The 55,700-nt window shown below is 58.9% G+C and carries 57 protein-coding genes (2 of these 57 cut by a window edge); 17 read left to right on the top strand and 40 right to left on the bottom strand.

What is annotated here, in order from left to right:
- From RBB62_RS05910 to RBB62_RS05890, 5 genes are all read left to right on the top strand, one after another.
- A protein-coding gene (locus RBB62_RS05910) for a bifunctional nuclease family protein (protein WP_309397812.1) crosses the window boundary here: on the top strand, positions 1-18 show its end. Its footprint begins 429 nt before the window's first position; the window shows 18 of its 447 coding nt (coding positions 430-447); its start codon lies beyond the left edge, outside the window; its stop codon occupies positions 16-18.
- A 78-nt stretch (positions 19-96) separates the two neighbouring features.
- Complete coding sequence (locus RBB62_RS05905; protein ID WP_309397811.1) at positions 97-1,200, top strand: tRNA dihydrouridine synthase; 1,104 nt, start codon at positions 97-99, stop codon at positions 1,198-1,200.
- Positions 1,201-1,215: 15 nt separating this feature from the next.
- Positions 1,216-2,022, top strand: a complete 807-nt coding sequence (locus RBB62_RS05900) for an alpha/beta hydrolase (protein ID WP_309397810.1) — start codon at positions 1,216-1,218, stop codon at positions 2,020-2,022.
- 5 nt (positions 2,023-2,027) lie between these two features.
- Positions 2,028-2,585 (top strand): DJ-1 family glyoxalase III, encoded by a 558-nt coding sequence (locus RBB62_RS05895; RefSeq protein ID WP_309397809.1) that lies wholly within the window; start codon positions 2,028-2,030, stop codon positions 2,583-2,585.
- A 23-nt stretch (positions 2,586-2,608) separates the two neighbouring features.
- Positions 2,609-4,123, top strand: a complete 1,515-nt coding sequence (locus RBB62_RS05890; protein ID WP_309397808.1) for an O-antigen ligase family protein — start codon at positions 2,609-2,611, stop codon at positions 4,121-4,123.
- 5 nt (positions 4,124-4,128) lie between these two features.
- Here the strand turns inward: RBB62_RS05890 and RBB62_RS05885 are convergent, their stop codons facing one another.
- The gene (locus RBB62_RS05885) at positions 4,129-4,830 is read right to left on the bottom strand and encodes an O-methyltransferase (RefSeq protein WP_309397807.1); all 702 of its coding nucleotides are present in this window, start codon (positions 4,828-4,830) and stop codon (positions 4,129-4,131) included.
- A 58-nt stretch (positions 4,831-4,888) separates the two neighbouring features.
- Between RBB62_RS05885 and RBB62_RS05880 the strand changes: the two genes are divergently transcribed.
- Together RBB62_RS05880 and RBB62_RS05875 are read left to right on the top strand one after the other, a co-directional pair.
- Positions 4,889-5,368 carry a MarR family winged helix-turn-helix transcriptional regulator gene (locus RBB62_RS05880; protein WP_309397806.1) on the top strand — a complete coding sequence of 160 codons (480 nt, stop codon included), beginning with the start codon at positions 4,889-4,891 and terminating at the stop codon, positions 5,366-5,368.
- 33 nt (positions 5,369-5,401) lie between these two features.
- Positions 5,402-6,088 (top strand): type II secretion system protein, encoded by a 687-nt coding sequence (locus RBB62_RS05875; protein ID WP_309397805.1) that lies wholly within the window; start codon positions 5,402-5,404, stop codon positions 6,086-6,088.
- An 87-nt stretch (positions 6,089-6,175) separates the two neighbouring features.
- On the opposite strand, the gene RBB62_RS05870 is transcribed toward RBB62_RS05875, so the two are convergent.
- From RBB62_RS05870 to RBB62_RS05850, 5 genes are all read right to left on the bottom strand, one after another.
- On the bottom strand, positions 6,176-7,228 hold the full coding sequence (locus RBB62_RS05870; protein ID WP_309397804.1) for a type IV pilus twitching motility protein PilT: 1,053 nt from the start codon (positions 7,226-7,228) through the stop codon (positions 6,176-6,178).
- Positions 7,229-7,254: 26 nt separating this feature from the next.
- Positions 7,255-7,614 carry a glyoxalase superfamily protein gene (locus RBB62_RS05865; RefSeq protein ID WP_309397803.1) on the bottom strand — a complete coding sequence of 120 codons (360 nt, stop codon included), beginning with the start codon at positions 7,612-7,614 and terminating at the stop codon, positions 7,255-7,257.
- Between the two features lie 3 nt (positions 7,615-7,617).
- On the bottom strand, positions 7,618-9,492 hold the full coding sequence (locus RBB62_RS05860; RefSeq protein ID WP_309397802.1) for a type IV pilus twitching motility protein PilT: 1,875 nt from the start codon (positions 9,490-9,492) through the stop codon (positions 7,618-7,620).
- Between the two features lie 130 nt (positions 9,493-9,622).
- Positions 9,623-10,714: a glycosyltransferase family 4 protein gene (locus tag RBB62_RS05855; protein ID WP_309397801.1), complete on the bottom strand. Its 1,092-nt coding sequence runs from the start codon at positions 10,712-10,714 to the stop codon at positions 9,623-9,625.
- Positions 10,711-11,514, bottom strand: coding sequence for an SDR family NAD(P)-dependent oxidoreductase (locus RBB62_RS05850; protein WP_309397800.1), 804 nt, complete (start codon positions 11,512-11,514; stop codon positions 10,711-10,713). Before RBB62_RS05850 ends, RBB62_RS05855 begins: the two co-directional genes overlap by 4 nt.
- A gap of 51 nt (positions 11,515-11,565) precedes the next feature.
- Here RBB62_RS05850 and RBB62_RS05845 point away from each other — a divergent pair, with 51 nt between their 5' ends.
- Positions 11,566-12,711, top strand: coding sequence for a glycosyltransferase family 4 protein (locus tag RBB62_RS05845; RefSeq protein ID WP_309397799.1), 1,146 nt, complete (start codon positions 11,566-11,568; stop codon positions 12,709-12,711).
- A gap of 27 nt (positions 12,712-12,738) precedes the next feature.
- Here the strand turns inward: RBB62_RS05845 and RBB62_RS05840 are convergent, their stop codons facing one another.
- Complete coding sequence (locus tag RBB62_RS05840; RefSeq protein ID WP_309397798.1) at positions 12,739-13,197, bottom strand: TFIIB-type zinc ribbon-containing protein; 459 nt, start codon at positions 13,195-13,197, stop codon at positions 12,739-12,741.
- Between the two features lie 102 nt (positions 13,198-13,299).
- Complete coding sequence (locus tag RBB62_RS05835) at positions 13,300-14,625, bottom strand: FAD-dependent oxidoreductase (protein ID WP_309397797.1); 1,326 nt, start codon at positions 14,623-14,625, stop codon at positions 13,300-13,302.
- A gap of 91 nt (positions 14,626-14,716) precedes the next feature.
- On the opposite strand from RBB62_RS05835, the gene RBB62_RS05830 reads away from it, so the two are divergent.
- Both RBB62_RS05830 and RBB62_RS05825 read left to right on the top strand, forming a co-directional pair.
- Positions 14,717-15,625, top strand: a complete 909-nt coding sequence (locus tag RBB62_RS05830; RefSeq protein ID WP_309397796.1) for a PEP-CTERM sorting domain-containing protein — start codon at positions 14,717-14,719, stop codon at positions 15,623-15,625.
- Positions 15,626-15,688: 63 nt separating this feature from the next.
- Positions 15,689-16,729 carry a LacI family DNA-binding transcriptional regulator gene (locus tag RBB62_RS05825; RefSeq protein WP_309397795.1) on the top strand — a complete coding sequence of 347 codons (1,041 nt, stop codon included), beginning with the start codon at positions 15,689-15,691 and terminating at the stop codon, positions 16,727-16,729.
- A 1-nt stretch (position 16,730) separates the two neighbouring features.
- On the opposite strand, the gene RBB62_RS05820 is transcribed toward RBB62_RS05825, so the two are convergent.
- The 18 genes from RBB62_RS05820 to RBB62_RS05735 form a co-directional block, all read right to left on the bottom strand.
- Positions 16,731-18,521: an ATP-binding cassette domain-containing protein gene (locus RBB62_RS05820; RefSeq protein WP_309397899.1), complete on the bottom strand. Its 1,791-nt coding sequence runs from the start codon at positions 18,519-18,521 to the stop codon at positions 16,731-16,733.
- A gap of 81 nt (positions 18,522-18,602) precedes the next feature.
- Positions 18,603-19,898, bottom strand: a complete 1,296-nt coding sequence (gene ftsZ, locus RBB62_RS05815; protein WP_309397794.1) for a cell division protein FtsZ — start codon at positions 19,896-19,898, stop codon at positions 18,603-18,605.
- Between the two features lie 13 nt (positions 19,899-19,911).
- Positions 19,912-21,123, bottom strand: coding sequence for a cell division protein FtsA (ftsA, locus tag RBB62_RS05810; protein ID WP_309397793.1), 1,212 nt, complete (start codon positions 21,121-21,123; stop codon positions 19,912-19,914).
- 36 nt (positions 21,124-21,159) lie between these two features.
- Positions 21,160-22,095 (bottom strand): cell division protein FtsQ/DivIB, encoded by a 936-nt coding sequence (locus tag RBB62_RS05805; RefSeq protein ID WP_309397792.1) that lies wholly within the window; start codon positions 22,093-22,095, stop codon positions 21,160-21,162.
- Between the two features lie 2 nt (positions 22,096-22,097).
- A complete protein-coding gene (locus RBB62_RS05800) occupies positions 22,098-23,027 on the bottom strand; it encodes a D-alanine--D-alanine ligase family protein (protein ID WP_309397790.1) in 930 nt (309 codons plus the stop codon).
- Positions 23,024-25,186 carry a UDP-N-acetylmuramate dehydrogenase gene (gene murB, locus RBB62_RS05795; protein WP_309397789.1) on the bottom strand — a complete coding sequence of 721 codons (2,163 nt, stop codon included), beginning with the start codon at positions 25,184-25,186 and terminating at the stop codon, positions 23,024-23,026. The genes RBB62_RS05800 and murB overlap by 4 nt, the downstream gene beginning before the upstream one ends.
- Before the next feature lies 1 nt (position 25,187).
- Positions 25,188-26,285: a UDP-N-acetylglucosamine--N-acetylmuramyl-(pentapeptide) pyrophosphoryl-undecaprenol N-acetylglucosamine transferase gene (locus tag RBB62_RS05790; protein WP_309397788.1), complete on the bottom strand. Its 1,098-nt coding sequence runs from the start codon at positions 26,283-26,285 to the stop codon at positions 25,188-25,190.
- Positions 26,282-27,436, bottom strand: a complete 1,155-nt coding sequence (gene ftsW / locus RBB62_RS05785) for a putative lipid II flippase FtsW (RefSeq protein WP_309397787.1) — start codon at positions 27,434-27,436, stop codon at positions 26,282-26,284. The genes RBB62_RS05790 and ftsW overlap by 4 nt, the downstream gene beginning before the upstream one ends.
- Positions 27,437-27,442: 6 nt before the next feature.
- Complete coding sequence (locus tag RBB62_RS05780; RefSeq protein WP_309397786.1) at positions 27,443-28,660, bottom strand: LysM peptidoglycan-binding domain-containing protein; 1,218 nt, start codon at positions 28,658-28,660, stop codon at positions 27,443-27,445.
- 11 nt (positions 28,661-28,671) lie between these two features.
- Positions 28,672-29,982, bottom strand: coding sequence for a UDP-N-acetylmuramoyl-L-alanine--D-glutamate ligase (murD, locus tag RBB62_RS05775; protein WP_309397785.1), 1,311 nt, complete (start codon positions 29,980-29,982; stop codon positions 28,672-28,674).
- Between the two features lie 6 nt (positions 29,983-29,988).
- Positions 29,989-31,089, bottom strand: coding sequence for a phospho-N-acetylmuramoyl-pentapeptide-transferase (gene mraY, locus RBB62_RS05770; protein ID WP_309397784.1), 1,101 nt, complete (start codon positions 31,087-31,089; stop codon positions 29,989-29,991).
- Complete coding sequence (locus RBB62_RS05765; RefSeq protein ID WP_309397783.1) at positions 31,083-32,489, bottom strand: UDP-N-acetylmuramoyl-tripeptide--D-alanyl-D-alanine ligase; 1,407 nt, start codon at positions 32,487-32,489, stop codon at positions 31,083-31,085. The genes mraY and RBB62_RS05765 overlap by 7 nt, the downstream gene beginning before the upstream one ends.
- Positions 32,489-34,057, bottom strand: coding sequence for a UDP-N-acetylmuramoyl-L-alanyl-D-glutamate--2,6-diaminopimelate ligase (locus tag RBB62_RS05760; protein WP_309397782.1), 1,569 nt, complete (start codon positions 34,055-34,057; stop codon positions 32,489-32,491). The genes RBB62_RS05765 and RBB62_RS05760 overlap by 1 nt, the downstream gene beginning before the upstream one ends.
- On the bottom strand, positions 34,054-35,835 hold the full coding sequence (locus RBB62_RS05755) for a peptidoglycan D,D-transpeptidase FtsI family protein (protein WP_309397781.1): 1,782 nt from the start codon (positions 35,833-35,835) through the stop codon (positions 34,054-34,056). The genes RBB62_RS05760 and RBB62_RS05755 overlap by 4 nt, the downstream gene beginning before the upstream one ends.
- Before the next feature lie 38 nt (positions 35,836-35,873).
- Positions 35,874-36,428 carry a hypothetical protein gene (locus RBB62_RS05750; protein ID WP_309397780.1) on the bottom strand — a complete coding sequence of 185 codons (555 nt, stop codon included), beginning with the start codon at positions 36,426-36,428 and terminating at the stop codon, positions 35,874-35,876.
- A 62-nt stretch (positions 36,429-36,490) separates the two neighbouring features.
- A complete protein-coding gene (rsmH, locus tag RBB62_RS05745; protein WP_309397779.1) occupies positions 36,491-37,414 on the bottom strand; it encodes a 16S rRNA (cytosine(1402)-N(4))-methyltransferase RsmH in 924 nt (307 codons plus the stop codon).
- Positions 37,415-37,442: 28 nt separating this feature from the next.
- Positions 37,443-37,646 carry a hypothetical protein gene (locus tag RBB62_RS05740; RefSeq protein ID WP_309397778.1) on the bottom strand — a complete coding sequence of 68 codons (204 nt, stop codon included), beginning with the start codon at positions 37,644-37,646 and terminating at the stop codon, positions 37,443-37,445.
- 40 nt (positions 37,647-37,686) lie between these two features.
- Positions 37,687-38,145 carry a division/cell wall cluster transcriptional repressor MraZ gene (locus tag RBB62_RS05735; RefSeq protein WP_309397777.1) on the bottom strand — a complete coding sequence of 153 codons (459 nt, stop codon included), beginning with the start codon at positions 38,143-38,145 and terminating at the stop codon, positions 37,687-37,689.
- 187 nt (positions 38,146-38,332) lie between these two features.
- On the opposite strand from RBB62_RS05735, the gene RBB62_RS05730 reads away from it, so the two are divergent.
- Complete coding sequence (locus tag RBB62_RS05730; protein WP_309397776.1) at positions 38,333-39,106, top strand: TlyA family RNA methyltransferase; 774 nt, start codon at positions 38,333-38,335, stop codon at positions 39,104-39,106.
- Positions 39,107-39,247: 141 nt separating this feature from the next.
- On the opposite strand, the gene RBB62_RS05725 is transcribed toward RBB62_RS05730, so the two are convergent.
- Together RBB62_RS05725 and rpsU are read right to left on the bottom strand one after the other, a co-directional pair.
- Complete coding sequence (locus RBB62_RS05725; RefSeq protein WP_309397775.1) at positions 39,248-40,078, bottom strand: SHOCT domain-containing protein; 831 nt, start codon at positions 40,076-40,078, stop codon at positions 39,248-39,250.
- A gap of 282 nt (positions 40,079-40,360) precedes the next feature.
- Positions 40,361-40,561 carry a 30S ribosomal protein S21 gene (gene rpsU / locus RBB62_RS05720; RefSeq protein ID WP_269540765.1) on the bottom strand — a complete coding sequence of 67 codons (201 nt, stop codon included), beginning with the start codon at positions 40,559-40,561 and terminating at the stop codon, positions 40,361-40,363.
- Between the two features lie 133 nt (positions 40,562-40,694).
- Between rpsU and RBB62_RS05715 the strand changes: the two genes are divergently transcribed.
- A complete protein-coding gene (locus RBB62_RS05715; protein WP_309397774.1) occupies positions 40,695-41,420 on the top strand; it encodes a TrmH family RNA methyltransferase in 726 nt (241 codons plus the stop codon).
- Positions 41,421-41,618: 198 nt separating this feature from the next.
- Here RBB62_RS05715 and RBB62_RS05710 read toward each other — a convergent pair whose 3' ends face one another.
- Complete coding sequence (locus tag RBB62_RS05710) at positions 41,619-42,512, bottom strand: hypothetical protein (protein ID WP_309397773.1); 894 nt, start codon at positions 42,510-42,512, stop codon at positions 41,619-41,621.
- A gap of 82 nt (positions 42,513-42,594) precedes the next feature.
- Here RBB62_RS05710 and RBB62_RS05705 point away from each other — a divergent pair, with 82 nt between their 5' ends.
- From RBB62_RS05705 to RBB62_RS05695, 3 genes are all read left to right on the top strand, one after another.
- Entirely contained in the window at positions 42,595-43,425 is an 831-nt protein-coding gene (locus RBB62_RS05705) for an MBL fold metallo-hydrolase (RefSeq protein ID WP_309397772.1), read from the top strand.
- 60 nt (positions 43,426-43,485) lie between these two features.
- Complete coding sequence (locus tag RBB62_RS05700; protein WP_309397771.1) at positions 43,486-44,151, top strand: PEP-CTERM sorting domain-containing protein; 666 nt, start codon at positions 43,486-43,488, stop codon at positions 44,149-44,151.
- Between the two features lie 273 nt (positions 44,152-44,424).
- Positions 44,425-44,868, top strand: a complete 444-nt coding sequence (locus tag RBB62_RS05695) for a methyltransferase family protein (RefSeq protein WP_309397770.1) — start codon at positions 44,425-44,427, stop codon at positions 44,866-44,868.
- A gap of 376 nt (positions 44,869-45,244) precedes the next feature.
- On the opposite strand, the gene RBB62_RS05690 is transcribed toward RBB62_RS05695, so the two are convergent.
- The 6 genes from RBB62_RS05690 to RBB62_RS05665 are packed head-to-tail and all read right to left on the bottom strand — an operon-like array spanning position 45,245 to position 50,567.
- Entirely contained in the window at positions 45,245-46,792 is a 1,548-nt protein-coding gene (locus RBB62_RS05690; RefSeq protein ID WP_309397769.1) for a tetratricopeptide repeat protein, read from the bottom strand.
- A 1-nt stretch (position 46,793) separates the two neighbouring features.
- Complete coding sequence (locus tag RBB62_RS05685; protein WP_309397768.1) at positions 46,794-47,450, bottom strand: energy transducer TonB; 657 nt, start codon at positions 47,448-47,450, stop codon at positions 46,794-46,796.
- Positions 47,447-47,869 carry an ExbD/TolR family protein gene (locus RBB62_RS05680; RefSeq protein ID WP_309397767.1) on the bottom strand — a complete coding sequence of 141 codons (423 nt, stop codon included), beginning with the start codon at positions 47,867-47,869 and terminating at the stop codon, positions 47,447-47,449. Before RBB62_RS05680 ends, RBB62_RS05685 begins: the two co-directional genes overlap by 4 nt.
- Positions 47,866-48,456, bottom strand: a complete 591-nt coding sequence (locus tag RBB62_RS05675; protein WP_309397766.1) for a MotA/TolQ/ExbB proton channel family protein — start codon at positions 48,454-48,456, stop codon at positions 47,866-47,868. The genes RBB62_RS05680 and RBB62_RS05675 overlap by 4 nt, the downstream gene beginning before the upstream one ends.
- A complete protein-coding gene (locus RBB62_RS05670) occupies positions 48,449-49,810 on the bottom strand; it encodes a MotA/TolQ/ExbB proton channel family protein (protein ID WP_309397765.1) in 1,362 nt (453 codons plus the stop codon). Before RBB62_RS05670 ends, RBB62_RS05675 begins: the two co-directional genes overlap by 8 nt.
- Before the next feature lie 7 nt (positions 49,811-49,817).
- Positions 49,818-50,567: a DUF3450 family protein gene (locus tag RBB62_RS05665; RefSeq protein ID WP_309397764.1), complete on the bottom strand. Its 750-nt coding sequence runs from the start codon at positions 50,565-50,567 to the stop codon at positions 49,818-49,820.
- A 91-nt stretch (positions 50,568-50,658) separates the two neighbouring features.
- On the opposite strand from RBB62_RS05665, the gene RBB62_RS05660 reads away from it, so the two are divergent.
- On the top strand, positions 50,659-51,171 hold the full coding sequence (locus RBB62_RS05660; protein ID WP_309397763.1) for a hypothetical protein: 513 nt from the start codon (positions 50,659-50,661) through the stop codon (positions 51,169-51,171).
- On the top strand, positions 51,168-52,028 hold the full coding sequence (locus tag RBB62_RS05655; RefSeq protein ID WP_309397762.1) for a DNA glycosylase: 861 nt from the start codon (positions 51,168-51,170) through the stop codon (positions 52,026-52,028). Before RBB62_RS05660 ends, RBB62_RS05655 begins: the two co-directional genes overlap by 4 nt.
- Positions 52,029-52,087: 59 nt before the next feature.
- Here RBB62_RS05655 and RBB62_RS05650 read toward each other — a convergent pair whose 3' ends face one another.
- The 5 genes from RBB62_RS05650 to RBB62_RS05630 form a co-directional block, all read right to left on the bottom strand.
- Entirely contained in the window at positions 52,088-52,519 is a 432-nt protein-coding gene (locus tag RBB62_RS05650; protein WP_309397761.1) for an ExbD/TolR family protein, read from the bottom strand.
- Positions 52,519-52,923: an ExbD/TolR family protein gene (locus RBB62_RS05645; RefSeq protein ID WP_309397760.1), complete on the bottom strand. Its 405-nt coding sequence runs from the start codon at positions 52,921-52,923 to the stop codon at positions 52,519-52,521. The genes RBB62_RS05650 and RBB62_RS05645 overlap by 1 nt, the downstream gene beginning before the upstream one ends.
- A 22-nt stretch (positions 52,924-52,945) precedes the next feature.
- Positions 52,946-53,719: a MotA/TolQ/ExbB proton channel family protein gene (locus RBB62_RS05640; RefSeq protein WP_309397759.1), complete on the bottom strand. Its 774-nt coding sequence runs from the start codon at positions 53,717-53,719 to the stop codon at positions 52,946-52,948.
- A 63-nt stretch (positions 53,720-53,782) separates the two neighbouring features.
- Entirely contained in the window at positions 53,783-54,895 is a 1,113-nt protein-coding gene (locus RBB62_RS05635; protein ID WP_309397758.1) for a tetratricopeptide repeat protein, read from the bottom strand.
- Positions 54,895-55,700, bottom strand: partial view of a tetratricopeptide repeat protein gene (locus RBB62_RS05630; protein ID WP_309397757.1) — the end only. It continues 2,110 nt past the right edge of the window; the window shows 806 of its 2,916 coding nt (coding positions 2,111-2,916); the start codon falls outside the window, past its right edge; it ends in the stop codon at positions 54,895-54,897. Before RBB62_RS05630 ends, RBB62_RS05635 begins: the two co-directional genes overlap by 1 nt.

The raw sequence follows: 55,700 nt of genomic DNA, 5'->3' as shown, positions 1-55,700 counted from the left end.
AAGCAACAGGGCGAGTGATTGGAAGAGAACCGATTAAAAATTAAAGATGAAAGCGGTCCCCGCTCATTAATTTTTAAGCTTTAATTATAAGCCATTTTGAAACCTCTTCCCGACACGGTCATCCCGAACCAGCCGCCGACCGCGCTTGCGCCGATGCAGGACGTGACGACGCGGCCGTTCATGGCGATTGTTAATCAGTTTGGAGCGCCGGATTATTTTTTCACCGAATACTTCCGTGTGCATGATCACTCACGCCCGGAAACGCACATCCTCGACTCGATCATCAACAACCCGAGCGACCGCCCTGTTTTTGCGCAGCTGATCGGTGAGGACATCGAGCACATGCAGCGCACGGTGCGCCTGCTGATCGAGCACCCCATCGCCGGCATCGACCTAAATATGGGCTGCCCGGCGCCCAAGGTTTACAAGAAGAACGTCGGCGGCGGGCTCATGCGTGATCCACAAAAAGTCGACCTACTCCTTGGCGCGTTGCGCGACGTTTGCCCGGGCCGCTTCACGGTCAAGATGCGCATCGGCTTTGCCGACATGGAGCACTACGAGACGATTATCGGCCTCGTAAACAAGCACGATGTCGACCTGCTCAGCGTGCATGGGCGCACGGTCAGGGGCATGTATCGCAGCGCGGTTGACTACGATGCGATTAAGCTCGCGGTCGACTCCGCCAACTGCCCAGTGCTGGCCAACGGCGATGTATCGTCCGTTGAGAAAGGCCACTGGGTGCTCAAGCACACCGGCGCGCACGGCCTGATGATCGGCCGTCATGCGATTCGCAACCCCTGGATTTTCCGTCAGCTCCGCGAAAGCTTTGCATCGCAAAGTGTGTTTCAGCCGACGCTGGGCGACGTCCGCGAATACGTGGACCTGCTCTGGGTGGAAACGCGCAAGACGCGGCACGACGAAGGCCGCCACGTGGCCTACATGAAGAAGTTTCTGAACTTTGTGGGGCAAAGTGTCGACCCCGAGGGGGTGTTCCTGCGGACGGTTCGCCGCGCGCGCACGCCGGAGGATTATTTCAAGATTTGCGACGAGCACCTCGTTGAAGGCGGGCGCGACAAGCTGCCGTTTTCACCCGAGCCCTACCCTGGCCTCATCGCGCGCCCGAGCCGCGAAGGCCCCACCGGCCCGTCCGCCAGCAACGTTGGCGAGCCGGAGGAATGCAACCTCGATAATGCCGTATAGGCTCGACTTCCCGCCATGACCCGCAAGAAACGACGCATGATTTGGCAAATCATTAACGGGCTGGCGATTGGGCTAGTGGTCAGCTATCTGGGGCTGTGCTTGTTTGCGGTGTTTTTCTCCGACCGCATGATCTTCCCGGCACCGGAGCCCAGCTACACGGACTCCAAGGACATCGTGAAGCTGCCCCTGCGCAACGGCAATGAGATCGCCACGCTCTATCTGGAAAACCCGGACGCGAAATACACCATTCTCTACAGCCACGGCAATGGCGAGGACATCGGTATGATTCGGCCGTTTCTGGAGCAGCTACGCGATCAGGGTTTTTCCGTGCTAGCCTACGATTACCCGGGCTACGGGATCAGCGATGGGCGCCCCACAGAGCAAGGGGCCCTAGAAGCGGCGGCCAACGCCTTTAGCTACCTGGCGATGATCCGCGATGTCGATCCGGACAAGGTGATCCTGTTTGGGCGCTCGCTGGGCAGTGGCCCGTCATGGGCGCTGGCGGCAAAAAAGCCGGTCGCGGGCATGATCATCGACGGCGGTTTTTCCAGCACGTTTCGCGTCGTTACCAAGAAGAAGATCGTGCCGTGGGACAAGTTTGACAACCTCGCGCTGGTGGACCAAGTCCAGTGCCCGATCCTGCTCATGCACGGCGGGCAGGACCGCACGGTGCCATTCGCCCACGCCGAAGAGCTGTTTACGGCCTACGACGGCCCGAAATCCTCGCTTTTTATCGCCGAAGCCGGGCACAACAATTTGGTTGAAGCCGCGGGCCCGCGCTATTGGGATGCAATCCGACAATTTACTGAATCCCTGAAATAATCCCAATGAGTAAAACCGCACTGGTCATCCTCCACGAAGGCTTCGAGGAAATGGAAGCCATTGCCCCCATCGATATTTTGCGTCGGGGCGAGGTCTCTGTAACCGTAGCGTCCCTGCCGAAAGAAAAGCTCGTGCTTGGCCGCAACAAGATCTCCGTCATGGCCGATGTGGACTTGGACCAAGCGCTTCTGCACGACTACGATATGATCGTGCTCCCGGGCGGACCCGGCGTTTACGAGACGCTGCGCCACGACACTCGTGTGCGCAAGGCGATCCAGCGCCAAGTGGAGCTGGGCAAACCCGTCGCCGCGATCTGCGCCGCCCCCGTCACCCTCCTCGATGCCGAATTACTCAAGGGCGTTCAATACACCTGCCACTTTGCCTCGGCCGAGGAGCTGCCCGAGCGCGACGCGGTGAGCAGCGTGGTCACCGACGGGCTCATCACCACTTCGCAAGGTGCCGGCACGGCAACGGCGTTTGCCCTGAGCCTGCTCGCCCAACTAACTGACGCCCAGACCGCGCAAGACGTGGCGGCGTCCATTTGCCTAAGCGCGCCGCAATAAGCGCGCTCTGATTTTTACCTACTGTGTGGGAAGAAGAATATCCGCTGCCGGGCTATCAGACCCAAACTGAGCGCCACGTAACCGCCCAGATCGTTGGCTTGGGCCTCCTCTCCAGCTGGATGGTCGGCGGGGACTTCCTGGGCGGGCCTGCCATCTGCGCGGCCATCGGCGCGATTTCGCTGTTTTTCTATTTCATTTACCGCGAGGAGGCAGCCTACACCACGCGCAGCAACCGGCGCTTTTTCAAGCGTTGGCTGATCCCGCCTTTCCTGGTCATGGCCATCTGGGTGACGGGGCAATTTTCGCCCACGGTGCACGAGGTGTTCATCGGCGACCGGACGATGATCACATTTACCGACGTGGACAACGTCGGGCCCGTGAGCGGCATGCCGTTCGTGAATTACATTAGTTTCCTCTACCCGATGATGGTGATGATCTCCATGGTCGGGCTGGTGGCCTTCACGCACAGCCAACACGCGCTCGCGGAGATTCTGCGCTTCCTCACTCGCAGCGTGCTGCTGCTGGCGGCGATCGGCCTGATAGGTCTCATTTTCCGCTGGAAAAAAATCCTCACGTTCCTCACACCCGCGCAGGGCGACTACTTTTCGGTCTTTCCCTCGGGTGAACAATGGGCGGCGTTTGCGCTGTTTTGGATGGTCGTATCCTTCGGCGTTTTCTACCACCTGGGCAAGCGTGAGGGGCTGCTCTCGCAACGCGGCTTCTGGCTAACCGCGGGCTGGCTGATCCTGGCATTGTCCGTTTACTGGACCGGGGCTCCCGTCCACCACTTCCTACTCGGCGTGGGGATTGGCGTGCTGATGCTCAGCAGCGGCGTGGCCTATATACTCCGCAAAAAAGCGCTGCCGGTGCTGTTTGGGCTGTTGCTCACAGTGGCGGGTTTTGCGCTGACCGGTGCCAGCATTTACTACTTTGCGCAGGAATTTACCCTCGCCCAAAACGACCCGACCCGCGCTCCGTTTGGCATTCCGTGGTCCGTCCAGTCAGCGCTCTGGCGCGACGCCTGGCTGCTGGTCGAGCAGCGCCCGCTCTTTGGCTGGGGCGCTGGCAGCTTCACCGAGATTTTCCCCTTCCATCAGCAGGTGGACCTCGGCATCGGCTTTTACCGCACCCCGTATTCCGACGCCCTGCTCGGCCTGGTGGAATACGGAATCGTCGGCATGACCCTGTGGCTGATTTTCCCCGCCGCACTGATGATCAAATTCGCGTGCCTGAAAACGCACCGTCGCCTGAGCCACTACCTGTGGGGTGCCTCAACGCTGCTGGCCGTGCTTGCGCTGGTGAGCCAGCCGATGACCACGCCCGCGAATTTTATCTGTATTTGGTTGGGGCTCGCGCTCGCCTTCAAGTGGTCTGACGCCGCAGAGCAAAATCAGCCAATGACGCCTGTCGCCCGCACATCGGTTTTCCCGATGCCCGAGCGCAAAACCGATGGCGCAACCGGCGAACATCAGTCGCTGAAGCCGCGCAAACGCCACTCCCACCGTCGCCGCTCCAGCAAGCACCGGTCGAAGAAGTAAAGCGCTTAGAGCCGAACCGACAACTCGTGCCCGCTGTGGCCTTTGTGGTCGCCGGGAGTCAACATGGGCGTGGAAATGTAGCCGTTGGCCGGATCACGCATGTAGTCCAAGTAGGTCGCGGCGCCAGGGCTGTCGGTGTTATCAGATGCGATCAGGCAACCTGACTTCATGAAGGGCTCCAGCAGCTTCACGATGTCGATGTACATCGACTTTTCACCATCAAGGAAGAGGTAATCCACGGGCGCAGGCAGCGGCTCAAGCAGCGTCTGCATCGCATCGCCCACGCGGAAGTCGATCAAATCGACGAGGCCGGCTTCGGTCAAATTCTGCTTCGCTTTCGCAGCCTTGGTTTCGATAAATTCCGTGGTTACGATGCGACCGACACCGTTGTCGCGAACGGCAGCCGCCTGAAAAATTGTTGAGATGCCAAACGACGTGCCAAACTCGACCACGCATTGCGGGCGACTGGCGCGAATCGTCGAATAGAGGAAATTGCCAAAGGGCCGGTCAATCGGCATGTAGGCGTCTTTCGCATGCGTGAAACGCTCTAAGGGCGTCATGTTTTCGAAGTCCGGACGCGGCTTGTGCGACCCTTGGTCATGTTTGGCCCTTTGTGCGGCGGCATCGGCATACAGCGCGTTGAGCACGTCTGCGGCCGGAGATTCATTGAGGGTGCAATACATTTGCTTGGATGTGGTTGTGTTCATGGATGATTTCAGTGTTTGCCAAAACCGGCATTGCCGATTTAGTTGACTTAATAAACTAATGGAACGGCATAAAGTTGATAAAATCAACAATCTGAGTGAAAATATTTCGGAAAAAATTTTTGCGAGCATTCACGCGCTCATGCATGTGATTCGTTCCGAGCAATACAAAGTGTTGCGCGACAGCCCGTATGAGCTCACTCACATGGAGGGCAAAATGCTGGGCTTCTTCAGCCGTCATCCCGGCGCCACGCTGCGCGATCTGGTCGAGCACACTGGCCGCGATAAGGGTCAACTCGCGCGCACAATCAAAGACCTCAAGGAGCAAGGTTTGCTCAGCAGTGAGCCCGATCCCCAGGACCGTCGAAGCCAGCAGCTAAATCTAACCGCCGAAGGAATCCGCATCCACGAATCCCTGATTGGGCAACTTGATCAGCTAACCCAAAGCGCCATTCAGGGCATGAGCCAAGCCGACGCTCAGCAACTCCACGCACTGCTGGAGCAGATGCGTGAGAACTTGCAGCCCAGCTCTGACGAGTAAACGCAAATTGAACATGCTCTATTCGCAAACTCTATGTGTTATCGAAATCGACCAGGCTTTACCTTGATTGAACTACTGACCGTCATCGCCATTATTGGCGTCCTTGCGGCCATCCTGATCCCCGCCGTGGGCGCGGTGCAAGAATCCGCGCGCAAGAGCAACGGCGCGGCCTCGATGCGCGAAGTGGGCTCGGCTTTACACCTCTACACGCAAGAGCACGACAGCCGCTACCCCGGCCCACTCTGGCCCGGGCAGGTCCCGCTCTACGACCCCGATCGAGGCGAAGAAGACGGCCGCCTGGCCTACTACCTCGCGCCCTATCTAGATGTGCCAACCAACGCCACGCCCCCCGTCCTGGTGGAAGCGATGGTTCCCGCCGCCTACCCCATCGACGAGCTCTATCAATCTTCCAGCGACGAGCCCCGCACCTACATTTTAAACATCAAAGCAAAGAATCCCAACTCCTCTGAGCTCATCAACGTATGGGGCCTCCACCCTGATATGGCGGACGATGAATCTGAATCAATTCCCCAAGCAACGGCGCGCATCATCGCGCCCGCCACAACTTGGGCGCTGATGGATGTCGACCAGCTTCACCCAAATGCTGGCGTGTGGAAGTCCAACACTCCCGAAAAGCCGATCTACGGCGATGTCCGACAAGTGCTGTTTTTCGACGGCCACGTGGAAGAAGTCGACGTATCCCAGGGCCTGCCGGACTAGTTTAGCAAAGACAAAAAGCTGCAAACATAACCCCGGTTCCTCAGCCCATTTCGCAATGCGAAATCTTCCGATCCAACGGGACGTTGGCTAGTCGAGGTATTGCTTGAAGGCTTCCTTGTCGGCGGCCTTCATGTAGGCCTCGTTGCCAGTGATGTTGCCCGCCTCAAGCTGCTCGCGGATGGAGAAGTCCATCATGCGCATGCCCGAGGCCATGCTGCTTTCGATGATGCCGCGGATGGCGCTCGTCTTACCGCTGCGAATAGTGTTCGGCAACGCATCGTGCTTGAGCAAAATTTCGTGCACGGCCACGCGGCCCTTCGGCACCTTTTTACAGAGTAGCTGCGAGACTACGCACGACAAGCAACCCGAGAGCATGATGCGGATCTGCCCCTGCTCTTCCGCCGGGAAGGCATCAATGATGCGGTCGACGGTTTTCGGGGCGTTGTTTGTGTGCAGCGTGCCAAAGACGAGCATGCCCATCGAGGCGCAGCCCAGCGCAAGCTTGATCGTTTCCAGCTCGCGCATTTCGCCGACGAGAATGATGTCCGGGTCCGCGCGCATCGCGCCGCGCAGCGCGTTGGCAAACGAGTGGCTGTGCTCGCCGACTTCGCGGTGGACGATCACACTCTTTTTGTTCGGATGCACAAACTCAACTGGGTCTTCGATCGTGATGATGTGCTTGTTGTAATTGTCGTTGATGTAGTCGATCATCGCCGCGAGCGTGGTCGACTTACCGGAGCCCGTCGGCCCCGTTACGAACACCAGCCCTTCCTTGTAGGCGCAGACATCGCGCAGGACTTCGGGCAGCTTCAGGGTGTCGAAGGATAAAATCTCAGCCGGAATCTGACGGAAGACCGCCGCCTGCCCCCAGTGATTGTAGAAATAACTGCCACGAAAACGCGCCAAGCCTTTAATTTCATAAGCCAAGTCCAAGTCGCGCGCTTCCAGGTAATGATTCCAACGAGTCTCGTTGGTGATCTGGCTCAACAGCGTCGACATCTTCTTGGCCGTGATGACCTCATCCGTCAGCGGAACAATGGCGCCGGACGCGCGAATTTTAGGCGGCGAGCCAACCGTCAAGTGAAGGTCCGAGCCGTCGTTTTCCAGCATGCCGGCGAGTAGTGCGTCGATTTCAGCCATGAATAATAAAGCAGTCGGTTATAAAATTAGTTCTCCTGAATAAAGTTCAGCTTGTTGCCATCGGGGTCTTCGAGGTGCATCTCGCGGTTGCCCCAAGTCTGGTCGTAGGGCTCCAGCTTGATCGCCACCCCTCGTGATTTGAATTCCTCGAAAAGCTCATCCACATTCTCCACAATGAAGCTCGTGACGGAGCCGAAAACGCCGTCGCCGGGAAACGATGACACGAAAATCCATTTGCCGTCGCGCTGAAACCCCATGTAGCACGGGTTGGGCTCATTGCCAGGCGCGTAACCCCACTGCTTGGTGAAGCCCAGTTGGTCGCCGAAGTAGGCCTCGGCGGCGGAAGCGTCCGAAACGCGGATGACTGGCACGGTGGCGAGCAGCATGGCTTAGCGTCCGAAGAGGCCTTTCTTCTTGGGAGGTTCTGGCGGCGGCGTGTTCATCGTTGGCGCGGCGGCTCCACCATTGCGGATGCGGTTTCTCAGCGGGTCGCTGCGCAGATTGGCAATGGCGATTTCGTCCGAGATACGTCCGGCTTCCCAGAGGTTCATGATCGAGTTATCCATCAGCAGCATGCCGTCGCGTTTACCCGTTTCGATGATGTTGCCCAGGCCTTCCGATTTACCCTCGCGAATCAGCGCCGACACCGCGGTGTTTTTCAGCAAAAGCTCATAGCACAACGCCACACCCCCATCTTCCGCGGGCAGCAGCCGTTGACACAAAATGCCGCGCAAACTCTCGGCCACCATCGCGCGAATCTGCGGCTGTTGGGCAGGCGGGAAAACATCGAGCAGACGGTTCAAGGTCGTCGCAGAATCGCTGGTGTGCATGGTGCCGATGACCAAGTGACCGGTTTCCGACGCGCTGATCGCCATTTCGATCGTTTCCAGGTCGCGCATTTCGCCGATGACAATGATGTCCGGGTCCTGGCGCAACGCGCCCTTAAGCGCGCTCTTGAAAGTCTTCGTGTGTGGGCCTACGCCGCGCTGCGTGATCTGGCACTGGATCGACTGCTGGATGACCTCAATCGGCTCCTCAACGGTGATCACGTGGTCCTGTCGAGTCTGGTTCAGGATGTTCACCAGCGCCGAGAGCGTGGTGGTCTTGCCCGCGCCGACGGGGCCCGTCACGAGAATTAGCCCATTATGATAAGCCAGCAGCTTAGTGATCGTTTCCTGCCCCTGCGGATCGAAACCGAGGTCGGCAAGGGCCGGAATCCGCGACGGCACGACGCGATAAGTGCCCGCAACACCGTCCTTGTGGAGCATCAGGTTTACACGGAAGCGCTGCCCGGTGTCGAATGGCATGGCGAAGTCGTAGTCCTGCTCTTCTTCAAAATAAGTCCGTTGCTCGTCGCTGAGTAGCGATAAATTCAAGGCCTTCGACATCTCCCGCGACAGCACGCCCTGCGAAATGTACTCCACGTTGCGACTACGGCGGATGAACAGCCGGCTGTCGGCCGAAAGATGAATATCGCTAGCGCCGTATTCCGAAGCTTGCAGCAATAGACCGATCAAGGCCTGGCGCATCTGCGCGGGGTTCTTCGGGTCGAGCTGGGCGGGGTCCGGCCAAGCAGGCTTGGCCCCCTTGGTGTTGACGAGGGCCTCCTTCGGCTTGGGAATATCTTCCGGCGCCTTGTTCATCTGCTCGAAGATCTGCTCGGCCATTGCCCGTAGCTCCTGCATCTCGACAGCCTGAGCGCCCATAGCGGCAATCGCCTGCTTGGCCTCGGCGCTGGACATCGCCGGGTCAGCCTTGACCTTCGACATATCCACGCCCGCAACCGCATCTTCCGGTGGCTTTTCACCGGTCGCCTGCCAGATGGCGCTCACCGCAGAGGCGAGATCGCTAATGTCTTCCTCGGGTTCTTCCGCAGCGGGTTCAGGCTCTGCTGCCGGAGTCGGCGCTGGCCGATTGCGCAGGCTGATAGACGGCTTGCCCGGCTCGGGCTCAGGTTCCGGCTCGGGCTCGGGCTCAATGGAGCGCAAAGAAATACTGGGCCGGCTGCCGCCTTTCTTCTTCTTCAAATCGACAAAAGGATTGAAGGGCGGTTCATCGCCCTGCTCGCTCATCTCTACGGCCTGGTCCAGCAGCTCCTGCATGGCGTCGAAATCCTCGTAGATTTCGTGGTCGAGGATGGCCTGAGCAAAATCCAACAGCTCGACATCGTCCGGCAGCAATTTTTTCAGTTTTTGGCACGCCTTGACGTCGAGCACGTCATTGCCGATGCACAGGCAGGCAAAGATTTGGATATCCTTGTTCATCGTAGCAGGTGAATGATTCAGGCCAATGCGAGTGGCGTCATTGACCCATTCAGAATGACAGGATACCGCCAATTATGGCAAACGAAAACAACGCCGACGGTCTGATCGGGCAACTTATATGAAAAGCACTCTAAATCTCCGTGCGACGTTTGCGCAATAGACGCTCAAACAAATCCAGATAGCGCACCGCGTTGTCGCCCGACTGAAATTTCTCCACCGCAAACGCGCGCCCACGCTCGCTCATCGTGCTGCGCAAGGCGGAGTCGTCCACCAGCAAGCTGAGCTTCTGGCAAAAAGCCTCGGAGTCATTCAGCGGCGCGGCGTAGCCACTAATATCCGGCATGAAACACTCACGGACGCCGCCAGTGCAATAGGCCACCACCGGGAGCCCACACCACTGCGCCTCCACCAATGCATTGGGCTGAGACTCAGCCTGCGAGGTAAACACCGCCACATCGGCCCCCGCCAGCAGCGGATACGGGTCGGGTACATTGCCCCAAAATGTGACGCGATCCGACAGGCCAAAATCCCGCGCCATGCCCTCGCATTCACGGCGTGTCGAGCCATCACCCGCCAGCCACAGGCGCCAATCTTCCTGCGGTCGAAAGTGGGCCAGGGCATGGATTAACTCGCTCTGCCCTTTGCCCGGGCGGAAGCCCGCCACCTTCACAAACACGGACGCCTCGCCGACGCCCTGCTCTTCACGGATTTTTGCGCGGTGGAACGCACGTTTTTCCCAATCCCAGTCGCGGCCAACGGCATTGGGTGCCACAAGCACGCGGTCCTTGGCCACGCCAATCTTGCGCGCGCGCTCAGCCGTCCATTCCGCATTGCAGACCACGGCGTCGTCCAGGCAGAGGCTGCGCTCGTAGTGGTGCGGTATCGGGTTGCCCGTCCGCAAGGTGCCGACCACAACGGCCTCCGGCACACGCTCTTTGATGCGCACGCCGCGGCAGTTGGCCACCTTACCCATCAACAGGATAATGTCGGGCTCTTCGCGGCGCAAAGTCGTCGTCAGCCCGGGCGTCCAGATGTTACAACGCGCGTCAAACGGCTGCAGGGACACGCGGCGTGCATCGAGGTTTTCGCTCAGCGGACCACCGGGGCGGCAGGTCACCACCACAGCGTCATGCCCGGCCGCTTTAAAGCGGTTGGCCAGGTGCACGGTGTGCTTTTCCGTGCCGCCGGTGCGGAGCCAGTCCTGAACGATTGCAATCTTCACAGCTTGTAATACGCGCGCATGATGCGCTCGGTCAAGTTCCAGCTGCCAAAGCGAGCCAGGAACGGCGCAATCGTCGCTTGAAAGCAATCGCCGCTGCGCACCACGCCGCTTCTTTCGCGCTGCAAAGCAGCGCGGAGATCATTCGCGGCGCGCTTGGCGTCCGGGGCGGTGTTGAGGTGCTTTTCGTGGCTGGCCCAAGCCTGAGCCACGCGTTCGTTGTCAAAATCTTCGGCGCGCTTGGAGGCGTTGTTAAAAGCAGTTTTGTAGTCGCCCGGCTGGAAATCAATCACCGTCACCCCGCTGCCGACGCACTCAGTTTGCAGGCTTCGGGTAAAGTTGGACAGCCCAGCCTTGGCCGCATTGTAGAGGCTGAAATACGGCAGCGGAAAATCCCGCGCCAGCGAGGCCACGTTGACAATTACCCCCGCTCCACGCGCCACCATGTGTGGATAGACCTGGTGGCACAACGCGATCGGCCCATGCAGCAACACCCGGAGTTGATCCCCAATGTCGCCGGGCTCGATGTCCTCAAACGCGCCAAAGACGCCATTGCCCGCATTGTTCACGAGAATGTCGATCTCCGGAAACAACGGGTTCATCCCGCGCATAAACGCCTCCATGCTCCGCCCGTCGGAGAGGTCCAGGGCCAGCGGATGCAGTTGGTCATGCATTGGCAGGCGCTCGGGGTCACGACTCGTCGCCCAGACTTCCACGCCCTCAGCCAAGAGCATCTCGGCAAAGGCGCGGCCCAGGCCCGAGCTGGCGCCCGTAACCAGCGCAGTGCGATATCGTTGCGACAAAGGTTGCATAAACAGCTCATGTTCCCAAACTTTCGCCCTTGGTCAATCGCGATGTCGTCCACTGCTACCACTCCGCTACTGCTGATCACCCACGAATTTTATCCAAAACGCGGGGGAATCGCCACGTACGCCGAGGAAATGACACTCGCTGCGCAAAAGGCCGGCTACGAAATAAATGTGTGGGCATCGAACCGCGAAGGCATGATGGACCGCAGCACGCCCTTCCCGCTTTTTCCGATCCCCAACATCGGTAGCCTCGGCTGGACGTGTCGCCACGCAACGGCCACCATGCTCCGCACGCACCGCGCGCAGGTCGAGCGCAGCCTCGTTTACCTGCCTGAGCCCGGTCCCATCTTCACGATGATGTATGCGCCGCTGCTCTTTTTGCCCAAGCCGAAAGCGCTCGCCCTCACCCTCCACGGCACGGAAATACTCCGGTTCTCGCGCCCGCCGCATCGCAAATTTCTCTTTAACCGCCTACTCAAGCGCGCAGACCGCATTGGCGTCGTTTCCAACTACAACCGCGAGCTGCTGCTCGGAAAATTTCCCGCAACCGACCCGGAGAAAATCCGTGTCGTGCCCGGCGCGCTGCGTCACGATTTCTCCAACCCGCCGGCCCGCAAACGCGACCGCCTATACGCCCGCGTGCGCATCATTACGGTAGGCCGCATTCACCCGCGGAAGGGCCAACACTACGTGATGGAAGCCCTCGCCCAACTCCCCGAAAACCTGCGCGCCGAGGTGGAATACCACATCGTCGGCCCTGTGGTTAAGGGCGGCTTGGGTTACGTTGAGCAGCTCCGAAAAACTGCCGACGAATGCGGCGTGCACGTCGAGTTCGTCGGCGAAGTGGACGACGACGAGCTGCCGCAAATTTACGCCGACGCCGATATCTTTGCGATGACCAGCGTCCAAAGCGGCATCAGTATTGAAGGCTTCGGTTTGGTCTATCTAGAAGCCGCCGCCTGTGGTCTGCCCGTCGTCGCTCACGACACCGGCGGCGTCGCTGAAGCCGTTCGCAACGGCGAAAGCGGTTTCGTCATCCAGCCCGGCGACACCGCCGCCCTCACCGAAGCCATCACCAAGCTGATCGAATCCCCGCAGCTACGCGAAGAAATGGCCAACGCTGGAAAAACCCGCGCCGCCGAACTTTCCTGGCAAACCAACGTCGAGGCCCACTTCGGCAAGCTGATGTAGCCCGTCGCCGACAGCGTAAACACCGCCTCACCAATCAAAAAATTCCAGGACCTGCAAGAGGTCCAGCGCATCTAAGCTGTCCAACACGACATCGCCCCAATCCCGGTCTTTGGCCACGCGCTTCGAATCCGCAACAATCCGCTGCTGCCGTATTTCGGTGCCAAGCTTTGACCACTCCCCGCGGTCAAACCAAATGCCACGGCACTGACGGCAGAAATCCAGCTCAACGCCACGATAGTAAATGACTGCCATGTCGTCTGCACATGATGCACATCGACGGACCGAGGCCGTGGTTTCCGACTGAACGTATTGCTCGAATTTTGAATCAATAAACAACTGACGGCTAGTGCTGCCGGGCACCCAAACTCCCTGACACTGCCGACAGATAAAATACGGCACCAGAGGATTATCCGTACGCGCCATCGCATAACCGTCGAGCGGGCAATAGCAGTGATTGTCCAGATGATTCGTTGGCGAGTTAGGCACTCATAAAATATCACTACCGCCCAATCAAATGTCCAGCCAATATCCTTGAAGTTACACCTCGACCGAACACAAGTAGTCTCCCAGCGCTCTCAAGCGCAATGCCTAGTCCAGCAAGCCGACACCGCGTTCAACCAACGCCCCACGCAGTTGCGTGCCATCGATTTCGTGCACGGACTTCCCCGCCTGCACCGCCTGGCTTGCGGCCAGCCCCGCGGCTTGCCCCAGCGCCATCGCCGTGCCCGTTACACGGTAGCTGGCATGCGCTACATGGCTGCCCGAAATACAGCGGCCGGCCAGCAGCAAGCCATCGATATCCTTCGGCAGCTGAGAACGATATGGGATCTCGTATGGCTGCATCTTCGCCTCGTGGTTCGTGGGTATTTTGCTGTCGGGATCGGGGTCGTGGATGTCCACACAGAAGCCGCAAGTCGTGACCGCGTCCTGGAAGCGACGCCCCTTCATCAGGTCATCATATTCCATTCGGTACATGCCGTCGATGCGCCGAGATTCACGCACGCCTACCGTCGACGCCGCATGAATCATTTCAATGTTTTCAAAGCTCTGCACGTGGCGCAGCACGTCAAACATCTCATGAGCCTGCTTACGCCCTTCGACCGTGGCACGCGTTAAATCTGCTGGGTCGATCGGGTTGATTCGGAATACGTGCGTCACCTGCACCGCCGACGTATCATGCCCGGGCAGCGTCACGATCCACGGCGCCGCGTTCGTCCGCGGGATCGGCATTTGATAGGGAAGATTGTGCTCATTGATCGCTGCCTGCATTTGGTCGAAAAGCGGTAGCGCAGACTTCTGGTCGAAGTGGCTCGCGCCGCGGATTTCAAACATCAAGGTCGCTGGCTGGACCAAGCCATCGGCATCACGGCCGATTTCATAACCGCAGCCACTACGCGCGGCTAAATCTCCGTCGCCCGTCGCGTCGATGACCACCTTGGCGAGCACAGCCTCGCGCCCGGCCTTACTCTCGATCACCACGCCGCGCATCTGGTTATCTTCGCGAATCGAGTCCACCGCCATCGTGTAGTAAAGCAAGTCCACGCCGGCTTCCTGCATCATCTGCTCCAGCGTCAGACGCATGATCTCAGGGTTAAACGTCGCGGCAAAAAACCACTTACGCCAAGCGTCCGCAGCGTCGAGGCGATCCGTTAAATCCTGCACCACATAGCCGCGGTCAAAGCACTCAAAAAACGGATTCAGCAAACCAGCAGTCCACATGCCGCCCAGTTGGGCAAAACGTTCCAGCAACAAAGTCCGCGCGCCTTCCCGCGCCGCTGCCAACGCTGCACCAACGCCCGCTGGCCCGCCACCGCACACGACCACGTCGTATCCGTCGCGCACACGCAAGCGGCGTTCATGTTCAATGACTCCATGCGTAAGCAAGGAAAAGCTGTGGGGTGTGTCTTTCATCATTTCAGGATTAACAACGCTCAGAAATTCATTGACACGATTGCCTAATCGTTATGTAAAAGCAAGCACAAACCTAACGTTTAGGCGATTAATCATGAAACAACTATCCCTTACCCTAACCCTCGCTTCCACTCTCTATGTAAGCCTCACATCTGTCTCAGCAACGATACTCGCTTATGAAGGCTTCTCCACTGATGCAACTGGCAGTAGCGCCAATTACGCCGACGGCGTCATACTCCAGGGAATCGATAAAGCTCGCACTGGCTTTACCGGTGCATGGGCTCAAACAGCCGGCACGCTCACGACAGAATACAATGTAGAGTCAGTCACTGGCAACTTAACCTACGACGGCTACATAGCGGGAGACGAAGGTCGCGCCAGCGCCTACCTGACCACCGGGTCATCTTCTTCGGCTGGAGCCCTTGGGCGCACCACCAGCATCGACAGCAGTCAGATTACCACCAGCCTTTACCTGGCATTACTAATAGACTTCAATGACGCCGAAGGCGGCTTTTCCTGGACGTCTGATTTTGGCTCCAACAACTACCTTTTTCTCAACAACACCACCCTGACATTCTCACCTGCTGGAGGCAGCGCAACCGGCGGTTTTTCCACTGACATCGGCACACTGGGAGTCAGCGCGAGTGGCGTGAATCTATTCGTTTTAGAATACACAACGGACACCACTGGCGTCTCGAACCCGAACTACTACTCGCATTGGAATCTCTACATCAACCCCGACCTAACAGATGGAGCCTTAAGCTCTGATGAGATCGATGCAACGGGAATCGGAATCGGCCTGCTAAATGGTGGAACCATAGTAGCACCCAGTGAAATCTCAATTGCCAATCGCTACATCAACGCCGGCGAAAACATGTATGCTGATGAAATATACCTGACGAATGATCCGGCTGATTTCATCGCCGTTCCCGAACCGTCAACTTATGCAGCCATTCTCGGCTTCGCGACATTGGGGCTTTGCCTACTACGTCGCCGTGCCTAAAATATCTGTCATTGAGATTGCCTGAGCCCGAGTCTAATGCAGTCTCGGGCTTAGTCGCGATTTATGAGAACACGTAGCAAAGTCACCATTAAAGACGTCGCAAGGGCAGCCGGTTTCTCAACCTACACCGTTTCTTCAGTTCTTAATAACAAGGGCGACATCAGCCAAGAGACCAGCGATAAAATTCTGACGGTCGCGCGTGAACTCAACTACGGAACTTTCGGCACGGTGACTGCAGCCAAGCGCATGACATCGACCTCGATCGGGATAGTGCTGCCACAAATCGAATGCCTGCAAGCTGGTTTTTACAATCGCGCGGTTTCCAGTTTTCGCAATGCCGCAAGTGAGCACGACCTCGACTGCAAGCTCTTCACCGAAGCCGATATTCTCAAGCGGCTGAAAGAGCGTCCCAACGGCGGCATCAGTGCCGTGGGCTGCAAGGGGCTCCTAATCTTTTGTCCCTGGGAAGCTCATCGCCAATACCTTCGTCCCCTGCTCAGCAACGGCATCGCCACTGCCATCATTCGCCGAAATTACCCGCGCACACCCGGCCTTTTTCAGCTTTTGAATGACGATGCCAACGGCATGTTGCAGTTGCTCAACTATCTCTACTCAGAAAAGAAGAGCCGACGGATGGCCTACATCAGCCCAAGTTACCAACACAGAAACCATCCAGAGGACCGTGAGGCTACATTCTCGAAATTCGCTGATGAATTTTTGAAGCAAAAGAACGTTCTCTCACTCGAGGAAAATTCCCAGAGCAACGAGGAAATCTACGATCAGTTAGCTGCGTTCATTCGTGAGCGGCCCAAGCAACGTCCTGCACTATTTGGCTGGTCTGACGCCTGTGCTGCGCGCATTCATTCAGCGATGCAGGCGCGCGGACTCCGCTCACCGGATGACTTCATGGTCGTCGGCTACAACGACGATCCAGTCTGTCTGGATCTTGCCCCAGCTTTAACAACTATTCGTATTCCCATTGAGGAAATGGTTCAGAGCTCCTGCGAGTATCTTGCTTCCTATGTCGAAGACTCGGCTCTGCCACCGGCGAAAAAAGCTCGTTTCCCTCAGACACTGATGCTTCGGGGATCGACCGGCGACTAACTCAACCTTCGAGCTCGGCTTTCAAAGTATCCAGCTCTTCCCAACGCTCGTATTTTTCCAAGAGCGTGGTTTCAAGCTCTTCTAGGCGCGCCTGAGTTTTCGCCAGCTTGTCGGGGTCTTGATAAGTCGACGCCTCGCCTAATTGTTCGGCAAGCTGCGACTGCTCTTCCTCAAGTTTTTCAATTTCGCCCGGCAGCGCTTCCCACTCCCAGCGTTCACGGTTGAGGAACTTGCGCGGCTTCGGCGTTTTGCCTTTTGGAGCAGGCGCCGCCTTGGCTTTCTCTGCGGCTTCGACAGCCAACTTCTTTTTACGCGATGCCAAATAATCACTATAGCCGCCTACGGTTTGGCGCACTTCACCATCACCTTCGAGCACAAAAAGCTCGGTCACTACGTTGTCCAGAAACGCACGGTCGTGGCTCACTAGCAACAGTGTGCCACCGTAGTCCAGCAAACGCTCTTCCAGCAGCTCCAGCGTTTCCAAATCCAAATCATTCGTCGGTTCGTCCATCACGAGCACGTTGAACGGCTTGGTGAATAATCGCGCCAGCAGCAAGCGATTACGCTCGCCGCCAGACAACACCTTCACCTGCCCACGCGCGCGATCCGGTGCAAAAAGAAAATCGCCCAGATACCCCATCACGTGGCGCCGCTGGCCATTGATCGTCACCGTATCCAAACCACCGGCTATCGCATCGACGACCATCATCTCAGGGTCCAGCGCTTCACGCAACTGATCGAAGTACGCAATTTCCAGATTCGAACCGTGCTTCACCCAACCACTTTTCGGCTGCAGTTTACCGAGAAGCAAACGCACCAGCGTGGACTTCCCAGCGCCGTTTCCACCCACGATACCCACCTTGTCTCCGCGTCGAATCAAAGTCGTAAAATCGCGAATGATAGGACGCTCGCCATAGCCAAACGTCGCGGCTTCCGTAGAAATAACTTTCAGCCCGGAACGGTCCGCTTCTTCAATGGCAAGATTCACCTGCCCCTGACGCTCCCGCCGACCACGGTGTTCATCGCGCATTTTCAACAAGGCACGCACCCGGCCTTCGTTACGCGTGCGGCGCGCCTCAATTCCGCGGCGAATCCACACTTCTTCCTTCGCCAGTTTTTTATCAAACTCCGCTTGCTGTCGCGCTTCGGCTTTGAGCCACGCCTCCTTGCGCTCCAAGTAGGTGTGGTAATCGCAATCCCAGCTGATCAACACCCCGCGCTCAAGATCGAGAATCCGCGTTGCCAGGTTCTGCAAGAACGCGCGGTCATGCGTAATGAATAGCAATGCGCCACGAAACTTCGGTAGGAAATTTTCCATCCAACCAATGGCATCGACGTCCATGTGATTGGTGGGCTCGTCGAGCAGCAACACCCCCGGCTCCAGCACCAAACAGCGCGCCAGCATCACACGGCGCTTCATCCCAGCGGAGAGTGATTCAAACGCCACCGTGCCGTCCAGCTCCATATCGCGCAGCAAGCGGTCCACCCGCGCATCGCGTTCCCATTGCTCCAGCGTCTCCCCCTCCAGCGCGCTGTCGATCACGCTGCGGACCGAGCCCACTTCGTCAATGGTCGCTTCCTGGTCGAGCATCGCTACGCGCACACCGGCAGGCGTATAAACCTCGCCGCCATCGGGTGCAATCCGCCCGCCGAGCACTTTGAGCAGCGAGGACTTTCCAGCGCCGTTTCGCCCAACCAAGCAAACACGCTCGCCCTCGCGCACCTCAAAAGATGCGCCGTCGACTAGTGACGGCCCGCCAAAGGCCAAGGATACATTACGCACGTGGAGCATAAGCGGCACACTATGGCCGAAGCAGCCACCCGCGGGGAAGCAAAATCTTTCACTACCCGCAAACGCAAGTTCCGCTAATCGCTACAGCGTAATGCGCACGCCACGTCGCAAGTAAGTCGGCACGTCAAGGTCTTCCCCGTCGAAAATGTTGCGCTCGGTATTCTCAAAGAATCCGCGCTGCTCGTCTTCTGACACAAAGGTGAACTCTTCTTGGTCGATCTCCAGTTCCGGCTGCCGCTTTTTGCCAAGCTTGCTCTCGTGGACCAAGGGCTTCGGCTTCGTTTCAACGGTATCGAAGAGTTCATCGTCGGGCGTTTTCTTGGTAACGCTCGGTCGTGGCTCCGGAGCGATATCTATCCGCGGCGCCGTTCGGCGTACCTTGCGCTCGGGACGATACCCCGTCACATGCGTCGCGCCGATCACACAAATCTCAACCGTGTTTTGGCAACTTTCGTCAACCACGGCGCCCAGCACGATCTGCTCTTTGCTTCCAAATTTTTCGGCAATCGCCGTCATGATTTGGTTCACGTGCGAGATGCCCAAATCCGTTCCGCCGATGATGTTCACCAGCAGGCTGTCGGCGCGCTTGGCGAAACCCGGCGTGTGCAACAACGGGCAGAGCGCCAAATCATTCAAAGCTTCCTGCATGAAGTCATCGCCTTCGCCGCGGCCGAGGCCAAACAGCGTTTTGCCGCCGCGCCCCTCGAACACCTTACGCAACATTGCGAAATCCAGATTGATCAGGCCCGTCTGCGTCAGCATTGCGCAGATCGACTGGATACCACGGCTAATCCACGCGTCGGCCTGGGCAAACGCATCGAGCACGGTGGCGGATTCATCCATCTGCTGGAGCAGCAAATCGTTCGGCAGTGGTATCACCGCATCGCAATGCGAACGCATTGCCACGAGCGCGTTCTCCGCGACTTCATGATGCCGCGCGCCTTCGAAAGTAAAGGGCAAGGTAACGAACGCAATAACCAGCGCGCCCTGTTCCGAAGCCAAGCGCGAGATAACCGGCGCAGCGCCGCTACCTGTGCCGCCACCCAAACCGGCGACGATAAAAATCAAGTCCTGCCCGTCCACCATCTGGCGGAGTTTGGTTTCGTCCTTCTCCGCCGCAGTCTGGCCGATCTCAACATCGCCGCCAGTACTCAAGCCACGCGTGACAGACTTTCCGATCATGAGTTTTTCACCGATCGGCGAGCTTTCCAGCGCCTGCGCATCGGTGTTGACCGCCGCAAGGTTGATCTGCTCCTGTGGCATCATCTGGATGCGGTCGACCGCATTCGTCCCGGCGCCACCGACGCCGATGATTTTCACCCGGACGCCTTCGGAGTTCAGATCGCTGCGAAAAGATTTTCCACTGAGTTCGCTCATTCTGATTCCTCCGTTAGTTGACGAAAAGTTGAGTCACCCGCCGCAGCAGGCCGCGTTGTTTCCTTTGCAACGCAGAGTCATCGAGCGACTGCCCGGACAACGCAAAGTGCAGCAGTCCCAGCGCCGAGGTGTATTCGTGCCGCTGCAAGTTGTCGTGCACCCACGAGGGCAGCTCACCACGCCGTATTGGAACGCCGAGGATTTTTTCACCGGCTAGATCGATCTGATCCAGATGCGAGCCACCGCCCGTCAACACAACGCCGGCAGGCAAAAACTTTTCATGGCAAAGTTCGCCGGCCTGTCGCTTGACGAGGTCGTAAATTTCTTCCACGCGCTCACGGACGATTTGAATCAGCGACTGCTTAGGGATGCGGCGGTCACCGATCATCTGATCACCAACCATCCAAACTTTTTCCTGCCGGTCATCCTGCTCCAAGACGGCCTTGCCAAAGCTCGTCTTGAGCTTCTTGGCATATTTGCGGTTGACGCGGAGGCCGAGCGCCAAGTCATTCGTAATGTGATCGCTGCCCACCGGCAACACGCCCGTGCGCGCAACAATGCCGTTCTGGTAAATCGCCCAATCGGTCACACCCGCGCCCATATCGATCACCATGACGCCCGCGCGTTTCTCTTCCTCGGTCGCGATGACCGTGCCCGAAGCGATGCTCGACAAAATGATGTCCTCAACGTTCAAGCCGAAGCCATTGATCACGTGGATGTGGTCGCGCACCTTGCGCTCGTCACCGTGAATCGACCAATAGCCGACCTCGAGCTTTTCGCCCTGCATGCCCAGCGGGTCCGCGCTCACGCGGTTATCCAGCAGGAAGTGACTGCGAATGTGGTGGATATAAAGTCGGTCATCAGACAACTTCTTGGCCTTGGCCTCGCTCATTGCGCGGGCAATGTCGGCCTCGCTCACGCGGCTGTCACTTGAGCTCACGTTAACTGCGGCGCTGTTATAAAAGCCTTCGAGGTGGCTGCCCGTTTGAGTCAGGTAAATCGAGTCGATCTGTGCACCGGCGCTTTTCTCAGCCCCCATGATGGCTGCGTGCGTCGCGTTGCTGACCGCCTTGAAGTCGACGATTTCACCTTTTTTCACGCCCTCGGAAGTAGCGTCCTGTTTGCCAATAATGTTCAGGCTGCGCCCGTTGACGATGTCGCCAACCAGCACGGTAACGGATGCTGCGCCGATGTCGACGGCTCCGATGATTCTACTTTGGCTCATGGTGCGGAGAGTAGTTTAGCATTCAGATGGATTAATTTAACGGAAGCGGACGGGTCCGCGGGTGCCGGAGTCGGCCAGCTTCACCACGGCGTCTTGCATGGAAAGGTCAATGTGGTCAACGCGCTGACGTTGGGATTCCAGGCGTTCAAGGATTACGTTCAAACGCGCGAACTGTTCATCCAGTTCATCGGGCGCGAAAATGATCGAGTAGCCTTGAGTCGTGGTCACCGCCAAGCGCGAGCTCATCGAGGCACCCTTAGGATCGAAGTCCGCCAGCGAAACAGTTTTCCAATTTTCCACGCGCTCGGGCATGAGCGAACGCGCGTGCTGCAGAAATGCCGAGACATCCTGGATACCATCAACCGGGAAATACTCACCATTAGCTTTGCGACGCAAAGTAACGCCCGATGCATACGGCAAGCTGCGGATCGTGTCTGCCGGATAACGCTTACCCGCATAGACCACGCCTTCGTTCGAAATCAGTCGCAGGAACTTGCGACCCGAGGCGTCTTGCAACACCACGCGCAACACCGGCTGTCGCTCGGTCACCCGAATGCGCAGGGCGTCAGGAAACACACGCTCAACCAACACCGCGCGTACTTGGCCATCGCTGCTCAAGTCGCGCTGAATCGACTCAATGTCGATGGCCATCAGCTCGATGTGCTCCGGCATATCAATGCGGGCGTTAAGCCACTGCTCGTCGAGCACGCCATCGCTCTCCAGATAAACATTGCGCACTGGCGCGGAACCGCCAGCCATCAAGCGGGCAAACGAATCGCTTTGCAAATATTGAACGCCGCCCCAAATCGCGCCGCCGAGCACAGCCAATCCCAGCACCGCGCCCAGAAACTTCAGATTAATCATCCACCGACGCTTGCGCGCATGGGACGTCACCGCCCGCCCGGTAAAGGATTGCTGAATGCTTCGCCAGGTGCTCGGCGCGTTGGATTTGCTGCTTTTTTTCTTAGCCATGATCAGGTTGCCGCGCGGGCAAGCGCGGCGCGTGCGATTGCGGGTTCCATCATTCTTCTCACCAGGGGTTGAAAACCCAGCCCAACGCAGCTTGCGCTTTTGGGCAGGAGGCTGGTGGGCGTCATGCCTGGCAGAGTGTTAATCTCCAAGAAGTATGGTTCCTCGTCGTTAGTTAGAATAAAGTCCAGTCGTGCAAAGTCGCGGCATCCGCACGATGCGAATGCATTCTCAGCATATTCCCTTACTTTGCAAGACAAAGTTTCCTCAATTGACGCCGGGAAAAGGTAATCCGTGGCGCCGGCTGTGTATTTATGAGCGTAGTCATAAACACCCTCCTTCGGGCAAATTTCCACGATGCCCATCGCCTTGCCATCGAGCAGGCCCACCGTCATTTCGCGGCCAGTCACAAACTGCTCCGCCATCCAGTCGCCTGTCTTGATTTGCTCCATGATCGCGCAGAGTTCAAAACGATTATGCGCGATGTGCACGCCAACGCTGCTGCCGCTATCCATGGGCTTCACCACGACGTGTTCGCCCAGCGACGCAATCAGAATGTCAGCGCTCGGTTTACTTTGCGCTGCAAAGGTAATGTCGCCAGCCAACTTAAAGCCGCTGTCCTTGACGACGGCCTTCGTGTTGATCTTGTGCATGCAGAGCGCGCTGGCCTCTGCATCGCAGCCAGCATAAGCAACGCCCGCGGCATCAAGCAATGCCTGCAGCTTACCATCTTCGCCAAAGGGACCATGCATCGCCGGGAAGACCGCCGTCTTTGCGGGGTCCAGCAGCGGTAGTTTATCCTCGTGCAAATCGATCAACTCAACGTCGTAGAATTCCTTCAACGCGCCTGCCACGGATGGCCCCGTCACGCGGGAAACCTTGGCTTCGGGCGAAGCGCCGCCACAGAGCACGGTTACATGCGGTCGGTTACTCATAGCACTTCCTCCCATTCATGGCCAACGAGCAGAGCTTCGGGTTCCAAATCAATGTCGCGCTCGCGCTTAACGACTGCGCGGATTTCACGAATCAAGGCCAGCACATCGGCCGCCGTTGCGTCTTTTCGGTTGATGATAAAATTGCCATGAACGCTCGACACCTCGGCGCCCCCGATGCGCAAGCCCTTCAAGCCCAACTCATCGATCAGCTTGCCCGCAGCGTTGCCTTCGGGATTCTTAAAGATGCACCCGGCACTGGGCTCACGGGGTTGCGACTCCTTACGTCGGCCGGCGTAGGCATCCATTTGCTCGCGGATAGCGCCGCCTTCTACTTGCGCGCCAGACTTCAAGACCGCGCTCAGCGCCATGCCTTCCAAAAGTTCATGGCAACAGCGATACTCCACATGAAATTCTTCACGGGGTAAACGGCAGATATCGCCTTCGGGCGTCATGAACTCGACGCTTTCAACGACGTCAAACATCCAGCCACCCATCGCACCAGCGTTCATGCGCAACGCCCCGCCGACCGTACCGGGAATGCCTTCTAAAAATTCAAAACCACCGAGTCCTTCCTTCGCCGCGAGGCCACAAAGTCGCTTCAAGGCCAAGCCAGCACCCACCTTTACGCGTCCGTCATCAAGCACATTGAAGTCGCGAAATCCTTTGCCCTTGAGGCTGATCACCACGCCCGGGAACCCTTCGTCGGCGACGATCAAATTCGATCCGCGCCCCAGCGTAAACCACGACAGGTCACTTTGCCGCGCAAAGTAAAGTAAGCGCTCCAAGTCATCCACGCCATCTGGCTCCGCATAGAAACGCGCCGAGCCGCCAACGCGCAACGTCGTCTTGTTGGCCAACGGCTCAGCGAGCGTGAGCTTAGAGTAAAGCGATAGCGACTCGCGCCATTCGTCGACGATACGCCAGTCTTCCGCAAAACGATGCGCCATGCCGTCGATGTCACCAGCGCCCACAAACAACACCGTAGCTGGACGCGAACCACGCACTGCGGCATCAACGGCATGCGGCAATTCGTCGGACGCTATTACGCGCCAGTCTTTAGCAGAAGCCTCAATGATGGCTTCGCTTTGGCCGTCATCGAGCGGCTCTTCGCTGGCAGCATATACCGGCAGCAAAAGAACTTCATCGGCAATCTCCAAAGCCTGTGCAAACTCGCTCGCGAATTGACGCGTGCGCGTGTAGCGATGCGGCTGGAACACGACGATCTGTCGACCCGCCCATTCACTGCGGGCATGCTGTAAGAGCGCGGTCACCTCGGTCGGATGATGCGCGTAATCGGCCACCAGCGTCACGCCATGTGCGCGATGCATCACGTCCTGCCGACGGCGAATGCCCGAAAATCCATGCAGCATATCGAGCGTGACCGACGCACCGATTTCGCGCCCCGCAGCCAAAGCCAGGGCGGTGTTTGAAGCATTGAAACCCGCCGCCGAGTGGCAGCGTAGCGCCTTATGATCGGACACGATTTGGTTGAGCACATTGCAGTCTTCGGGAATAATCACGAAGCTTTTCGTGCGCTGAAACAAACGACGAAACGCGTCGCGCAAATCGGATTCCTGCGGATAAAGATCAGCGTGGTCCCAGTCGAAGTTCACGGCCACAGTGATGTCCGGGGCAAAACCTTCCACGGTGCCATCACTCTCGTCGACTTCGGCAATCACCCACTCACTGCTCGGTGAGTAATGCGCCGGCGACTCGTCGTTACGGAACAACGCGCCCAGGAAATAGCTGCAATCAAAGCCCGCCTGATTCAGCAGGTGGATCAGCATGCCAGTGGTCGTGGACTTACCATGACTGCCTACGATTGCGACCAGCTTTTTATCAGCCACGAGCTCAGCCAAGAGCTCTCCACGACGCACCACACGGGCGCCGCGACTGCGCGCCTGCGCCAGCAACTCGTGGTCTTCGCCAATCGCACTGGAACGCGCGACCAGCGAGGGCGACTCCGGCAAATCATCGCTCAGCTGCACTCCGTGACGCTGCAACAGCTCCGCTACTTCCGGGCGCAACCCGTCGTCCCACCCCGAGACCGATACCCCGGCCTCGGCCAAGTAGATAGCCAGCGGCGCCATGCCCATGCCACCGACACCGAGCATAAACACGGCATCAGGCAGAGATGAGGAAGCGGGTTCTGGCATCATTTCAATCATCTTGAGTCTCGGCGATGGTCGCCATGTCTTTAACAATTTTGTCGACGGGATTGGCGCGATCGAGCCGCTCTAAATTTTCGCGGAAACGCTTAATCAACCAGTCGTTAAAAATGAGGTCGGTCACTTCGCCCAAAAGGCGGCCGATTTCTTTTTCTTCAACCACGACGGCTCCGCCCTGCTGCTCGATGAACTGCGCATTGGCGAGTTGGTGATCGTCGGCGGAGAAAGGATACGGCACGAGGATCGACGGCAAGCGACAGCGGGCAAACTCCGCGATGCTGCCAGCACCGGAACGCGCCACCACCAAATCCGCGGCACTCAAGGCAGCCGCCATATCGTCTACGAAAGGCGTGAAAATGGCATGCACCACTTGGCCGTCGGCAGACTTGCGTTCGATCGAACCAACCGACGTTTTGTTCAAGCCGGTGATGCAATAAACGTTGATGCCGTCCTTGGCCAAGGCTTCGAAATTATCCGTCACCCAGTTGTTCAGCGCCGTGGCACCTTGGCTGCCGCCGAGCACAAGCAACAGCTTGCCGGTGATCTCGAGTCCCATTTTCTCGCGGGCTTCGTCTTGAGCCATACGGTGGATCTCGCGGCGAATCGGGTAGCCGCAGTGGTGTATCATTGAACGCGGCAGCCCCTTAATGCTCACACCCGGCGGTAGATAAATACGGCGCGCAAAACCAGCGAGCATGCGGATTGCGCGGCCCGCACGACGGTTGGCCTCGTGCAGCATCACGGGCACGCCGGTGAAGAACGCCGCGAAGACGGCGCCCACCGTCAGGAAGCCGCCAAAGCCGATGACGGCGTCGGCCTTGAACTCGCGCATGAGCTTGATCGTAAACATCAGCCCGCGAATCTGCTCTAAGTTGAAGCGGATGAACTGAACCGGCTTCCACGAAAAGCCCATGCCCGGCGAGCGCGCGTATTGCAGTTGTGGGTAATTTTTTACGAGGCGCGAATCGACGTCCTTGTTGCTGATGATCAGGCGGCACTGGTGTCCGTTGGCGATCAAAGCTTCGGCCACTGCTATGCCCGGGGCCAGGTGCCCGCCAGTTCCGCCGCATGAGATGACAAAGTTACTCATAGTTCGCGCGGCTTCAACAGGGGTTTAGCGGACCAATTCGCAAAGCAGTTAAAGAGCAGTCCGATGAGCACAAACATGGTCACCAGGTTCGTGCCACCATAGCTGATGAACGGAAGGGACATTCCCTTGGTCGGCAGCATGCCGGTCACCACGCCCATGTTGATCAGCGCTTGCAGCGTCAGGAAAAGCAAGGCACCGGTGGCCAACAGGAACTGGTAAAGATTTGGCGCGCGGCGCAATGCGAGCACACCGACCGCAAAGATCGTCGCGAACAATGCCACAACCGCCATCGTCGCCACGAGTCCCAGCTCTTCACCGATAACCGGGAAGATGAAGTCCGTGTGCGCCTCGGGCAAAAAGAACAATTGCTGGCGCCCCTGCCCCAGGCCAACTCCGGGCAAGCCGCCAGCGCCAAAGGCCAGGATGCCCTGCCAAAGTTGATAACCGCTATCGGCCTTGTTTGCTTCCACGTCCAGGAACGACGTGATGCGGCGCATGCGCACCGGATCGAAATAAACGGCCACGCTAAACGCGGCCACGCCCATGAGCGCAGTCGGCATCAAGAACCACAAACGCGCGCCAGCCAGGAACATCATCGCGAAGCCCACGGCGCCGCAAAGCGCTGCAGTGCCGAAGTCGGGCTCCATGATGATCATCATGAAGCACACGCCCACGGCAAAACCGGGGAAGACAAAGCCTTTCCAAAACTGCGCGACCTCGCGCTGGCGCGTCCCGTAATAACGCGCCAACCAAATGATGAGGGCGATCTTGGCCAAGTCCGAAACTTGCAAACGCATCAGGCCAAGATCCAACCAGCGACGGGCACCATTGACCTCCACGCCGATCTGCGGCACGAGCACGAGCGCAAGCAAGCCCAACACCGCAATAGCGATGTAGTGGCTCATCTTGCCCAGCCAATCGAGGCTGATGATCGACATGAAGATACCAGCACACAGGGCAATCCCCAGCCACATCGCTTGCTTGCGAAACAGATAAAACTCGTCCTGCTTGATGATCTCATTGTGAGACTGGCCGGCGCTGGTGAGCATGATCAAACCCAGCGCCGTCAGCACGAACACACAGGCCAGCAACGCCCACCCTGCGCCAGGGCGGCGCAAGTAGCGGATCGTGTGTTGGCCAATTGTGTTCATGAAAATTTACTCCTGCACCTGCTCGACGATGGGTGCGTTTTCGAAGTCGATTTCGTCCAGCTCGTTTACCTCTTCGACCATGATCGGCTCAGGCTGAGGCGGAGTCACGGGAACGACCGGAGCAGCGGGCGCCACCGGTGCGGGCTTCGGCGTAACGACCGTGACCGGCTTGGGTGCGGGCGTCGAGCTGACCGGTTCCAAGCCAGTAGGAATCGTCAACACTTGGCCAACGCGCAGGCGACGCGGATCGGAAATACCGTTGGTCTGCATGATGGTTTTAACATCAACGCCATAGCGACGCGCGATGCCGCCCAGGGTGTCGCCCGAGGCAACCACGTAGGTGACTTCGCCAGCGGAATTCGGTACGCCGACCACCGGCTCAGGCTTCGGCGCGACCTTGGGAATCAGCAGTTCCTGCCCCACGTAAATGCGGTCACTGGCCAAACCGTTGGCGCTGATGATCGCGCTGACGGAGGAGTCATGGCGCTTGGCGATACCGGAAAGATTGTCGCCGGATTGCACCTTATAGCTTTGGCCTTCTTCGCTGATTTGAACCGGAGCGTAAGTCGGCGCAGGCGCATCGACCGGAGCCACGGGCTCGCTGTAAGAATCCGACGGAATCAAAATGACCTGGCCGATTTTCAGCTGGTTGGCCGTCTCGCGGGTGAAGCCATTCACGGCCATTATTTCGCTGAGGGTCACACCGTTGTTGCGAGCAATCTTTGAAAGCACGTCGCCCTTCTTAACGATGTAGGTGCGGCCGCCGGAGGGCTCAGCAGGAGCAGCCGTGGTGGTGGGCGTCGGCGCGACAGTTGTCACGGTTGCCGTGCTGCCCGAGCGAATCTTGTTAAAGCCCTGGACGCTGCTGTCTTCGAATTCACCCGGATCAACGGGATCAGCCGTGTTGGTATTCGTGGCGGTGTAGCTCGTGGTCGCAGGGACCACGACATCCGGCGAGGACGAGTCGCTGATGTTCCAGTCGGCCGGGCGAGTGGGCGGGTAGCGGGTCTGGCTGCCGGTTTGCGCGGAGGCGCTGTTGGGGCGGACAGATGTCGTGGCCGGGCGGTAGGGTTGCTCTTCCACGTGGCCGGGATCGCCGGCAGGCTCAGCCGCCGCCGTGGTCGTTTGACCGGCGTCGGAGGCGCATCCAGGACCGACGAACAATGCGGCGATAACGACCGCATGCAAGCCAAGGACGATGGTGAAAATATGGGCAAGTTTCATGGTGATATTTTTTACGGTTTGACGCATTCAGTGACGGTAGATGCGGCAGTGACGCCCTTCAAACTCAAAACCGCTTGTTTAAAGCATTCCCCGCGTTCTGCATAACTGGCAAATTGATCATGACTGGAAAAGCCGGGGCTCAGTAGGATAGACCCCCCACTTTCGCGGCGATTCCAGGCCTCGCGCACCGCTTCCGACAGGCTCGAGTGGCAGTGATGCGGCGTGCCGAGTGCGGTAAACGCCTCAGCTAACTCCGGTGCAGATTCCCCCACCAAGCAAGCGTGCGAAATTTTACCAGAAATTCGCTGGGCAAACGCCGCAACATCCCCGCCTTTGCGACGCCCTCCGCCGATCCAGACAATCGGGCCGTGCGTCGCCGCAATGCCGGCTTCGGCAGCGTGAAAATTTGTCGCCTTCGAGTCGTTCCAAAACTGCACGCCATCGTCGCCTTTGGCAATGAGCTCCAAGCGGTGCGCGGGCACGTGGAAACTACAAGCCGCGGCATCCAACTCGGCCAAATCACTGCCTTCCATTTCCCAGTAGGCGCGCGCCAAGGCGTAGTTTTCGCGCTGGGGATAATTCACAAACGGGCTTCCTGCAGGCGGCGTCACGCTCTCCGAATCGATGACAATGGTGTAGCTAGGCAGCTTATAGCCCAGCAGCTTCGCCCACTCCGCAACGCTCGGGCCCACGATCAAACGCGGGCGGACCAGGCGCTCGACCAAGCGCCACTTGGCCGCGAAATATTTCTCCATCGTGCCGTGGCGCTCCAAGTGGTCTTCGGCGAAGTTCGTCCAAAGCACTGCCTGAGGACGAAACGCGCGCATGCCCTCGGATTGGAAGGAGCTCACTTCGCAAACGGCCACCGTGCTGTCGGCACCGCCGGTTTCGAAAAAGCGCGAAAGCGGGAAGCCGACATTGCCTGCGGCCATCGCATCCGTGCCGACACTCTTCAGCGCGTGCACGAGAAACTCAGTCAACGTCGTCTTGCCGTTGACGCCCGTCACGGCGACCAATCCGCCCGGCCAGTAAACCGACGCAAAATCCAGCTCGCCATAAACTGAGGCACCAGCGTCACGCGCTTTTGCCAGCCAAGGATGGTCCGGCGAAAGGCCCGGGCTATGCACCACGAGCTTGTGCTGTTTGGCATCGCGGTCGGTAAACTCCGTCTTGGCGCCAGCGGTTCCATTTTCGTCAAAAAGATTCACCCACGCGCCCTGGCTGCGCAGCAGCGCCATCGCGCCGAGTCCACTCACGCCAGCACCGAGCACCGCAGCGGGACCTGCGTGCAAATCGGGAATCTGGTTGGCGAGAGGAGACATATTGCGTTAACGAAGTTTGAGCGAAGCGAGGCCAATGAAGGCGAAGATGAGCGAAAGGATCCAGAAGCGGATCACGACTTTAGATTCGTGCCAGCCGGCGAGTTCGAAGTGGTGGTGAATCGGCGCCATGCGGAAGATGCGCTTGCCCGTGAGCTTAAACGAACCGACCTGTAAAATGACCGATACGGCTTCCATCACGAAGATGCCACCCACGATCACCAGCGTGACCGGTTGGTGGACCATGAAGGCGATCGAGCCGATCAAACCGCCGAGCGCGAGCGAGCCGGTGTCGCCCATGAAGACCGTTGCCGGGTGGCTATTGTGCCAAAGAAATGCCAGGCTGCCGCCAATGAGCGCCGTGCAAACGACGGCGAGTTCACCCGTGCCCGGAATGTAGCTGAGCAGGAAGTAATCCGCGATGATCGAGTTACCCGCCGCATAGGCCATGACTGCGTAAACGATGGCCACCGTAACCGTGCAGCCGATGGCGAGACCGTCGATGCCGTCGGTCAGGTTGATCGCGTTGCTTGAGCCCGCGAGCACGAAGAAAAAGAAGATGAATGCGAACCACAGCGGCATCGGATCGAGTACCGCAAATTTGACGAACGGAAGCCAAAGTTCCCGCATTGCATCGCGCGTTTCGGAGTTGCCCAACAGGAGGCCCAAAGCGAGGAAGGTCAGCAAGGCTTGCCCTGCGAGCTTCCAGCGGCTCGACAAACCGGCGCTGCTTTTCTTCGTCACTTTCAAGTAGTCGTCGAAGAAGCCAATCGCGGTCAGCCCGGCGTAAACCACCAGCGCGGTGATCACGTAAACGTTAGGCTTGGCCCAGAGAATAGAGCTACCCGTAACAGCCGCAAAAATCATCAGCCCGCCCATAGTCGGCGTGCTCTTCTTACTCGCATGCAAGTCCGCCAGTTTGCCGACCTCGCTTGAGTTGCGGAAAATTTGCTCTGCCTTCAAACGGCGTAAACGATCAAAGATCGGCGGCGCGATGATGAAGCCAACGCAGAGCGCAGTCGCCGCTGCCATCATCATGCGGAAAGTGATCGAACCGAACAAGCGGAACGGCCCCCAGATATCTTCTAAACCTGCTAGATAAGTTAGCATGCCTGCGCCTCTTTCTGGTTGAGCAAGCCTTGTGGCAGCAGGGTTTCCAGCGCATAAGAGCGGCTGCCTTTCACAAAAATCGAACCGCTAAACAAATCCAACGCCGTCTGTGCGGCAACGGCAGTTGTGTATTGCACGAGTTGAGATTTCTCCGCACCATTATCCCGTAATCCAGCTGCGTAGCCTTCGCCTTCTTCGCCAATCAGCAAAGCGCGATCCTGCGGGCGGAGCGGCACAGCGGCACCAACTTTGCGATGCAAAGCTTTCGACTGTTCGCCAAGTTCTTTCATGCCGCCGAGCACGTAAAGGCGTGGACTTGCGTCCGGCGCCAGAGAGGCAAAAGTTTCCAGCGCGTCGGTCATCGACGCAGGGTTGGCGTTATAGCAATCCACGTAATAAAGGTTGTTTTCCCAATGATAAATCGAGCCACGGTCAGCGCCGGGCTTCCAGCCCTGCAAACGCTTTTGCACACTCTCCCACTTTGCACCGCAAAGTATCGCCGTCAGCACCGCGAGCACCGCGTTGGACACCATGCCTTTGGTCAGGTGGGAATCGATTGTAAACTGTCCGGCGAACAGCGCGCTTTTGACTTGAATGCGCGTCCCCTCTCCCTCCCGGAAGAATGTGAAGCAGCTGCGGTATTCGGTGAAGTCAAGCTCCGGCTTTTCGCCGCAGGCTTGGCACACACTGAAGATTTCGCCGCCAAATTGATGAAACGCCGGGAACTTCAAGACACCCTCCGAGCAAACCAACGATGCGCCTGGTGCGCCCAAACGCACGAGCTCCGCCTTTTCACGGGCCACGGTTTCAACGTCGTTCAACAGCTCTAAATGCGCGGGTCCCACCATCGTCACCACGGCCACACTGGGCGCAATCATGCGACCAAGCACGGACATCTCACCCGGCTGGTTGATGCCTGCTTCGACCACGGCATACTGATGCTTCGCCGGGTCCAGCTTCGTCAGTGTTAGCGGCACGCCGAGGGTGTTGTTCAGGTTCTTCTCGGTCTTCAAACACTCGTCTCCAAGGAGGCGCGCGATGAGATCCTTCGTAGAAGTTTTCCCGCAACTGCCCGTAACTCCAACCACCGGACCGGGAAAGGTTTTGCGGTGCTGGTGGGCAATCGTTTGGAAGGCCGAAAGGGAGTCCTTCACGAACAATTGCGGCAAATAAATATCGTCCCGCGGCTGATCTACGAGGGCGGCTGTCGCACCGGCATCACGCGCAGAAGCAAGGAATGCATGACCGTCGCGTTGCTCCGTTTTCAGCGCAACAAAGCAGTCACCCGGCTTGATCTTCCGGGTGTCCTGGCAGAAGCCAGTGATGGGCTTTTCTGGCGGTGCGCCCAACCACTTTCCCGCGGTCCAATCGGCAAGTAGCTGTGGCTCGAAGGCAGGCATCAGTTCGGTCGTAGTTTTTTCAAGTTTAGCAGTTCCCGCGCGACCTGGCGGTCGTCAAACGGGGCAACAGTGTCGGCAAATTCCTGGTAGGTCTCGTGGCCCTTCCCCGCGATGAGCACGCAGTCGCCGGCCTTCGCGGTTTCCAGCGCAATGCTGATCGCGCGGCGGCGGTCGTCGATGAATTCTATCTCGTCGGGCTTGGTCACTCCGGCGCGCATATCGTCGAAAATATCGGAGAGATTTTCGCGGCGCGGGTTGTCTGCTGTCGCCCAGGCAAAGTCGGCCATTTCCTGCACGGCGGCCGTCATCTTCGGGCGCTTGTCGCGGTCGCGATTGCCACCGCAGCCAAAGACCACCAGCACGCGGCCGGGGGTGATTTCGCGGAGCATCGTCAGCGCGTTGCGCAAGGCGTCGTCGGTGTGCGCGTAGTCCACGAGCACGGGAAAAGTTTGGCCCACGTCGATTCTTTCCATGCGACCGGGCACGCCGGGGAACGTCGCCACGCGCGGCAGCACTTCGGAAATTTCGCGGCCCATGCCCACGCAGATTGCGAGCGCGGCCAAGAGGTTGCTCACGTTATACTTTCCGGCGAGCTCGGTGGCGACTTCCACTTCGCCACCGGGCCAGGTCAGCTTGAACACACTGCCGTTCGGCGAGAGCTTGATGTCACTTGCGCGCAGCTCTGCCGACTCGTGAACGCCAAAGGTCAAGACGCGTCCCTTGGTCTCCAGCTCTTGCGCGAGCCGGAGACCATAAGGATCGTCGATGTTGATGACGCAGACTTCTGGTTGGTTGCCAGTTTCGCCGGTAAAGAGGCGGCGTTTGACTTCAAAATATTCATCCATCGACTGGTGGTAGTCGATGTGGTCCTGGGTCAGATTCAGGAACGCAGCCACCGGAAAACGAATACCGCGCACGCGCTCCTGGTCGATCGCGTGGGAGCTGACTTCGAGCACCGCCGAGTGGCAGCCTTCAATGCGCATTTGGTCGAGCATCGAGTAGATGTCCACGCTTTCGGGCGTGGTCTTGTAGCTCGGCAACGTGCGGCGACCGAGGTCATAGCGGACCGTGCCGAGCAGGCCAACGCTGTACGGTTTGTCCGCCAGCAAATGCTGGGTGAGCATCGTCACGGTGGTCTTACCATTGGTGCCTGTCACGCCAACCAAATCCATCGCGCGGTCGGGATGATCAAAGAAACGACCAGCAATTTCCGCCAACGCCAAGCGTGCATCCTTCACCTGGATGTAAGGCACGCTCATCCGGGGGCCGGGCTCACGCTCGCCCACGATGCCGATAGCGCCGCGGTCGATGGCTTCTTCCACGTAAAACGAACCACTGGTATTGGCGCCTTCGATGGCGAAAAACAACGCGCCCGGAGCCACCCGACGGCTATCGGAAATGAGGCATGTCACGCGGACATCATCATCGCCCGTGGCCTTGATGTGGTCCACGCCGTGCGTCAGCGCACGCATGGTGCGCTTAGCGGCCATGGCGCCACCGAGCTCCGGATTGCTGCGCATCGCCATGCCCCAGCTCAGTGTATTTTCCAGTGAAGCAAAACCTATCATCGTGCGCCCTCCCTAATGGCAACCAGCGGGCTCTCCGGCTCAGGCGGGATCCCCAAATACTGGATGCAGTGCTCGGCAATGTTTTTAAACACCGGAGCCGCCACCACGCCGCCGTAGCCGACGCCCTTGAGTTCCGGTTCATCCACCACCACGGTGATCACCAGGCGGGGATTTGATTTCGGGAAAAAGCCCACAAAGGAACCTACGTGATGTCGGTGCGAATAGCGACCGTTCACGATCTTTTGCGTCGTGCCCGTCTTACCGGCAACTCCGTAATTTTCAATCGCAGCACGTCGAGCAGTGCCCTCTTCGCCGACCACATCCGCGAGCATGTCGGTCAACTGATTCGCGGTGTAAGACGACACGACACGAGACTTCGCCTCGGGCGAAAACTGCATGACCGGCGTGCCATTGTTGTCAAAGATTTGGCGAACAATCTGCGGCTTCATGAGCACGCCGCCGTTGGCAATCGCGCTCATTGCGTAATGCACCTGAATCGGCGTGGCGCTGATCGCGTGGCCCATCGGCAAGCGCGTAATCGTCAACCCGTCCCAGGCCTTTACCGGGTGCAGGATGCCGTTCTCTTCGAGGTCCAGCGGAAAGCCGGTTTTCTGCCCATAGCCAAAGCGGTGCGCGTAATCGTAAAGGCGTTGTTCTTCGAGCTTTAAGCCGAGCAATGCGGCTCCACGATTGCTGGACTTCACCACGATTTCACTCACGGTCAATTCTTCCAGCGGATGCGAATCCTTCGGCAAGCCAAGCTTGCGGCCCTTGTATTCCACCACCGGCACGCTGCAGTCGAAAACAGTGCTCGGCGTCACGAGGTCTTCGTTCAAAGCGCCAGCGGCCGACACGACTTTGAACGTCGAGCCAGGTTCGTAAATATCCGTCACCGCGCGGTTGCGCAGGTTTTCAATCGGGCTCTTCCAGAACTCGTTCGGATCAAAGGTCGGGTAATTCGCCATGGCGAGGATTTGGCCCGTGGCAACTTCGCTCACGATCACCGCCACGCCCTTTGGCGTGGATTCCTCGACGACCTTGGCGATCTGCTGCTCCACGTAGTGCTGGATGTTCAGGTCGATCGTCAGCTCCACGTTGAGGCCGTCACGCGGCTCCACTTCACGCGTACTAAACTGGATCAACTCGTGGCGGCGGCCATCCTTCTCGGACTTGCGCCAGCCATCCTGGCCGGCCAGGTAGAAATCGCAAAAACGCTCCACGCCAGAGACGGGCGTTTCCTCCTTGTTGACAAAGCCCAGAACGTGCGCGGCCAGGCCTTCGGCCGGGTAAACACGCTGAAACTTGCGGTTGCCGTAAACTGAGCGGATGCCCAGCGCCTTGACGGCTTCGTAGGTCGGCTCGTCCACGGTGTCCGCCAGTTCGTTCCAACGAACGTTACGGATTTCGGGGCCAGTCGCGGTGTCGACCGTGCGCAGCTTGTGGTCGAATTTTTCCCAGACAAACTCCGGGTCCAAGCCAAGCAATGCGGCGACTTCCGGCGCGCGGGCGTAGTCCTCGGCAGTGATCGACTGCGGGTCGACGCCGATTTCGTAAACCGCCTGTGTGGAAGCCATCAGGTTACCCCGGCGGTCAACGATGTTGCCGCGGCGGGCTTTAATTTCCAGAACGCGTTCGCGGTTCTGCTCAACAATGCGCGCAAGCTTCTCGCCCTCGACGAGATGCAGGTGAATCAAACGTCCCAGCAGGACGGCGAAGCACGTGAAAATGACGACGGTTACAAAAGCGAATCGAATTCCTGATACGTATGCGCGGTTCATTGGGTTCGAGGCCTGGCGCGGGCCTCATTCAGAAAAGTTCAGGGTAAGGCGAAAGAAATGGATAGCGGTTGCTCGTTCTGGGCGGCAGGCGCGGGTGCGTCGGCCACGGCAGTCGGCGTTTGGTTGATTGGCGCTGCGGGCGCGGGCAGCGGCAGGGCCGGGTCCACGTAGTCCACTGGAGTCAGCGGCTGGGCGCGAGGAATCCACACGATCTGGTCGGCCTGCGTCGGGCGCAGACCAGCCGGGGCCTCAGCGATCAGCTCTTGCGGGCTGTGGGCGCGGGCGATGCGTGCTTCCTGGGCGGCGGACTTGCGTTCGGCCTGAGTGATCTCCGCGTGAATGGCGCGAGTGGACTGAGCAGTCGTCGCCACGCTCTTGCGCAAATAGACCACGCCGAACGAACCGCCAGCGACCACGAGCAGCGCGAGCGCGCCCATAGCGAAAGCAGAGAATCGGCAGATTTTAAGGTTATGCGTGTAGTGAGTCATGGCAAAATTGAGTTGAGTGTTAGCGGTTCCGGCCTTGGCCGGACAAAGCGTCTTGCAGACGGCGCAGGACGGACCGGCGACGCCGGGGGTTTGTCCATTGCGCATCAGAGCGACGCTTGAGCATGTCCCAGATGTGATCTGAATTGATGGCGGTCTTCATACAGTCCTCAGCGTAGAGGTGTAGTCAGCTTGCGAACGGCCCGCAATTTGGCCGATCGGCTGCGCGGGTTGGCGGCGATCTTCGCCTCATCGGCGACGATCGGTTTTCGGGTGAGCCGTTCCGCGAGCTGCACGCGCTCATCTTGAGCGCGCGAATCGCGGCCGTGCTCGGGACGTCCAGTCACGCGATTAAAGAATCGCTTCACCGGGCGGTCTTCCAGGGAGTGGAAACTAATAACGGCCAACACACCACCGGGGGCGAGGGCCTCGAAAGCCTTGGGTAGAACCTCGTCGATGGCACCCAGCTCGTCGTTGACGGCGATGCGGATGCCTTGGAACGACTTTGTCGCCGGGTGGATGCGTTCGCCGCGGCGTTGGGAAACATTGGCGGCGATCAGCTCAGCGAGCTTGGCGGTCGTTTGCAGCTTACCGGTTCCCCGGGCCGCCAGGATGGCGTCGACCACGCGTCTCCACTGTTTTTCCTCCCCTTGGTCGCGGATAGCGCGGACGACATCGTCCCGACTGGCGGTTTCGAGAAACTCGGCTGCAGACACGCCCTGACGCGGGTTCAAGCGCATGTCTGCGGGCGCGTCCTCTCGAAATGAGAAGCCCCGTTCGGCCTGGTCTAACTGAAAAGAGGAAACACCGAGGTCCAAGAGGACCCCGGTGAAACCTGTTTGCGTCAGTTTGTCCAGTTTGCGGAAATTAAGATCAAAGAACGAAAATCTTTCGGGATAACGCTCCCTTAGGGCGGCGGCCCGCTCAGCAGCGGCAGGGTCGCAATCGAGTCCGGTGACGTGGACTCCTTCGTTGGCTTCGAGCAGAGCGGTCGTGTGGCCACCGCCGCCGAATGTGCCGTCGAGATACCTTCCGGGCTGGATGGGCGAGAAGCATTCGAGCACCTCGCGGAGCAGCACTGGCAGGTGTCCCATAGTCCGAGTCAAGGTTTCGGCCGGGCCATTAACGAAGGTGGAGCACATGGGCGAGGACCCTCCAGCCGCGGGCGGAAACCTTGATGGAAGGTTCTTCGCGGGTTGCCCCTTGGAGAAAGGGCAGGTCCTGGCGGCCAATCGGGCGACGCACCTGGTCAAATTCCCAGTCTGTCGGTCCCGTACGTTGGCGGCCCAGAATGCCGGCGTTGTAGAGTTGTTTGCTGATTTTCATGGTGAGATGTTCGGTTGGAAATTTTCATAAGTCGGTTGGTTTAGAAGCCGAGATCGGCGAGGATGTCGCTCAGATCTCCATCGTCATCATCCTCGTCGGAGATGTAGGCTTCGTAGCGCTCTGGCTCCCAGAGCTGGAAGAAATTGACGGTGCCCACCAGGACGACCTCCTTGGAGACGCCGGCGTGCTGGAAGAGGCGATCGTTGATGTTGATGCGCCCATTCTTGTCGAAAGAGAAACTGTCAGCCGAGCCCAGCAGCTTGGTGATAGCCTTGCGGCCCTTCTTGTCGCCAATGCTGATCTTGGAAATCTTTTCCTTCAGCTCGGCCACCATCTCGGGCGGATAGACCGTCACGCAACCCGCTGGATCGGGGAACGCGAGGTAGGTCTGCTGATCATCGCCTTCGCTACGCCACTTGGACGGGACCGTGAGCCTCCGCTTGGCGTCCAGATTGTGTCTGAACTCCCCTGCGTAAAAGCCCTGGTTGAAATCGATCATGGAGATAAGTGCGCGCGTCTCAGTAGTCCCACTACATCCCACAAAGCCCCACTTTGCCCCCCTCGTCAAACTTTTTCTTCCATAAACGCGTCATACGTAACGATTTTGGCGAATTTGGAGGCTGAAATTTGTGAATAACCTGGTAATTTTGGTGAATAACTCTGCCAAAAGGCCAATTCACCCAAAAATGACGTCCCACTCCGCCCCCCCACCGCGCCCCACACGCGCCGACGAACTCCTCGTAGCCCAAGGGGTGGTGGAATCGCGGGCCATCGCTCAGCGAATCATCAAATCCGGTCAGGCATTTCGGGCCGACGGGTCCATTATCCCAAAACCCAGCACCAAGATCCCAGCCGACGAGCCGCTGACGATTTCCGCCCCGCCCCGCTTCGTCTCTCAGGGCGGCGAAAAGCTGGAGTCGTGGTTCGCCCAGTACCCTATCGACGTTTCCGGGCTTGATGCGCTTGACGTCGGCGCCTCCACCGGCGGCTTCACCGACTGCCTGCTCCAGCGCGACGCCGCCAGCGTGACCTGCGTGGATGTCGGCCATGCCCAGCTCCACCCCCGCCTCCTCGACGACACGCGCGTAACTAATATAGAAGGCGTCAACGCCAAGGCGCTCGACGAAGAGGAGCTCCCCCACCCGACTTACCCGCTGATCGTCGCCGATATGTCCTTTATCTCTTTAAAGAAAGTCATCACGCCGATCTGGTCGCGGCTCGCCCCCGGCGGTACGGCGGTCCTGCTCGTCAAACCGCAGTTCGAGGCACCCAAGGAGGTCATTGCCAAGACCAAAGGCATCCTCCGCGACGACCAACTCCGCGCCAAGACCCTGGCCAGCGTCATCGAAACCGCCACCGCCCTGCCCGACTGCTCCGTCATCGGCCACATCGAGTGCCCCGTCTCCGGCGGCGACGGCAACCGCGAATACCTCCTCGGCCTCACCAAGCATCCTGCTTGACCGGTTGATTTGCGCAGTGCGCAAATGACGGAGAGGCAAAGAACCGATGCCCACCACTTGCGCTGAACAAAAGTCGAGACAAAAAAAACCTGCCCAGCAAAAGCCGGGCAGGCGCAGTCTAAATTGATTTGGTTATGAAGACTAGAGATCGCCGAAGTCCATGATGACCGGCTCTTCCTCTTCTTTCGCAGGCTCTTCCTGAACCTTAGGAGCCTCTTCCTTAACTTCTTCAACCTTATCCTGGACCTTTTCAGCAGTGGCATCGGGGTCCGGCGCGTCTACCTTCACGTCAACCGTGGGCGTCTCGCCAGCCTTGGCCGGATCAGCTACCGGGACCGCCACGACTTCGGCAGGTGGCGTCTCCGACTTGGCATCCTGAATGAGTTGTTCAACCATCTCTGCGCCGCGGGGGTCCTCATAAATGACTTTTCCGTCGCTGCCCTTGGTCCACTTTACATCCTTGCTGTCTGTGACCAGCTCTTCCCCCCCAACCATGACTGGCTCAGTCGTGGCGGACGCTGCCGGGGTGTCCTTGGCTTTGATGCTCCGTGAAAGCAAACCGTAATCAATGGTGCCGGTCGGCTTAGTCGGCTCTTCCACCATCGGTTTCGTCGGCTCGACTGCTTCCATGGGTGGCTCTTCGATAATTTTCTCGTCTTCCGCCATGATCGCCGCGTCATCGGCTTTTTCAGCCTTTTCTTCCAATATCGGCTCTACCGTGTGTACATCTTCCACCGGGCGGAGGGCATCACGGCGGGCAGCCATACCCATAGCGTCTTTTTTGCGCTCATAATCCTGGAGGAGAAGCTCCTTCTTGTCCCGATATTCTCGGCGGGTAATCTCACCGCTGAACAGCTGCTCCTTGAGCGGCTTGAGCGCGTGCTCCTTCTCCATGTAGTTGTTCAAGGCACAGCCGGTAAAAAGAAGCGAGCCAGCCAAGACTCCCAGAGTAATCCCGTTGAATGAATTCATGACAGCAGATTGATTGATTTAAATAAAGATAACTCGGGCTGGTAGTCGCCCGCGCAACCGGTGCGGTTCGGTGTTAAGTGTTTAGGTCTTAATAAGATAAACGCAAGCACACTGTCGCCTACAGCGCGGTTTTTACGAGCCTTTGGCAACCTAAACATCGTTTTTACAGGGACAAGCACTTAGCTACTCACCACTCAAACACCCACCAAGTCGCCATTTGGGGACACAAAAAACCGGCGGGAACAATGTCCACGCCGGCTAAAATAGCTAACTGCAGCCCAATTACTGGTTTTCGTAGCGTTGGCGCAGCATGTTGGTGAAGGCGGCCACCTTCTTCTTGCGGCGACGGACTTCACAGGGCTTTTCGAAGTAGCGCTTGGCGCGCACGTCACGGATGACGCCTTCGCGGTCGAGCTTCTTCTTCAGGCGGCGGAGCGCCTTTTCCATGGGCTCGCCTTTGCGGACTTTTACATCAACTGGCATAAGTGTTCTAAAATTGGATTTCGGGAAAAAGCAGAGGATAAATGGACAATACCGGCGCCCCGTCAAGGCCTAAATGGCACAGATTATTTTTCATTTGTCATTTTTCATTTTCCCGTGGTCTTTATTGAACGCAATGCCCAATCCCGTATTCGACCCATTACCCGACGAACTCGTCAACGCGCTGGAATCCATGCCGCGCGACGAGCTCGCCCAACTGCGGGAAAAACTCATTGCCGAGCGCAACCACCCCCGCCGCCTCAAGGAAATGCGCCGCGTCCTCGGCGAACGCACCCAGTGGCTCTCCATCGTCCTGGAGGACATCTTCCAACCGCACAACAGCTCCGCCGTCCTCCGCACCGCCGAGTGCTTTGGCGTGCAGACGGTCCACGTGGTCGAAAAGTCGCGCAAGTTCAAGATCAGCAACCAGGTGGCCATGGGCGGCGCCAAGTGGATCGACGTCGAACGCTACGACCAAACCCCCGACTGCCTCGATAAACTCCGCGCACAGGGCTACCGCTGCGCCGCCGCCACCCTCCGTGACGACGCCCTCCCCCTCGACGAAGTCCCCCTCGACAAACCCCTCGCCGTCCTCATCGGCCACGAGCGACGCGGCCTCTCCGAAGCCGCCCACGACGCCGCCGACGTCTGGTTCAAGCTCCCCATGCACGGCTTCACCCAGAGCTACAACCTCTCCGTCTTCAGCTCGCTCTGCCTCTACGAACTCACCCAACGCCTCCGCGACAGCGACCTCCCTTGGCGCCTCTCCGAGGAGGAAAAAGAGCGCATCCTCACCCGCTGGCTCTGCCAGGACGCCAAAGCCATCGAAAACTTCGCCTGCAACATCCTGTTGCATCGATAGATTTTCGCACTGCGAAAATGGCCACTCCAACTAAATGAGGTAGGGCGCAGTCTCCAGACAAGCCGCACACTGCCCCTACGCCCCAAGCCATCTGCCCAAAGGAAGGACGACGCTTACAAGCGAGCCGCCACAGCGGAGTGGTCAATCTCCCCATACACATACGCACGCTGCCCCTCTGCATTTTTGCACTGCAAAAATCTATCGATGCAACGGGACGTTGCTTAGGTCCGCCACGGGCACGTGAAACACCTCCTGCTGCTCGTTGGTAATCAGCAGCGTCTCGGCATCGAGAAACGCAATGGCCTCGCATTGCCCCGCGCGAATCGGCAACCAACGCACCTCGCCGGTAAACATCCGGTCCGCATCGCCGTCTGGCGGCGTGAACAGCCAAATTCCGGTGTAAGTCAGCACCGCGATCTGCTCTCCGTCGTTCCAGGACGCCGCTGCCGTGACCATTTCCCGCATGTGCGCTTTGCCCACAAGCGTCATCGCGTTGGACTCCGTTTCGCTCTCCGAATCCAGCCGATAAAGCGCGGCCTCGCGGTCGGCGCGGTGCTTCATCACTAAATAAATCTTCCCCTTCGCCACAAAGAGCGCCTCACAGTCGTAGTTGTTCAACACGGGCGGGAACTCGTATTGCTCCGGATAATGCACCTGCCACGCCGCGCTGACGCTTGCCGTCGTCGCCGTCGCGTAATCGGGCTCCGGCACCTGATAGATTGTTAAATTGCGCCGGCGGTTGTTGTTATTACCCAGATCGGGGATGATCAAATTGCCGCGAAAATCCGACGCTAAATCCTCCCAGTCCTGGTTGCGCGCGCCTTCAATCTTAATGCCCGCTTCGCCAGCCGCGCCTACCACCTTGCCATAGGCGTCGATGGCGAAAATCCGCGCGCGGTCGCCACTGTCATTAAGCGTCCAGAAAACGCCGGGCGCCGTCCCCCGCGCAAGCCCGGACGACTCGTCAATCTCGTCGGGCAGCTCGCCAATGGCCTCCAAGCCGACGCCCCCGCGTTGCGGCACATCGTAGTAAACCGTCTTGCCCGGGCCCGCGCTCAACCCACAGCCGCTCAGCAGCGCCCAGCACGCCATTACCACCAAAAATGTTCGCCGTAGATGCATCAAATTTGAACAAAGACTGGCCAAGCCCGCCCGCGCCGCAAATCATTTCCGCATGAGCATCCCCATCGAAGACCTCGTCGAAGACGTCGTGAGCAAAGCCCAATCCGGCCTCGGCCTCAGCGACGGCGAGCTGGCCGAACAATGCGCCGCCGAGCGCACCGCCATCCGCCAACTGCGCAAGGGCGAGTTCTCCGCCGACACCGCGCACGCCGTGGCCCCCGTCCTCGGGCTCAGCGCCGACGCCCTCGTCGCCCTCGGCGAACAAGCCTGGTATCCGGAGCCGCTCGCGCTCGATGGCCTCGTGCAGATCAACACCCCGCACCCCGTGCCCGGCTACGAGGAAATGACCGTCAACGCCTACCTCGTCGGCGACCCCGCCACCGGCAAAGCCGCCGCATTCGACACCGGAGCCGACGCTGCCCCACTGCTCGCCGCCCTGAAGGAAAACGGCTGGACGCTCGAAACCATTTTCATCACCCACACCCACCGCGACCACATTAAAGACCTCGCCAAGCTCAAGGACGCGCTCGCGCCTGGCGGCAAAATCTACGTCCACGGCAACGAGTCGCTGACCGGCGCTACCGACATCCGCGACGGCCAAACCTTCGCCCTCGGCGGCCTCCAAGTCACCGCCCGCGAAACCAGCGGCCACTCACCCGGCGGCGTCACGTATATAATAGATGGCCTCGCCCGCCCGGTCGCCATCGTGGGCGACGCCATTTTCGCGGGCTCCATCGGTGGCGTGCGCGCCAACTACCGCCTTGCCCTCACCCAAATTCGCGAGCGCGTGCTCAGCCTGCCTGCCGAGACGATCCTCTGCCCCGGCCATGGCCCCATGACCACCGTGGCCGACGAGCTGCGCCGCAACCCATTTTTCGCATAAAAAATTAAGTTTGGCATTTAATTGGGAATAGGTACGCTTGGCCCCAACTCTTTACTGCCAATGAACATTCCTACTACTACATTACTTGCAGCATCCTGCTTAGCCGCAACGTCGGCCCAAGCCATCCTCGTTGGCTATTGGGACATGGATGCGTCGACCGTAAACGGTAAGCTCGCGCCCAATGACGGCGACCAAATGGGCACACTCAGTGGCAGCCTTCACGATCTTTCGGTCGGCTTCATCGACGAAGTTTCCAGCATCGAAGGCACCGCAGTCAATGCGGTCTTACCCGTTGGGGATCCCAACAATGCCCTCGAGTTTTACCATGCTGGCACGGTCTACGCCAGCGGCTCCTTCCGCATGAGCGGCTTCGACTTCAGCGAGCTAAGCGACGTCACGATCAGCTTCGCCTACAACAGCCTCAATACCTTCACCTGGGACACCAATCTCGACGTTGATTACCGCATCAACGGCGGCTCGTGGGTGGACTTCGCCGAGCTCGAAACCTTCCAACCAGACTGGAGCTTGGCCAGCATCGCGCTGCCCAGCGCCGTCGATGGCCAGTCCAATGTCGACATCCGCATCCGCACAACTGATTGGCTGAGCATTTCCAGCACTCTAGGCATCGACAATGTGCAGGTATCCGCCGTCCCTGAGCCCTCGACCTACGCCCTGCTCCTCGCCGCCGCCACCCTGGGCCTCGTCGCCTACCGCCGCCGCCGCTAAGCACAGCTTTTTTATCCGCGGATGAACGCGGATTTTACACGGATGCCATCCATCCGCAGCGCAAATGTCCTCCTGATCATGCTCGATCCGGAGGACTTTTTTTATCGCGGCCACAAAGTAGACTCTGGGCGCTAAGCGCATAATAGTTTCCAGCTGCGTTCTTCTCAAAGATACGCATCGCATTCGCAGACCACTTGCCTATGCTAAAGTCGAAATTTATCCGCGTAAAATCCGCGTTCATCCGCGGCTAAAAACCACGTATAACAGCCACTCATGAATCCGCTCAAGCTGCCGCCCTTTTGGTTCCTACTCGCCGTGCTGGCGCAGTTTGGCATTGGTTGGCTGGCGGACGGCGGCGCCGATGGCTGGGCGTGGTATGCTGCGGGCTATGCGCTGCTGGCTGTAGGGATGTTTCTCGTCCTCGGCGCATGGATGTCGTTTCGGATTCACGATACACCCATCTGCCCCTTCAAGCAGCCTACCCACCTCATTACCGACGGCGTCTTTCGCATTTCGCGCAACCCGATCTATCTCGGCCAAGTCATCATGCTGCTCGGCCTCGCGTCCCTCCACGGCGCCTGGCTCACGCTCTTGCCGATCCCGCTGCTGATAGTAATCCTACACTTCGGCTTCATCCGTCCTGAAGAGCGCATCCTCGCCCAACAATGCGGTCCCGAATTCACCGCCTACCGCCAACGTGTCCGCGCCTGGCTATAATACCGAATCGCGTTTTCATTGCAAAGCGCGGCCTACCCTTTAGCTCTGCCACAACCATACTCATGGTTGTGCCCCAAACACTACCACGGTTCGGACCATGCCCTTACCAGGTACGCAAAAAAGCGTCGGCGATACTAAAGGCGCGGTGGTTGCCTTGATCGGGCCAACTTTTCATGCTGAAAGTATGCCCGAAACGTCCAACTAGGGCAAGTGTGGAAACTTCGATTTCACTCAAAAACAGAGCAGCGCTATGGAGTGCGCCAGCCCTCTGGCGCTTTGGCGTTAGACTAAAAAACGTCGCATAACCGGGAGGCATGCGTTAAAAGCGACAGAGGAACTGGCGCACTCCATATCCTTACCGGCCCTACTTCGCCCTCTAGCTCCCCTGCTCGGCCAGGCGCTGGATGTTCTCCAAGTATTGAGCGACACGGTCTTCCGGGCGGATGCGTTGCGCGCTGCGCAGGGCCTCAGCGGCTTGCGGCCAGTGGGCTTGCTTCACGTGGACGCGGGCCAGCTCCAGGTAAGCATCGGCCGCGACTTCATCGAGCTTTACTGCACGCTCCAGCGTGACCTGCGCCTCGGCGTAATGCTCCAGCTCGATCTGCGCCACGCCGAGCAACAGCAAAGTCCGCCCGCTCAACGGGTCGCGCGACGCGGCTTCCGCCAGTAAACGCGCCGCAGCAGCGGGCTCTTCATTCATCAGCTTGAGACGGCCTTGAAGCCGCAACAGTTGGTTCATGCCTTCGCCGGAAAGCCCGTCGCCGTATTGCTGATAAACAACCGTGAGCAGCGACTCCGTCTCCTGCACTGCGCCTTGCTGCGCGAGCAGCTCCGCCGACGACAACAGCTGCAGCAGCGACGGCTTTTCCTGCAAGCGCAAGGCGTCCATGAAGGCCTGTGTCGCGCGGTGCGGCAGCCCCAGCGCCAGGTAAGCACGCCCGAGCTGAAGCAGCGCCTGCGCGTTGGCCAGCTCATGCAAACGCAGCAGCTCCAGGTGCACGGCGGCGTTCTCCCAATCCTGCATCGCAATGCAAGCATTGACGGCCACGCGACGCGCCTCGGCGTGCTTCGGGTGTTCCTTCAAATAACGCTCCGCCACGCCAAGGGCCTCTTTCGCGCGCTCAAGCTGGATCAGGCATTGCGCGCGGCCCAGTTGCCAATCGGCGCTGTGTGGCGCGAGGAACGACGCCTGCTCATAGCCGGGCAACGCCGTGGCGTAATCGCCGTTTTGAAAATGACAGTAGGCCAGCGCCCCGTAGCATTCGGCAGAGTTGTCGCCGCGCGAAATCGCCTCGCCCAGCGCGGAAACCGCCTCCCCGCTACGTCCGCTTTGTGCGAGCATCAGCCCCAGGTTCCGCCACGCGCGCACGAAGCCCGGCATCTTGCGCAGCGCCTCGCGATACGCGCTTTCGGCGGCGCCCAAATTGCCCGACTGCAGGTAGAGGTTGCCCAGCGTGTAATCAAACGCCGCGCTGGAATCCGGCGTCGTCTGATCGCGCAAACGGCGCGCAGCCTCGGTCAACTGCCCCTGCTCCATCAGCGGCACGATGGACTTCAAAGCCTGCTGCTCAGCCGACGTCACGCTCGGCTCGCGCGGCCCATCAAAGCCATAGCTCCCGAGAAAGCGCGCCTGAAAATCCGGATCCGACCACGAGAGCGAATCCAGAGCGTGGGCGAACTGCGAACAGACGCCCAACAGAAGGATCACGCCCAACTTCAGCGGAGTGGCAAAGGTAGCGCGGAGCGTCCCCGCTCCGCAAGCAGCACGACCAAGCCAGCCACTCGGCAACCAGCCCTCCCGGAGCCAATGCACCACCCCCGAACCTACGCGCCGGCTCGCCACAGCTTGCGGAGCGGGGACGCTCCGCGCTACCTGCTGCGAGGCATATGCGGTCTTGCTGGATGTGGTCGGTTCTTGGCGCATCTTAAAATCCAATCGGGAAAACATACGTCGCGGTGACGGGTTGGTTGTTGTGCATGGGCGGCTCGAAGCGGCACTTTTCGGCGAAGCGCTTGGCGTATTTGATCAGGCGCTCGTCATCGTAGGACAGCACCTCGACCACACTCACGAAACCGGCTGGGCTGATCAATACCTTCAGGCGGACCGCGCCGCTCACACCGGCGCGTTGCAGCTCGTAAGGCTTCTCTCGGGGCGGGCTCGACACCATCTGCGGAATGCTATCCAAATCGACCACTTCAAACACGGGGATCTCAGCAAGGCCGGTCATTTCAACGGGGAATTCATCCACTTCCAAGAGGCCCGTCGCAAAGCCCGCCAAGGCTGGTGAATTCGTCGGCAAGGCTTGCAGCTCAATTGGCTCGCCCAAGGGACGCGGCGCGGCGGCAGAGGCATCGGCCGCCTGCTGGGCCAGCATTGGCTCGCTTTGGGCAATCTGCGGCGGCGGGGGTGGCGGCTCATAGCTGAACAATTCAACTTGCGTGTTCTCGATCACCTGCGGCTCCTTGGCCAGCCAATGGCTCAGCGGAACGACAAAGGTAAACAACGCGCCCGTCACCAACACAGCGCAGATGAACGACGCCGCTTTGGGCAGCAAGTCCGGCGCATCGAGGGTCTGGCTCATCGGGCGTCCTCCCGGCTGGCGGCGATACTAATCGATGGCGCGCCCGCCAGCTTGGCCGCGTCGAGCACGCGCATGAGCGTCTCTGTCGTCACGGCCTTGTCGGCAATGAGCACCACCGGGCGCGGCGCACGGCTGTTGAGGCGGCGCACGATCAGGCCAACATCGGCCACGGACACCACGCGCTCGTCATGGAAAACCTGCCCGTTGTCCTTGATTGCGAAGAGGATGTTTTCGGGGTCCAGCTCGCGCGCACTGTTGGAGGTCGGGCGGTCGACCTCGACGCCGGTTTCCTTGACGAAGACCGTCGTGACCACGAAGAAAATCAGCAGAATGAACACCATGTCGATCAGCGGCGACAGGTTGATATCCGTCAGCGAGGGCTGCTTGATGCGGGCTTGGCGGCGGGCGCGCAGGCTCATGCGGCCTCCTTTCGCAGCGGGCGCAGCCCAATGCTTTCGACGTGGGTGATCGCGGCGGCCCATTCGTCACGGCGGCGGCGCAGCGCGTAGAGCGCCATGTAGGCCGGGATCGCGATGATGAGCCCCGTCTGCGTGCTGATCAGTGCCTCGTAAAGCCCGGATGCCGCGCCTTCGGCGATGCCGCTGCTGTTGACCGCGAGTCCGCGAAACGTCGCCAGCAGCCCCGTCACCGTGCCAAGTAAACCGGCCAGTGGCGCGGCGCTCGTGAGGATCGCCAGGAAGCTCATGCGGCGGTCGAGGCGTTGCAAAATCCGTCGGCGCAGCGAGTCAAAGCCACGGGCGCTATCGGCGGGCGTCGGCTCAGCGAGCGCGCGGGAAAGTTCGGCGGGTAACTTGGCTTCGGACAAGTCCTGCTCCGTCAAGGCGAGTAGTTTGCCCAGCGGCCAGCGGCACGCCTCGCGCCAGAGCTCGAACGCGGTGTAGTAAATCGAGACGGCCAAGAGTCCCAGACACGGCATTAGCCAGCCACCCTTTTCCCAGACCGGCCACACCTGCGCGTCGAACCACTGGACAACGGCGTCAATCATCGGCGGGCTCCTTTTTCGCGCCGCCGGGCAGCACATCGAGGAAACGCGTGGCGACGCCTTCCAGCGAGCTGGTCAGGCTCTGCGCACGGCGGGATAAAATAGCGTGCGCGATCAGTGCGGGAATCGCGACCAGCAGACCGAGCTCCGTCGTGACGAGCGCCTCGGAAATACCGCCCGCCATCGGGCGCGCTTCGCCGCTGCCGTAAACGCCGATCATGCGGAAAGTGGCGATCATGCCCGTCACCGTGCCGAGGAGGCCCAGCAGTGGCGACACCGCCGCCGTGACCGCGAGCACGGCCAAGCCACGCTCCCAACGCATCTGCCAACGGATCACGTGTTCCAGCAACACATCTTCCAACACCTCGCGCGGTTGGCCGACGCGATTCAGCGCTTCGCCAAGCAGCGACTTGGCAGGGTCGCGCAGGCCGTCGATTTGCTCGCGCACGGCGTCTAGCTTGTTCGCCGAAAAGTCTTTGGTCAGGGCGTCGAGCGTGGCGTCGTCCGGCAGGCGCACCACGCCGATCTCGCCAATCTTGTAGAACATCACCAGCAGCGCCAAGCCGGCGAGACCAAGGATCGGCCACACCCACACACCGCCGGAACGCAGGTGGTCGGCGAGCTCTTCTGTTTCCTGAGCGAGGCGCAGCGCGCGACCATTTGAAGCGTCGAGGGGCAGCTTGGCGGCTTGGCCCTTGATCGCCTGAGCGAGTTGCGCGGCTTGTGCGGGATCACCGAAAGCAGCGACATGGGGCGTCATCCCATCTTCATTGGTGGCGAAGCCGGCCAGTTCGTTGTTGGCGAAGAAACTCATCGGCCCCCACTGGACGAATTGCCCGGAGACAATCGCCCCGCTAGGGCTCACCGCTTGCCCTTCAAGAACGTGACCGCCCGCAGCGTCGCGTAGCCGGTCCATGCCAAACGCGGCCAGCGCTTGGGCTTGCTCGGCGGTTTCACTCGCGGTGGCGGGCTCGCTGAATTGCGCCTGAAACGCCTCCAGCTCTGCGGGGTGAAGATTGGCCTGAAGGTAGTGGCGGTAGTCGGTTAGCGCGGCTTGCAGCGCGGCAAATTGCTCTTCGAGGCGGGCGAGTTCCTGGCGGCGTTGCTCGTAGTCGGCGCCTTGCTGGCCGGCGGTCAGCTGAAGCATTTCGTAGTTGCGGCGCTGCTCGCGGACGCGGGCTTCGAGCTCGTTGTAGCGCTTGAGCAAGGCAGTCTTCTCGGCGGCGATTTCCACGCGCTGCACCCGCAGGCGATCGAGCGCGGTTTTGAGGTCGGCACGGGCGGCGTCGGTAATTTCGTCTGCCCGGCAAAGCGCGGGGGCCAAGAGCGCAAGGAGGATGAAAAGCGTGAATCTCATGGCGGGCTTAATCAACCTTAACGGGTCCTTCGAGGTAAACCGACGGGCGGCGGCTCTCGGCGATGGCGATCATGTCGGCCGCGAGTTCGGCGGCAGCGGCGTTGGACTCGCGGGTCCAGCCTTCGGGCGCGGGAATCAACACCCCGCCCTGCCCGCCGTCGGCGGTGGTCCAGAACCCACCGGCAAAACCGAAGAAGATTTCGCGGACCTGCCACTCGCTGCCATCCGCCGTGGTGAAGGTATCGACGCCGAGCGTGACCTGGCGATTTAATTGATCGGCCTGCTGGAGGACTTGCAGCCAGCTCGGAGCGCGGGCTAGCCAATCCAATTTTGAGTCGGCGGGAGCCTCAAGCGTCGTCAGCGAATCCACCTCTGCGCGCAGCGGCGCGGGCCAGCTGTTGACCGTGGCCAGTGCTTCGGTTTCCCATGCCGGGAATGCCGCGGCGAGCTCGGAAATTTCAGTTTGAATGGCGGCTTCGCGCGTAGCGAGGGCTTCGGTCTTGGCAGTGGAATTGGCGATAGTGGCCTCGACGGCGGCCATCTGTTTTTCCAGTTGCGCGGACTCGATCTCCAGCACCTTGACCATGTCTTCGAGCACGGCTTGCTCAGACTGCCAGTCGGCTGCTTCCTGCGAAATCACTTTCTCGGTGCGCACCCATTCGAGCAGCGCAGCGTGCGCGCCAGGTTGCTCATTTTGCGCCCACAGGAGGCTGGCGCTGCAGAGAATAATTCCGCCAAGGAGATGGCAGCGGGTCATTGAAAGCATCCACGAAAATAAAGCCATCCGCCCCCAGCGGCGCAACGAAATAACATTGCTAAGGCGCGGCTGAACAACAGCATGTCGCACTATGCGGAGACTTTTCATCGCCTTTTTACTACTGTGCGCCCCCCTGCTGCAGGCGCAGGAAATGCCCGAAGTCCAGATCGAGGATGTGGTCTGGTATTACAAGCCGGAGAAGGTGTTTAAGCGCATTGGCGAGTATTTTGACGGCGAGGAACGCTTCGGCCGCAAGATCGTGCTCCGCACTCAGGAGAGCCCGCGCGAAGGCCTTTATTACATCGTGCGCATCTCGGAATTTGCTGACGCACTGCCCGATGGCTGCGCCTTCGAGGTAGACATGCTGCGCCCCGACATGAAGGAGCCGACGACCAACACTTTCCAACTGCCCGACGAGCGAAAATCCCACCGCGAAATCTGGCTAGGCTTCATTGGCGAGGACCACCCCGCCGAAGAAGAAGCTCCCGTAGCTTGGCGCATCAAGCTGCTCGATCCGCAGGGCAAGGTCGTCGCGACCAAGGAAAGCTTTTTGTGGAGCAAGCCGCCAGCCGAACAACCTGCTGACGCGGCGGAAGCCTCGTGAGCACGTGGTCCGATTGGCGGGCCGTGAGCCCGTCGATTCGTTGCCCGGAGTTTGTGCTGGGCGAATTGGTGGATGGCGGACAAGCCTTTCGTTGGAACGCGTTTGAGGGCGGTTACCGTGGCGTGTGGGGAAACTGCGTCGCCGAAGTTCGCTGCGTGGATGGCGTTGTGGAATGGCGGGCACCGGAGTTGATCGAAGAGCGCGTAGGCAAAGCCATTGCTGGCTACGTCGGCGCGGACGAAACCTTTGCGCCGATTTGGGATGCCTTGCCCCATCGCAGCGATCCGGCGCTCCGTAAACCGATGGATCAATGGCCGGGACTGCGCATCATGCGGCAACCTTTTGGCGAGACGGTTCTGTGCTTCATGTGCAGCTCGATGAAGCAGATTCCGTCGATCAAGCTCATCTGCGAAACACTGGCCACGCGGTTTGGACGGGAAATCATACCCGGCATCCATGCGCTCCCCGACTGGGCGGCGCTGCACCACGTGAGCGAGACCGAGCTGCGCGCCGCGGGCCTTGGCTACCGCGCCCGGCACATCCACGCCGCGAGTCACTTTCTGGCCGGACAGCCTGGTTGGCTGGATGTCGTTGAACAGCTCCCCTACGAGCAAGCCAAGGAGCAGCTGATGCACCTACCCGGCGTTGGCGCAAAGATAGCCGACTGCGCATTGTTGTTCGGAGCCGGCAAGCTGGAGGCGTTTCCCGTCGACACGTGGATTAAGCGCATCATGGGCGACGCCTATGGGCTGGCGGATTGGAAGATTGAACAGGTCGCGCACTTTGGCCGCGTCCACTTCGGCGAGTATGCCGGCCTTGCGCAGCAGTTTCTGTTTTCCAGTGCACGGAAGAAGTGAAGCACAAAAAGGCCGCGAATCCTAAGACTCGCGGCCAGTGAAAGGTGGTGCGGTGTGCCTTACTCCTGAGAGAACATCACGAACTTAACGCCCGCAGAGGCACAGGCATTGAGCACGGCAATCGAACGCTGGTGGAGCGAGTCCGGGTCAGCCACGATGGTCACGGCCGTACGTTGGCCGGCTCCTTGAGCAGCTCCCCGAAGGCGAGACAATGTCGAAACCAACTGCGGCATTTCTACGCTTACGGGATTGTCCATGACGGCGCCATTGAGGCGGACTTCGCCGCTGGGAGCGATTTCCACAATGTGCTCGTCGGGCGGAGTCGCATTCGGATCTGGCTCAGCAATAGCGGGCAACGTGATGCCGAGGTCCGCTTCCTGAGTCAGGTCGGTGGTGACCATGAAGAACGCCAGGAGCAGGAAGACCACGTCAATCATCGGCGTCAGGTCGACGCCGTCCTTGGTATCAAGGAATGGATTTTTCTTAGCCATTATTTCTGCTCGAAGGTTGCGAAAATGACGTCGAGCACGCCGTTTTCGGCGCAGGCTTTCATGACGTCATTCACATATTTATGTGGCGTGCGTTCATCGGCGCGGACAAAGACCTTGAAGCCAGCAATCTCGTTGTTGCCAGTGCCGACGCGTGTGCCCAACTGCTGGAGATCAACTGGCACCATGCCCACATAGATCTTCCCTTCTTCGGTGATAGACACCTCCATGCGGGGGCCGATCTCTTCTGGCACAACAGCTTTATCTGCCTGTGGCAGTTCGACTTCGATCTTCTCAGTTATTTCCGCGGCGACCACCATGAAGAAAACGATGAGCAGGAACACCACGTCGATCATCGGCGTGATGTCGAAGTCCTGGTCATCCATCTGTGGGGCGTGCGTTTTCACAAGCTTTTCCTAGTAATGATATTTAGGAAGTGTGACGGCGCAGGCCACGGACCATTTCAAAGAAGACATCGCCCACAAGCTTGGAAACGCTGGAGGCAATCTTACCGTATTTGTTCTTGAAGAAGAAGAAGAAGAACATGGCCGGGATGGCGACGATAAGACCGGAGGCCGTAGTGATGAGCGCTTCCGAAATGTTGTCTGCCAGGCCTTGTGGGTTACCCATACCGGCGGCTGCGATACCGCGGAAGGCCTTAACCATACCAGAAACCGTTCCGAGCAGACCAACCATTGGCGAAAGTGTGGCGATCAGGGACAGGTAATTGATCATCACGAACGGCGCGGCAAGCTCCTCGGTGGAGGATTCTTCCATCGCTTCCTTGATGATTTCCGGGTCGAAGTTTTCGGGGTCCACGCGGTCGAGACCAGAGTAGATGATGTTCGTCACAACGGACGGGTTTTCATCGCAAAGCTGGCGGGCCTTGTCGAACTGGAGATTGCCCATGACTGGCTTGATTTGCTCGATGAGATCCGGGCGAAGGAATGCCTTTTCACGGATCATGAGGAAGTTGTAGATCACCAGACCGAACATACTAACCGAGAGGAGTCCCAGCGGATACATGGCCCAGCCGCCAGCGGCAAACATCTGAAAAAGATTCGTGCTTTCTGGCTCGGCTTCGGCCTCAGCGGCAGCTTCGCCAGCGGGCGGTTCTGCGTCTTGCGCTTGCGCGGAAACGGTGCCCGCGAAGAGGGCAAAACCCAAGGTTAAAAAGAGGAGGAGTTTACGGATACTATGCATTGCGATGTTGGTTTTGATAAGACGTTTAAGGTATACTGCGTTTAGCAGGGGGAAGCAGCCGGACTAAGCGCCTGACGGTGCCTCTTCCTTGGGGGCTGGTGGCGGCAAACGGAACAGACCCTGCTCAGACAGCGTCGCCCACTTGTTTTCCGGCCAAAAAAGAACAATCTCCTGATAGACTTCCCGCGCAGTGTCGGGGAAATCGAGATTTTCGTAACATAAGCCTGTCGTGTAAATAAGCTCCGGTGCCCACGAGAAGCCGACATCTACCGCCACCACGCCTTGCGCGGCTTCTTCCATAGCGCCAGTGTAATTGAGCGTATCGAGCTTGATCTTGGCCTTCACCAGCTGCGCCAGCGAATAGACGCGGTCTTCGGGTTCAAGGTCTCCTGCTTTGTCCACGAAGATGCCTGCTAATTGAGCTCGGCCCAAGGCGACGTTACAGTAGGCGCTCCAGAGGATTGACTCTTGCGCGTGGTCTGTGCCCTCGGTCTGCTGTAGGCGGTCGTATAGAAATTGCGCTTCATCCAGGTTGCCTTGATCGCGCAGTTCACCAGCAAAATCCATCACCATATCGAGCATCTCAACATTATCCGCATTCATCGGAATACGATTGAGCATAGTCAGCGCAGCGTCCTGCTGGCCGAGATCGACCATACTGGTGACGTAGCGCAATGCGTGCTGGGAAAAAGCGGCTGGTGCCTTCTTTAGGTCGATGCGACGCAATAACTCACCCGCTTCTTGCTCGTGCCCGGGCGCACTGGTCAAAGCCTTCAAGTAACTGTCTATGATCGCATGCACGTTCATGCTTTCGGGCGGAATTTCAAAATATCTGAAAACCGTATAAACCGTCGGACGCATGAGCGGGATGGCTGCTTCGTATTCGTCGCTTTCGAGATTGCGCATAGCCAGCGCGACGTCATCCGGGTATTGAATCTGTAATTTCAGATTAGCGCTTTGGAGTGGAATACCAACCTCACCCTGGCGACCTGGGATGCGGAGAATCAGGTCACCACGGTCCAAGCCCACGAGGGTCAGCACTTCGGTGCTTTTCGGATCGGTGGTCTGGTTGATGACCGGTATGGTTTCATTGCCATACTGGCGGAAATAATCCTGGGCCTGAGTGGCGGCCGCTCCCAGTATGAACAGGCAGGCAACTGAAAATAAACGCTTCATTAGAGGGCTTTCCGTTCTTGCTGGATGGTGGGGTAAACGTCGGTGGTCTTAAAATTCTCCTCGTTGAGAAACTCGTCATAGACCTCGCGAGCCTTATCTTTTTCTCCCATTTGAACGAGCAGGCGACCACTCTCCAAGTAGGCCTTGGAAGCCCAATCAGTATAGAAAGAGTGGCCGATATAAACACGTTGGAAAGAAGCCAGGGCGAGCTTCAAGTCTCCCTCCTCCTTGTGGCTTTCACCCATTTTGAAGAGAGCTTCAGCTTGGATGGGACCGCGCCATTCGCGATTCGTGCTGATGTTGCGATATTTGGCGCGCGCCGTGGAATGGTCACCCAGCTTGCGGGCCACATCTCCCTCCTTCATGATGGCGACTTTCAAATTGGGGTGACGCGGAAACTCCGCCTCAGCGTTTTCGAAGTAGGCCTTGGCTTCCTCGAAGTTGCCTGCCTCCATTTCCAGTTCGCCGAGTGCGATGAGCGCATTGAAGACCTGATCGGAAGTGCCATGATCTTCCACAACCATGCGGAAGGCGTCACCCGCGGAATTGGCATCATACTTCTTGATCTGATTGCCAACCCAAATAAGCGTTACTGGACTTGAATAGAGGAAGTCGTCTTCGGTAAACACGCGGCCGGGATCCACCTTTACACCCAACTGGTCGAGCGCGAATTGCAAGCGTAGTGCGAGGGTTTCTTCCCCATCTTCTCGAGCTTGTTTGTAGAGGCGGGTGAACGATTCTTCCGGAGTTTCCTTCGGGTATTCCTCATTGAGGTTTTCAAACTGCGCCAACCAAGGCTGGATGT

The organism is Cerasicoccus maritimus (assembly GCA_031296935.1).
In the GTDB taxonomy this organism is placed as follows: Bacteria; Verrucomicrobiota; Verrucomicrobiia; order Opitutales; family Cerasicoccaceae; genus Cerasicoccus; species Cerasicoccus maritimus.
This window is presented reverse-complemented; position numbering and strand designations above follow the sequence as displayed.

Bases quoted from the DNA above. Each gene is read 5' to 3' on its own strand.
- RBB62_RS05900 (WP_309397810.1), top strand. From the start codon at position 1,216: ATGACCCGCAAGAAACGACGCATGATTTGGCAAATCATTAACGGGCTG.
- RBB62_RS05895 (WP_309397809.1), top strand. From the start codon at position 2,028: ATGAGTAAAACCGCACTGGTCATCCTCCACGAAGGCTTCGAGGAAATG.
- RBB62_RS05885 (WP_309397807.1), bottom strand. From the start codon at position 4,830: ATGAACACAACCACATCCAAGCAAATGTATTGCACCCTCAATGAATCT.
- RBB62_RS05880 (WP_309397806.1), top strand. From the start codon at position 4,889: ATGGAACGGCATAAAGTTGATAAAATCAACAATCTGAGTGAAAATATT.
- RBB62_RS05875 (WP_309397805.1), top strand. From the start codon at position 5,402: ATGTGTTATCGAAATCGACCAGGCTTTACCTTGATTGAACTACTGACC.
- RBB62_RS05870 (WP_309397804.1), bottom strand. From the start codon at position 7,228: ATGGCTGAAATCGACGCACTACTCGCCGGCATGCTGGAAAACGACGGC.
- RBB62_RS05865 (WP_309397803.1), bottom strand. From the start codon at position 7,614: ATGCTGCTCGCCACCGTGCCAGTCATCCGCGTTTCGGACGCTTCCGCC.
- RBB62_RS05860 (WP_309397802.1), bottom strand. From the start codon at position 9,492: ATGAACAAGGATATCCAAATCTTTGCCTGCCTGTGCATCGGCAATGAC.
- RBB62_RS05845 (WP_309397799.1), top strand. From the start codon at position 11,566: ATGTCGTCCACTGCTACCACTCCGCTACTGCTGATCACCCACGAATTT.
- RBB62_RS05835 (WP_309397797.1), bottom strand. From the start codon at position 14,625: ATGATGAAAGACACACCCCACAGCTTTTCCTTGCTTACGCATGGAGTC.
- RBB62_RS05830 (WP_309397796.1), top strand. From the start codon at position 14,717: ATGAAACAACTATCCCTTACCCTAACCCTCGCTTCCACTCTCTATGTA.
- RBB62_RS05825 (WP_309397795.1), top strand. From the start codon at position 15,689: ATGAGAACACGTAGCAAAGTCACCATTAAAGACGTCGCAAGGGCAGCC.
- RBB62_RS05820 (WP_309397899.1), bottom strand. From the start codon at position 18,521: ATGCTCCACGTGCGTAATGTATCCTTGGCCTTTGGCGGGCCGTCACTA.
- ftsZ (WP_309397794.1), bottom strand. From the start codon at position 19,898: ATGAGCGAACTCAGTGGAAAATCTTTTCGCAGCGATCTGAACTCCGAA.
- ftsA (WP_309397793.1), bottom strand. From the start codon at position 21,123: ATGAGCCAAAGTAGAATCATCGGAGCCGTCGACATCGGCGCAGCATCC.
- RBB62_RS05805 (WP_309397792.1), bottom strand. From the start codon at position 22,095: ATGGCTAAGAAAAAAAGCAGCAAATCCAACGCGCCGAGCACCTGGCGA.
- RBB62_RS05800 (WP_309397790.1), bottom strand. From the start codon at position 23,027: ATGAGTAACCGACCGCATGTAACCGTGCTCTGTGGCGGCGCTTCGCCC.
- murB (WP_309397789.1), bottom strand. From the start codon at position 25,186: ATGATGCCAGAACCCGCTTCCTCATCTCTGCCTGATGCCGTGTTTATG.
- RBB62_RS05790 (WP_309397788.1), bottom strand. From the start codon at position 26,285: ATGAGTAACTTTGTCATCTCATGCGGCGGAACTGGCGGGCACCTGGCC.
- ftsW (WP_309397787.1), bottom strand. From the start codon at position 27,436: ATGAACACAATTGGCCAACACACGATCCGCTACTTGCGCCGCCCTGGC.
- RBB62_RS05780 (WP_309397786.1), bottom strand. From the start codon at position 28,660: ATGAAACTTGCCCATATTTTCACCATCGTCCTTGGCTTGCATGCGGTC.
- murD (WP_309397785.1), bottom strand. From the start codon at position 29,982: ATGTCTCCTCTCGCCAACCAGATTCCCGATTTGCACGCAGGTCCCGCT.
- mraY (WP_309397784.1), bottom strand. From the start codon at position 31,089: ATGCTAACTTATCTAGCAGGTTTAGAAGATATCTGGGGGCCGTTCCGC.
- RBB62_RS05765 (WP_309397783.1), bottom strand. From the start codon at position 32,489: ATGCCTGCCTTCGAGCCACAGCTACTTGCCGATTGGACCGCGGGAAAG.
- RBB62_RS05760 (WP_309397782.1), bottom strand. From the start codon at position 34,057: ATGATAGGTTTTGCTTCACTGGAAAATACACTGAGCTGGGGCATGGCG.
- RBB62_RS05755 (WP_309397781.1), bottom strand. From the start codon at position 35,835: ATGAACCGCGCATACGTATCAGGAATTCGATTCGCTTTTGTAACCGTC.
- RBB62_RS05750 (WP_309397780.1), bottom strand. From the start codon at position 36,428: ATGCGCAATGGACAAACCCCCGGCGTCGCCGGTCCGTCCTGCGCCGTC.
- rsmH (WP_309397779.1), bottom strand. From the start codon at position 37,414: ATGGGACACCTGCCAGTGCTGCTCCGCGAGGTGCTCGAATGCTTCTCG.
- RBB62_RS05740 (WP_309397778.1), bottom strand. From the start codon at position 37,646: ATGAAAATCAGCAAACAACTCTACAACGCCGGCATTCTGGGCCGCCAA.
- RBB62_RS05735 (WP_309397777.1), bottom strand. From the start codon at position 38,145: ATGATCGATTTCAACCAGGGCTTTTACGCAGGGGAGTTCAGACACAAT.
- RBB62_RS05730 (WP_309397776.1), top strand. From the start codon at position 38,333: ATGACGTCCCACTCCGCCCCCCCACCGCGCCCCACACGCGCCGACGAA.
- RBB62_RS05725 (WP_309397775.1), bottom strand. From the start codon at position 40,078: ATGAATTCATTCAACGGGATTACTCTGGGAGTCTTGGCTGGCTCGCTT.
- rpsU (WP_269540765.1), bottom strand. From the start codon at position 40,561: ATGCCAGTTGATGTAAAAGTCCGCAAAGGCGAGCCCATGGAAAAGGCG.
- RBB62_RS05715 (WP_309397774.1), top strand. From the start codon at position 40,695: ATGCCCAATCCCGTATTCGACCCATTACCCGACGAACTCGTCAACGCG.
- RBB62_RS05710 (WP_309397773.1), bottom strand. From the start codon at position 42,512: ATGGCGTGCTGGGCGCTGCTGAGCGGCTGTGGGTTGAGCGCGGGCCCG.
- RBB62_RS05705 (WP_309397772.1), top strand. From the start codon at position 42,595: ATGAGCATCCCCATCGAAGACCTCGTCGAAGACGTCGTGAGCAAAGCC.
- RBB62_RS05700 (WP_309397771.1), top strand. From the start codon at position 43,486: ATGAACATTCCTACTACTACATTACTTGCAGCATCCTGCTTAGCCGCA.
- RBB62_RS05695 (WP_309397770.1), top strand. From the start codon at position 44,425: ATGAATCCGCTCAAGCTGCCGCCCTTTTGGTTCCTACTCGCCGTGCTG.
- RBB62_RS05690 (WP_309397769.1), bottom strand. From the start codon at position 46,792: ATGCGCCAAGAACCGACCACATCCAGCAAGACCGCATATGCCTCGCAG.
- RBB62_RS05685 (WP_309397768.1), bottom strand. From the start codon at position 47,450: ATGAGCCAGACCCTCGATGCGCCGGACTTGCTGCCCAAAGCGGCGTCG.
- RBB62_RS05680 (WP_309397767.1), bottom strand. From the start codon at position 47,869: ATGAGCCTGCGCGCCCGCCGCCAAGCCCGCATCAAGCAGCCCTCGCTG.
- RBB62_RS05675 (WP_309397766.1), bottom strand. From the start codon at position 48,456: ATGATTGACGCCGTTGTCCAGTGGTTCGACGCGCAGGTGTGGCCGGTC.
- RBB62_RS05670 (WP_309397765.1), bottom strand. From the start codon at position 49,810: ATGAGATTCACGCTTTTCATCCTCCTTGCGCTCTTGGCCCCCGCGCTT.
- RBB62_RS05665 (WP_309397764.1), bottom strand. From the start codon at position 50,567: ATGACCCGCTGCCATCTCCTTGGCGGAATTATTCTCTGCAGCGCCAGC.
- RBB62_RS05660 (WP_309397763.1), top strand. From the start codon at position 50,659: ATGCGGAGACTTTTCATCGCCTTTTTACTACTGTGCGCCCCCCTGCTG.
- RBB62_RS05650 (WP_309397761.1), bottom strand. From the start codon at position 52,519: ATGGCTAAGAAAAATCCATTCCTTGATACCAAGGACGGCGTCGACCTG.
- RBB62_RS05640 (WP_309397759.1), bottom strand. From the start codon at position 53,719: ATGCATAGTATCCGTAAACTCCTCCTCTTTTTAACCTTGGGTTTTGCC.
- RBB62_RS05635 (WP_309397758.1), bottom strand. From the start codon at position 54,895: ATGAAGCGTTTATTTTCAGTTGCCTGCCTGTTCATACTGGGAGCGGCC.